This window comes from Legionella clemsonensis (genome assembly GCF_002240035.1).
In the GTDB taxonomy this organism is placed as follows: Bacteria; Pseudomonadota; Gammaproteobacteria; order Legionellales; family Legionellaceae; genus Tatlockia; species Tatlockia clemsonensis.
Genome location: NZ_CP016397.1, coordinates 2,144,557 through 2,202,227 on the forward strand (window position 1 = coordinate 2,144,557; position 57,671 = coordinate 2,202,227).

The following is a 57,671-nucleotide window of genomic DNA, read 5'->3' on the forward strand; positions in this document are numbered from 1 at the left end:
GTGATTGGACATTACTATAAGACGTTAATAAAAAACACCACAGTCGTGTCTGGTCTTGATGAACTTATGCATATTTTTACCCAGCATCAATTTAAAATGGTGCGCCACGAGCGATTATATATACCCATTATGTTGGATAATATTGAAGAATTAATAAAATTTGGTATCGAAGGAACATGGTTTTTAAATAACCTTGCTATCAGAATGCTGCCTAAAAATTTTTTACTAAAGCGCTTGAAGCGTCTTTTCGGTCAGATGTTTACCTTTCCATATCACGATACTCACATAATCGATATAATTTTAGCTAAAAAATAAAAGACCGTTCGCTCATTTAAAAGAATTAAACGTCTGAAGCACTCATACTCTGACAGTTAGTTCATTTTCTTCAAGATAAGCGCTACGATTTTTTGATTCTAATGCAATCTCTTTTCAAGTAGCGTAGTCTTCATTGCTGCCTATATGTAAAAATCTATTTTGCCATGTAATTGCATACGCTTACAGGGTTTAAATATATAGTTTGAATTAAATAAAGCACTAAGAATAACGGAAAGGAGGGTACCCATGAGTTATAAAATTCAACAAAGAGCCCGGAAAATAATTTTCTTTTTTCTTCTCACTTTTGGATATCTTCCATTAGCCACTGCACAAACTGATTGTACTCCTATATTGCAACTGCCAACCGCTATCAATAAGCCGGAAAATTATACTGCTTAATGAACAATCATTAATTCAGCTAGTAATCATGCAATAACAATTACCACGTCAGGGGTCACGTTAGATTTACACAAATTTACTATTAGCTCCAGTTCACCAGACAATAATATTGATTTTGGTATTTATGCTTTAAATCAGAGACATTACTATTAAAAATGGAAATATCCGCGGATTTTTGTATGGTATCTACCTTACCGACTCTAAAGACTCATCCGCAGATTCTAATACGGTTTCAGGTGGACATCTGATTGAAAAAATGACTATTAGAAACTGTCTTTTCCGTGGAATTAGAATCGAGGGAGCTCATAATATTGTCAAAAATTGCTTTATAAATAACACGGGAGGAACACAATTATTTGCAAATTCTTTTGCTATAGGAATTGAAGCGATTGGTCCTGGTGTTATCATTGAAAATAATACAGTTACAGAAACCTATGCTTGTGGTAAAGGAGAAAGTGTTGGTATTTCTTTAGTAATAATTGCAGTGTGCAGAAGCAAGCTTTAATAGCATTTATAATACAAAAAAATTCTCCACTCGCTGCACTTTTCAAGGACGTAGTTTTGGCATTTGGATTGGCGGCAATCCTAATTTAAGAACAAATGCTTATATTCGTAATAACAGTATTAAAGGTATGAATTACGGGTTTACATTTTCAACTCCAACTACAGGGTGGTATGGTAATAATTAAATAATGCATACATCTTGCAAATATGCTGTTAATAGTCCTACTGTTTCTACCTTTAACAAAAAAGGCAAAGTAGCTTGTCAGACAGCTTTAACTTCTGAGGAATTCGATATGGTAAACGACAGGATAATTGCACAGGAGACTATCGACTGGTAATCGTGAGGTCATTGTCAGTAGAATAATTCGTTTGAATATTAAAAGAAAAAATTTTTCATTTTCAATAATGAAATTTGTCCCGAGCGACCAACTCCTTTTGTACTCGGGACTGGAGGACTGCAATGAAATCCGGATTTATACAGCCTCTTCGCTATCAGTTGCTTCTTTTTCTTGTTGTATACGTAAATAGATTTCTTCACGGTGCACAGAAACATCTTTTGGTGCATTAATACCTAATCGCACCTGATTTCCTTTTACACCCAATACGGTAATGTTTACATCATCACCGATGATTAAGGTTTCACCAATACGCCGAGTCAAAATTAGCATGACTAAATTCTCCCTTAGATGGCAGCCACCACCTATTCCATGAACTTCCATGGTGATCTCGGTGACTACAACTTGATTTAATTATGAACAATTTTAGGCTGTTCGATCGTAAGTTTACACAATGATTCTTAACAAAATCTTAAGAAAGTCCGCTTTTAAATCTTAAAAAGAAATAAAATTAATTTTTTTGCATTTCTCAGTGTTCTTCAGAGGATAATAAATTATATATTTTGATAAAAAATGACTTACCATATTGATTAACTTATAATCCTTTAAGAACATTTATATAAGTCTGAAAAAACAGCCGAGCATTATACTAAAAAAACAAGAAAAATGAGATTATTTTTTAAATTTTTTCCTTTAGATAATGAACAAGAGGAAAATGGTCAATTTTTAATCCATCCCTATATCTAAATATCAATTGCATCATCTTCCTATTTATTTGCAACGCCATTAGTGGTATTTTTATGAGAAAAACTTAAATAATCTCGCATGAAGCAACTAACAGAACTCAATTCGTGGGTTGACTTAGAAAATCACCTTCAGTCTTTACGCTTGAAAACTATTGGCGATTTAAAACAATCCGCAGCAAGGAGTAATGCTCTTTTAGCATCAACATCTCATATTCAGCTTGATTTTAGTAATCAACGCTTAAACTCCACCACATTTGAGTTATTGATTCAGTTGGCTGAAGAATGCGATTTAAAAAATAAAATTGCAGCACTAATGCAAGGAGAGTTGGTCAATAATAGCGAGAAAAGACCAGCACTCCATACCGCCTTGCGGATCTTAGATAGTACCCCTATTTATGTCAATAATCAGAATATAATTCCTGATATTTTTGCAACACGTGAAAAAATTAAAATCATTTCAGATGCTTTGAGAAATGGAGAATGGGTTGGTTTTTCAGGAAAACCAATCACTGATATCGTAAACATTGGCATGGGAGGTTCGGATTTAGGTCCTCGTTTTACCATTCGTGCCTTAGCTAATCTTACTAACAAGCGCTTACGCTATCACTTTGTATCAGATGTTGACCCTCATGCTTTAGATAATGTCGTTCAACACCTAAAACCAGAAACCACCTTATTTATTGTCTCATCCAAATCATTTACTACTAAAGAAACATTGCATAATGCTAAAAAAGCATTGGCTTGGCTCAATAATCCAACTCAAGTTGATAAGCATTTTATTGCAATTACTGCTAATGTAGCAAAGGCAAAAAACAGTGGATTTAATAATGTATTACCAATATGGGAATGGGTGGGTGGCCGCTACTCGCTTTGCTCAGCAATCAGTTTAATTACTGCTATTGCGATTGGTTATGAACAATTTTCACAGATGTTAGCCGGTGCTCACAGCATGGACCAGCATTTTCAAGAGACTGCTTTTTCCAGCAATTTACCGGTTCTTTTAGGATTAACAGGTATTTGGAATAATAATTTTTTGCATATTCATAATTTATTAATCCTTGTGTACACTCAACAGCTTGACTATTTTGTTCCTTATATTCAACAGCTGGATATGGAAAGTAATGGGAAATCTATCGACAAACTTGGACGAGCAGTTAACTATGCAACAGGTCCTATTGTTTGGGGTGGTTTAGGCAATCAGGCACAGCACAGCTATTACCAGTTGCTTTGCCAAGGCACTCATCAAGTTGCCTTAGATTTTATTACTATTAAATCCTTTAATAATGAATTAATTAATGCGATGTCTGAAGCCAAAAGACATATATTAGCGCATGGAGTTCATGAACCTGAAAATCCCAGTGGGTATATTCCTGGCAATAAACCTCTAACTCACATTCAATTAGTCGATTGCTCTCCTTTTACCCTTGGACAACTCGTTGCACTTTATGAGCATAAAATTTACACTCAAAGTGTCATTTGGAACATTAATGCCTTTGACCAGCCTGGTGTTGAAAGTGCAAAAAAACAGGGATTTCCTTCTGTCGTAGTATGATTAATGCCATTCAATATCTTAGAGCCTTGGCAGCCTGGATGGTTGTTTTACATCATTTCGTGCAACTTTATTGTACACCTGAAGTATCAGGCCGAATAGCTTCATTCTTTCTACATTATGGTGCCTACGGAGTAGACCTTTTTTTTATAATTAGCGGCTTTGTTATTTATCATTCTACTTCTGGAAAGACAGTTCATTTTAAACAATTTATGGTGCAACGAATGGCTCGTCTCGCCCCTGCTTACTGGTTCTATACCCTTCTCATTACTGCTCTAGTGGTTAATTATGAGAACTTGATTCCACTAACGGCTTTTGAACCCGTGTTTCTTTTAAAAAGTCTTCTATTTTTACCCGCGAAAAATCCTTCCGGTATAGGATTTTTTCCGTTGCTAACTGTAGGATGGACATTAAATTACGAAATGGTTTTTTATTTAATTTTTGCATTTACCCTATTGTTTCCTTTTAAATTTCGTTTAGTTGCCACAACTGTTGGTCTTTTGTTATTAATCTTTGTGACACACAAAGCGGGTCATGATTTTTTATTTTATTCCAATAAAATTATTCTTGAGTTCTCCCTTGGCATGGAGATTTATTGCTTATGGAAACGAGGTTGGGTACAAAAAATTCATTACTCCATGTCGATCATTTTAATGATATTTGCCACCCTTCTATTTATTATTGAACAACCCATTGGGCATCACTGTCTACGAAGTGGCGTACCTTGTGCGTTTATTTTTATTGCAGTTCTTTCGCTAAATCAGCGACTTAATAGTACATGGATAATAACTATCGGCAATTGGTCTTACTCTACTTATTTATGTCATTTATTGGCATTAGCCCTTTTGCGGCCGATTTCATTGTCTTTACATCTACCTCATTTTTTTACCCTCTGTCTTGGATTTCCTCTTATCTTGGCTGTTTCTTATCTTAGTTATTCTTTTATTGAAAAACCCATGCAAAATTACATTAAAACATTTCAAAAGCAGAAAGAGACAATTTTAAAATCAAAGGGCTTAGCGTCACTCTGAACTGACAAGCTTCACTGGAATTTATCACTTGGAGATCAACTATGTCTAAAAAATATTTTTTTAACAAAGTTGATTTTCTAAAGTCCTCATGAACTTCTTCGCTACTTCAGGATGACTATATTTCTGTAGCCTGAGTACAGTCCTCGCTGGGACAAACCCAAGTTTCACTCAGAATATGCATAGTTCCTCATCTAATTTTCTTGGCGGGTGCCACTGAGGAGCGCATTTTTAGTGTCTTCTTAAAATTGGAAAGTCGTAAGTAATAAAATTTTCTAAAAAGGAAAGCAATAATGTGTTTAGGATAGCCACACCCCCCTTTGATCATAGCCAATGTCGTTACAAGGCAATTAGTATATAGCTCTTTTCGTAACGCTGGATAGGCATCAAAATATTGCGATAAATCATTAAAATAAATATTATACGCCTTCTGTCTTCCTGCTTTGCTTGCCAGATAAGCCCCACCGGTGGGATTGCAACGGTACTTAACTAATATTTCATTGATATAAGCCCCTTTTCCTTTTGGAATCAGAGAGTCCATGGCAAAAAACCACTCCATAAAATCACGTTTTGGATCCATTACTTTGCGTGCGGAACGGCGATAGGCATAAGAACTGTGTACCGCGACTGTACCCCAGAGCGCTAAGTCCTTTACATCAAAATACAAAATATCGGAGTTAGGCACTGGTGCACCGGTTTCCGCTTGGTAGCTCAAATCATCCGAAAAATACAGAGCACGATGAAAAGTTAAATTCACCGATTCGTCTTTAAATAAATCAAATTGTTTCTGTAACTTACCAGCTAACATGATATCGTCACCATCCAGATGAAATACTATATCCCCTGTAGCCCTTTTATGAGATTCTATGTAATTTCTTCCTGCACCAATGTTCTTATCACGTGATAGTGTTGTAATTTTTTCAGGATACAGTGATTGGTAGTGAGCAATAATTTGCTGCGTGCCATCAGTGGAACAATCATCAGAAATTAAAATATTAAAATCAAAATCCGTTTGTTGAGTTAAAACACTTTCCAGTGCTTCGCCAATGTAATTTTTTTGATTGTAACAAGATACAACAACCGTAGCATTTAACATAATCTATACTTCCATTACCCATGTGTCGCGTTTAGTTCTAAAAAAATAATAAAACAGCGTCAATACTATTAGGCAATATATAAAAGCGGTGCCTATATAGGCTAGTATGACGGCAGATAAAGAAACAGAATAATGGAGCTCGATAGAACATAACAGAATAAAAAGTGCTCCCTGTAAAATTTCACCTAGGATATAGAGCTTGGTTGCTGCTTTTGCCACAACCACAAAACCCACCACCCATCCAATTACTCGGAAAAAATCACCCAGCATTTGCAACAAAAATAAATGATTTATTGCTAAAAACTTGTCAGTGTAAACTAATGTAATGATGGTATTTCTGTAGAAGAAAAAGAAAAGCATCATTCCAAGAAATAACCCACCAATAAAAAAAACCATTTTGTTTACTTCATTCATAATGCTTCGATTATCTTGTTTCGGTGAGATAATAGGCACAAAATAAAATGATAAAAAAAGCGAATAAAAACTCAGATAAGCAGCCGACAGTTTGGTAATTGCCTGCCAAAATCCGGCCGCCTCTATACCCATTAGAGCAATAATCTTATTCCTAATAAACATTTCGACAATAGGAAAACAGACCGTGCTAAAGAGTAGCATCAGGCTAAACTTACTAAGTAAAACAGTATCTTGCTTAACGGAATCAAAACGTAAATAGCGCCATAAACGTTTTGACAACGCATAATAAATTGCTGGGAAGAAAGGACAAAGTATAGGGGCAGTCACAGCGATCGTTGCCCCCCAAAAACCATGGTTAGGTATTAAATAACTGGCAAGTGCAGCTGCAAGAAAATTTCCTATAATCACTAAAACAGCATAGGCCGTATTATTGCGAAAACCATTCGCAAGACCATAAGCATAATTATTAAACGCGATGAATATTTGCGCTATCAAGAAAAAATAAATATAAATACGATAATCTTGATTCAGAAAAACATAAGCAGCCAGTTGCTCACTGAACAATAACCCAACCGCCAAGGTAAATAATGCACAGGATCCAGTGTAAAAAAAAGCACTTCCTGCGAAACGAAATTGTCTGTAAAGAGAACCTGTGTATTCGGAAATGTATTTAATAATACCAGCACTAATACCGCCTCCTGCCAGTGTCGCAGCAATCGTTACCAAGGTCATAAAATTACCCAACAAGCCTAATCCCTCAGGCCCCTGAGTTATTGCGATTTGTTTTATGATATATAAACTAACCAAGAGACGACTTAAATGGGAAACAGCGGTGAGCATGGCAACTTTAAACTGCTGCACTATAGTTCCTTAAGACAGGTAATAGCTCGATAGATAACTACCTCAGCATCAGTATGCGATAAGTTATACCAAAGTGGCAAACGCACAAGTTTTTCACTTTCTACAGTTGTGTACTCATCTTTTCCTGAGAATCTACCATATTTTAAGCCTGCCGGACTTGAGTGCAGTGGCACATAATGAAAGGGAGTTTGAATATTGTAAGCTTGCATTTTATTGATAAATGCATCTCTTTTTGCCAGTGTATTTAGCTTCAAGTAATACATATGCGCATTATGTTTACATGCGGAAGGCGCGTGTGGACGACCAATAAGCTCCTCTTCTTTTATTGACGCAAACGCTTCATGATATTGATGCCAGAGTGCCAAGCGCTTTTCATTAATTTGCTCAGCAGCTTCTAACTGCGCCAGCAAGTATGCTGCCTGAAGTTCACTTGGTAAAAAGCTAGAACCAATATCTCTCCATGTATATTTATCTATCTGTCCTTTTAGGAATTGTGAACGGTTCGTTCCTTTTTCGCGGATAACCTCTGCACGCTCAACAAAACGCTCATCATTAATTAATAAGGCACCACCCTCACCACCTGAGGTGTAATTTTTAGTTTCATGGAAGCTGTAACACCCTAAGTGACCTATAGAACCAAGAGGCTTTTCATTATAAGTAGCCATCACTCCTTGAGCAGCATCTTCAATAACATATAAATTATAGCGGTGGGCTAATGCCATGATACTATCCATTTCGCAAGCAATGCCCGCGTAATGCACAGGAACAATCGCTCTTGTTTTCTCAGTAATCGCCGCCTCTATTTTTTGTTCATCAATATTCATCGTGTCTGGTCGAATATCAACAAAGACGATTTTTGCTCCACGTAAAACAAAGGCATTGGCAGTACTAACAAAGGTATAGCTAGGCATAATAACTTCATCACCTGGCTGAATATTAATTAATAAAGCCGCCATTTCCAAAGCAGCCGTACAAGAAGGAGTAAGTAGTACTTTTCTTACAGTGGCAGGTTGTTCTAGCCATGCCTCACAACGCTTGGAATAGCTACCACCACCACATAGTTTCGCGTTGGCATTAATAATTTCAGAAATATAAGTAAGTTCAGTGCCCAGTAGTGGAGGTTTATTAAAGCAAATCATACGCTTATCCTGCAATCAATTCTGATTTATTTTTTGAGCTATATAAAAGAGCATTGACTTGATTTTTTTCCAGTAGAGAGAGCAGGTAATTACCATAATTACTCTTATTTAAAGACATTCCTATCTCATAAATCTGACTATTATTTAACCATCCATTGTTGTAGGCGATTTCTTCTAGACAAGCAATTTTTAATCCTTGTCGATGTTCAATAGTTTGTACAAACATACCAGCCTCTAAAAGACTTTCGTGGTTACCCGTGTCTAACCAGGCAAATCCTCGACCTAATAATTCAACATTTAATTGACCCGCCTCGAGATAAACCTGATTAACACAAGTTATTTCGAGTTCATTTCTATAAGAGGGTTTAATTTGTTTAGCGATATCAATAACCTGATTGTCATAAAAATACAAACCAGTAACTGCAAAATTCGAACGAGGTTTACTAGGTTTTTCTTCAATAGAAATAGCACGCAATTTATCATCAAATTCAACCACACCGAAGCGTTCAGGATCTTTAACTTGATAACCAAATACTGTAGCACCCATTGTTCGGTTTGCTACTTCTTTTAACTTAGGCCTAAATCCCTGCCCATAAAAAATATTATCGCCCAACACTAAACATACAGAATTCTTAGCAATAAAGGATTCACCAATTATAAAGGCCTGCGCTAAACCTTCAGGTTTAGTCTGTACTTCATAACTCAGATTAATTCCAAACTGCTCACCGTCTCCCAGAAGACGCATGAAAGCACTCTTATCTTCAGGTGTAGTGATGATCAAAATGTCACGAATTCCTGATAGCATCAACACAGAAAGTGGGTAGTAAATCATTGGCTTGTCGTATACTGGTAGTAATTGCTTTGAAATACCTTTAGTAATCGGGTATAACCGGCTTCCAGTTCCACCTGCTAAGATAATACCTTTCATATACATAACTCCTTAGAGGTATTAAGATAATTACGGTAAGACTCGTTCTGAAACAGTTGCTTGCTCTTATCAATTTTAAGTGTGACATGAACTGTTTTATTAATGGAATAGACCTTACTCAAGCCAGCAGTGTAATGTAACATAGGAAGCCGCATTATAAAAACCGAGCGATGTGAATACTCTACCTACTGAGTAGTTGGTGCTAAGAGCATTATGTTCAATCCAATCCAACCCTAAAGTTTTACCCCATAACAGACCACCTTTATTTAATAATTTAAAAATCCCTTGATTACGATAAACTTCAGAAACAGCACCAATTCCTCCTTTAGCATATTTTTTACCGTTCTGGTTAATTAATTTGAATGTTAAAAACCCTGCAATATCTTCGCCTGAAGCGATTACAAGAAATTTGTCTGCAAAATCAGGATTATTAAAACTATTGACAACCCAATCCTCATAAATTTCCTCAATTTTTGACTGATCAAGTTGTTTATTATTTGCATAATGACCATAGCCTTTGAAAGAATTTTTTGCCAGTTTTGCTGCCAGCGGCAAATCAGCTTCTACTATTTCACGCATTTCAAGCTTATCAGGAATTTCTACTGAATCAAAAAAAATACGACTTAGGTCAAACCGATAGGTTAATTGAGTATCCTTTAATTGAAAACCCAAACTTTCTAATTCATTTATGAGAGTGACATTTTCTGTCGGTAGTCGGCTTATGACTAATTTTATATTGTCATTACGGAGTTGTTGAATAAGTTTGGCAGGAGAAGTATCCCATTCATTAATTTTTGCAATATTAAAACCAAAACGTTTTTTATCAATTTCACTAAGGAATTTACTCATATCAAAATTACCTGCCACTACAAATTATTTACAATGATTGCTTAAATTAAACTCCCGAGGGAGAGGAAATTATTTACTAATTCTTTCTGCTCGTCTACTACAAATTTCCAGAAAAATGACAGGAGTCACACCTAATTTATCAGCTATAGAAACTATCAAGAATCAGCATAACTCTTTGTGGCCTAACTGGTATCAAGAAGCATTATACCTTTTCATCCAAATATAATCGACCAGCGGATTGCACAATGGAAAACCTGTTGGTAGGATTAAATAAGCATCTCGGCCACAGGATTACAATGTTTTTTAAATATCAACAGGAATTAATAGCCAAGTTAATTTTAGCTGTATTTTTATTATTAACTTGTAACCTATTGTTTGCACTTTCAGCAAATTGTCATTTGCTTAACAATAATACAATCTCTACGCCAGGATGCTATTATTTAGATCGTAATATAAGAGGATTCCTTACCATTAATTCAGATTCTGTTACTCTTGACTTAAATGGAAAAGGATTAAGTGATCCAGAACCAGGCTCTCAAAATATTGGTATAAAATTAGGAAACCACAGTAATATCACTATTAAAAATGGATATTTGAATGGTTTTTGGTTTGCTATATCCGGCTCTGGGGGGAGAAACTTAAACATAATAAATATGAGTTTTACCAATACTAGATATGTTGCAGTTAATCTCTCGGGATCCAATGTAAATGTTAGTGGAAATTTTATTAATAATATGAATTTTTTTCAGCCTAAAGATAAAGTGAATTTTTATTTAGTCGGCATAAATATTCGGGATACTTCAGGATGTAAAATTTTAAACAATGTTATTTTAGCACCTCAATTACCAACAAAAGAACTTGACTATCGCTTAGAATATGTTGGTTTAATTTTATTAAATCCATCGCAGAATTGTTATATCCAAAATAATATTTTCTCCAATTTCCAAACTCCCTTATTTAAATCTATAGCGGTCTGGTTAGCTTCTGAAACAGCCTTTAGCGTTTTAAAAGACAATTTAGTTTTGAATTATCGATATGGGATAACAGGTAGCCTAGAAAGTTATTCTGAAAAAAATAATTTATTAATTAATGTCGAAAAACCAAAGTTAAACAAGGCATGGGAAATTCCTTTAGTTTTAAATAACGAGATGCTTTAGATACGAAGGTAACAGGATAGTAGACAAAACAGCAGTGGTTAGCAGGAAGAGAAAATAAACCTTAACGCCAAACTTGGTAATACCCTGTCTTGATGTATCATTTAGCCTGTTGCTTCGTTTATCATTACTCCTATAGTTTTGCCTCTATGAGATAGTCTTAGATTAACTACGCCCATACTGATCTTCAAAACGAACAATATCATCCTCACCCATGTATTCCCCACTTTGCACCTCAATCATGACAAGTGGAATTACACCGGGGTTTTCCAAACGATGCTTATGACCAGCAGGAATGTAGGTTGACTCATTGGTATTAATATACATTTCCTGATCACCATTAATGACCTTGGCCATACCACTTACCACAATCCAATGTTCACTGCGGTGATAATGCATTTGTAGGCTGAGGCTTGCGTTAGGTCGTACTTCAATGCGTTTAATTTTAAAACGAGACCCTTCTTCCAATACCGTGTAGGACCCCCAGGGACGATGCACTGTGCGATGCACTTTATGAGCTTCATGTCCTTGTGCTTTTAGCTGAGTATAGATAGCTTTTACATCCTGGGCTCGTGTTTTATCAGCCACTAATAATGCATCGGGGGTATCAATGATAAAAAGATTATTAACGCCAATTGCCCCAACCAGTCGCTCTTGGCTTCGTATATAGCAATTAGAAACATCATGTAAAAGAGCTTCTCCTTCAATCCGATTTCCCATTTGATCCGGAGTAGATAAATCACCTAAAGCACTCCAGGAGCCTATGTCGCTCCAGCCTATATTGCAAGGCACAACTGCAATCTTTGCTGATTTCTCAATCACTGCATAGTCCAGTGAAATTTCAGGAACGTGATGAAAGGTTTGCGTTTCGAGCTCGATCTGAGAAAAGCCTTTGCCAGTGGCTATACGTGATAATTCAATGCATGTTTTGGTTGCCAGCAAAACCTCGGAGCAATAGCGTTCCATTTCTTGTAACATTGTGCCGGCCGTAAAACAAAACATGCCTGAGTTCCATAAGAAATTTCCACTTTCCAAATAATGTTTTGCCCTCTCTAAAGACGGCTTTTCAATAAAGCGAACGACTGCGTTGCCCTTGGTTTCAATGTAGCCATAACCCGTTTCAGGTGTTTGTGGTTCAATACCAAAAGTAACTATATTACCTGCCAGAGCCAACTCTTTCGCCTTAGTTACTGCGTCCACAAATGCTTGTTGAGCCGAAATTAGATGATCAGCCGGCAATGCCAACATTAACGCCTCTTCACCATATTGTTCTGCAACACGAAGTGTTGCCGCTGCAACTGCTGCTGCTGTATTACGGCCGAAGGGCTCAAGAATAAAAGATAAATTTATTGTGTCTTTCTGAGTTTCACGAAATTCATCCTCTGTTTTAAAAAAAAGGTCACGGTTGGTAACCGTCAAGACTTCTTGTACATCTGCAAGAGATACTGCGCGCAAAAACGTTTTTTGCAATAAACTTTGGCCATCAGCAAGACGAATAAAGGGTTTGGGATGCAATTCACGAGAGACTGGCCACAAGCGCGACCCGGCCCCACCGCACAGAATGGTCGGTATAAGAGGTACTGACAATTTTTTCCTTCCTGCTTTTGTCGGTTAAGCTCTATTCTCTGATTTAATAGAAGGCCATAGAATAGAAATTAACCATTCTAAAACGGTGATTAAGAGGCAGTCAAGATTATTTGATAATAAGTCAGTAAAAATAAAACAACGATGTCACTCAAGCGCCACAGTCACTTTGGGGGGCACATCGCAAAAGAACTTGCAGGAATAGTTCTTAAGCCACATTCAGGAGATCCCTTGAAGTGACTATGTGACTTTTAGGATAACGTGCTGTAAGTTTTAGAGATTTATCCTTCATTCTGCATCTGAGGGACGACGGGATAATCCCAAATTATCCTGCTTAAAGATGCGATCTGCTCGGTAGCTTGAGCGTACTAAAGGACCTGAAGCCACTTCAAAAAATCCCTTCTGCAAGCCAATTTCCCGAAATTCTAGAAATTTTTCAGGTGTTACATAACGTACAACAGGTAAATGATTTTTTGTGGGTTGCAGGTATTGGCCCAAGGTTAAAATATCTACATTCTGTGCGCGCAATTCATCCATAGTATGGATAATTTCCTCATCCGTCTCACCTAAACCAAGCATTAAACTGGTTTTTGTAAGCACATCAGGGCGATAACGCTTGGCAAAAGCCAACAAATTCAGAGTTTGCCAATAACCTGCACGATTATCACGCACAGGGTGTGTCAACCGTTCCACAGTTTCAACATTCTGAGCGAACACATCCACACCACTGTCTAATAAAGTCATGAGGCTTGCTTCTACACCCTGAAAGTCAGGTGTTAACGCCTCAATTTTGGTCTGTGGGCAACGGGCCTTAATAGCGCGAATGGTATCTGCATAATGTTTAGCGCCACCATCCGGCAAATCATCACGATTAACAGAGGTTAAAACGACATAGTCAAGTTTCATGAGAGCGACCGTATTGGCGGTATTGGCAGGTTCATTGACATCGAGCCATCCATGAGGATTACCAGTGTCTACGGCGCAAAAGCGGCAAGCTCTGGTGCACACTGCCCCCATAAGCATAATAGTCGCTGTACCGTGAGACCAGCACTCTCCAATGTTAGGACATTTTGCTTCCTCACACACTGTAGCCAATTGGTGTTTTACAACTTGCTCTTTAACCTGATGATAAGCTGGGGTAGTATGATTGATAATGCGTAACCATTTTGGTTTAGAGAGCCGCTCAGAGGCAACCTCACTTGATTTGACACCATCCTTGATGGCTATAATCCCTTGCTGGGTGCGGTATTTTTGCCCACTTTCAACCACAATCGGGATGTTTTTTAACTTGCTCATACTAGCACCAACAAATTTGAATGTTCTGATGATCCCAAATCAGAAAGTGCAGATCAAGTGCTTTGTTAAGATTCCAAGGGTGATTATAAAGTTACCACCCGATTTTTACCACGATGTTTGGCTTCATACATTGCCTCATCAGCACGGGTAAATAAGGTTTCGAGGGTATCCCCATGCTGAAAATTAGTTAAACCAAAAGAAACAGTCACATAGACTCGCTTATCGCGATAATAAAACTCATATTCTTCAATCAGATTTCGCAATTCTTCAGCGACCTTGGCTGCATTATTTAAATGAGTACGTTCAAAAATAAAAATAAATTTTTCACCGCCATAACGGGCAATAAAATCAACTGCTCGAATCGATGATTTAAACAGTGCAGCAATTTTCTTTAAGAGTTTGTCTCCTGCCAAATGGCCGTAGGTATCATTAATCTGTTTAAAGTTGTCAATGTCGGCGATGGCAATCGATAAATCACCACATCCTCGCTTCCAGCGCTGGTAAGCATCCATCAGGTGCTCTTCATAAGAGGCTCTGTTAGGTAAGCCAGTCAAACTGTCCTGATTATTCTTTAGTTTTTCGAAGGACAACATATTTTTTATTTCGTTTGCCCCACGCTCTGTTTCCATTAAATTATCCCGTAAAATCAATAACCTATTTTCATAGACTTCCAATCGTTCTTCCTGACATTTTTTAAATGTTTCAATATGAGATCCTATAGCAGTTAAATTTGTTTCAATGCGTTGAGATAACTCCTCAAGTGATTGCGAACTATCAAGATGATTTCTAATGTCTTCGATACTTGATTGTACGCCTGCTTCCAATTGCTCCGTGCTATTTCTAGTTAAAATAGTATCGTCCCTTGATAATTGTAGATACTTACCAAAATCCCGCAAGTGGGTGGCTAATTCATATAAAATTCCCTTGAAGCGATTTTGCTCGAAGTTAAATGATTTCACGACCAAATCCGTTAAATCTTCCATTACCTTAAGCAGCTTTTCTTCCGTCAAGTCTTTATTTAATTCCGTTTTAATTATTTCCTGCTTCTTGAGCAGATCATCGGGAACAGGAAGATGTTCCATAATTTGCAAAAGCTGCGAGTTAATTTGAGTATCCATTACTCCAGTTACTGCAGGATGATGTTGTTCACAAAATTGAATTTGTTGCGCCACAGTATTGACACATTCTTTTAATAATTGATTAAACTGTCCAATTAATTTTCTTTCATCCGTATCAGTTTTCAACAACTGCTCCATACGTTCGAAAGCATGTTTATCCTTTAACTCAATGAGCCTCTGACTGAGAAGATCAGCTCCCTGTTTAATAAAATCAGTAATAATAATTTTATTTTCTTGTCTTTTTTGTTGAAGATTGGACATGACATCAACCAGGGAAGCAACACGATGCTGAATAGACAGAGGATCCTCATTTTCTTTAAGGGCATCTTTTAAATCTAAAACATGCTTGTCTAAATCAATATGAATTCCACTCGGTAAAGTTGTTAACTTATCAATTGCTTTTCTAAGTACATCCACTTCACCCTGAAGCTTGTTACATTGTTCCTCATAATGACTAATCGTATTAACAATTTTTTGCTTTAATTGTTGTTCCATTATTAAATTCCCTTTCGAATCATTATGCTTATCGTTTTAATTTTTCCTTTTTTTAAGAAATTCAAGCATCACTTTAGCGTGTGATCCGTCACACAGCGGTGGATCCTTCGTTTCTTTACAGCCACAAAAATAGACTGTCTCTGTAATTATAGCTTTATATGGCACACATTGTGCGCCACAATCCTTTCGGTCACAGAGTGGCTGGGTTTGACTTTTGCCACAACCGCACCAATAATAAGTTGTTCCCTCCTCTACCTCGTAAGGAATAGGGAAAAAAGGAGGTCTATCATCATCCTTTATCATGCTGCATCCTGGATTAGTCCCTCTATAGTAATGGTAGCGTTTTTTTTCTCAGTAAAATTGCCATGATTACTACAACAGCCACTATTAAAAGAGACAATGCCAACTGCGCAAAGGCTGACGGGTAAATAATAAAAAGGATTGCAATGATTATCAGAAAGAGATGAGCAATTTTTTTGAATATACTCTGGTATTGCGTAAAGCGAGCAGCCTTGCTTAACCAAATTGCTATTAACATTAGCAACAATAAGGGAATGATGTAGATAAATTGATAAACAATCAGGAAAACAATGGTTGTAAACGTAGAATATTGCTGTGTTAGAAGCCATTGTTCAAATACCAGGGCAAAGTTGGGCGTGCAAGTTTGCATATATATCTGAGCACCTAAGGCACTTAAAATTCCCAAGGCGAGAAATAGAGAGGATTTCTTCTCATCTAATCTTTTAAAATACCCCAACGTATAAGCCAACAGCGCTAATCCAATTAATAGCACCGGAATACGAAAAGCAGGGCTCCACTGAAAAAACAGTGCACTGAAAACTTGTTGCAGGTAATGAACAATACCAACGGTAATAATAAATAAAAATCCGACAGCCAATCGTAACTGGCGTGTCTTGGCGAGCCACAGAAATGCCACCAAAGTAAACATTACAAATAATGAACAGGGGTTTAGAGCATCAGAAATGGCCATCATGGGGATTAAAGAAGCGACAGAGGGTTTGGAAATGAGTACATTGCCATACCAGTTGGCATTGGCCCATTGCTGTAACACGGTAGTCGTTTTGCTATTTAATTGTCCTGTTTTAATCACTTGATCATGACAATAAGCTAATCCACGCAATAATTCTCTTCCGCTGGTTTCAGCATCAGCAAAACCTATCCAGTGAGAGTTACAAAAGAAGATAGCAGGTACACTAAAATCGGTTGACTTCTGTTGTTGTAAAAATTGATTAAAGGTCTCAAGCGCCTGTTTATCTTTATTTATCGTATAGCGTTTAACCTTAAGCCAGGGGATAGTTGCTTCAAGGCGCTGAAAAAATTTATCTGCCTTATGGCAATGAGGACAAGTTGAAGATAAAAACAAGCTGACCTGCAGTTTAACTGTCTGATTTTCTTGTATAAACCACTCAGAGGGTTTGGAGCTTGCCCATAGTAGGGAAATACACAAACAACTAACGACAAACCACTTAAACAGCAACTTCATTTTAATGTCCTTGTAATAGCAAAACTACTCACAGTTTACTATACAGTGCTTTTCTGCCATTTGTATATTAGAGCAAGATCATACGTAGAAGTTCGATGCTTTAGTAAGTATGAATATAATTTTCTAGCTGCTCAATGACCCGGGTTTTATCTTCAAGTAAATGGAATAATAAGTCTCCAATCGATAAAATAGCAACCAGCTCACCCTGTTCCCTGATGAGCAGATGACGTCGTTTAGTTTGTGTTATTACTTCCATTGCTTTCTCAACAGGATCAAATAAATCCAAAATACTTACATTCAAATAAGCAACTTGTTTAGCGGTTGTCGTGTGTGGATTCAAATCACGATTTAGACAAGAGCGAATAATATCCCGCTCACTCACTATTCCTACAATATCTAAGTCATCTTTTACAACTAACGCCCCGATATCTTTATCGGTCATAATTCTAACGCATTCATCAACAGTAATATCAGGCTTTATATAAATAATGGGACGTCTTGGTTGGGGTAAAGCAGAAAAAATTGGGTGCGCCATGTCTCACTCCCTCGAAATTCTGGACTTATAGTCAAGAATAATAATTCTATATTGATCAAATATAGCACAACAACTCCATTTTCCAGCGCAACCGAATAAACTGTTTTTTTATAATCACCATTTACAGGCTTTATAAATATTTTTCTTGCTTTTAGAAAAGATTTATTTAGGATAAATTACCAAAACAATTTACACTAGGAAAAACAGGATGTTTAAACCCTATTTATTCTCAGGATTGTTACTCATAGCGAACACAAGTTACAGCGGCACCATGGGCTGTCAAACCGAGGGAGTAACTGTGCCTTGTGAAAATCGTGCATGGGATATCGGTATCGGCGCTTTATACCTGAAGCCTACTTCCCCCTTGCTAAATCCTTATTTACGCAGTGGAATTTTAATAAATGACTTGCATTATCATAGCGTAAAATCTCCCTGGGATTGGGGATTTATGGCAGAAGGAAGTTATCATTTCAATACGGGTAATGATGTCAATGTCAATTGGCTGCACTTTAACGACAAGTATAATGACAGTGTGAGTGCTTTTTTTCCTGAAGCATCTATACCTAGAACTCAAACCGCCTATTTAAATTTTAAAACCAGGCTAGATGTGGTGAATGTTGAATTTGCGCAAAACAGTCACTTGGGAAGCAAAACTAATTTGCGCCTCCACGGGGGCTTGCAATACGCAAATGGCAATATTGATAGAGACATCCAGCAATATGAACAAATATTAACCTTTCCAACGTCTTTATTCCACACTGCTTCATTAGAAGCAACATACCGCGGTCTCGGCCCTCGTTTGGGCGGTGATATTTCTCGTCAACTGCCTCATGGTTTTGCCGTATTTGCCAAAAGTGCCATGGCTCTTTTAGTTGGCGAAGCGAAAACTAAGCTATCTGGCAATAACTTAAGTGGTCCAAGAATAACCCCCTTCAGTCGTTACGTGAAGCAAACCAGTTTAGTGCCAGAACTTGAGACGAAGCTTGGGGCAAGTTATGAGTTCAATGCTGGTATGGGACAAGTTACTCTTTTGGCGGGATGGTTGTTTCAACACTACTTTAACCTGTTTTCATTAGCTTCTGGGGAATTCCCACAGCGCTTCAATGAGCCTGTGAGTCATGAGCTTTCCCTAAATGGTCCCTTTATTCAAGGAAAATGGGTTGCAGACGTCTAATGCAAGATAGAGTATGCTGTCACATTTTTTAAGGTTCAAGAACAGTTTTCACTGGCAGGCAAGCATACTTAGTTTACTGTTATTAGCCTCTCTTATTTTTCAAGGAGTTACTGATCTTTCAGTTTTATTTATTAGTTATGGGCTTGTCTTACTCTTAATTTTAATGGCTTATTTACATCTAAAAAGTCAGGCGAGCTTAAAACTTACCCCGTTAAGTTTATTATTGATAGCTTGGCTACTTTGGATTTCTCTGCCTTTTAGTTTCGGATGGGTTTCTAATACTGCTTTATTTGGATTTTTTCAATGCAGTCCATGGGTTATTGTGTTTTTTATTTTCGACCTGAGTAGTTCAACAAAACGTTTATGGTCAGTGCTTTCTCAAGTGTTGTGGCTATTAAGCCTAAGTTGTGCAGTGCTTGCACTTTTTCAATTCTTTATTCTTCATGAAATGCCCTGTGGCTTTTTCGCAAGTAAAAATACTGCCGCTGCTTTTTTAATGGTAACGCTTTTAATTTTAATCGGTGAGTTTCTAAATCCAACACGCAATGAAACTGCAAAATTATTGCATTCATTTTATCTACCATTTTTGCGGCTTAGCATTTTTATCATCGCGTTAGCCATGTTTGCTGCTTTAAGTCGTGGCGTCATAATCAGTTTTGCATGTGGTTTTGCTATAGAATTAATTTTGCTGCGTCACGCTGTATCAAAGAAACACCTTTTTGAGCTCCTGATACTCTTACTCCTTACTTGCACTATATTACTACTCCTGGCACAACCTGCCATTGCACATCGCTTGGCACTACTTCAGCGAGAAAAATCTCGCCTTGTTCTGTGGCAAGGAGCTTGGCATTTATGGCAAAACACCCCTTGGTACGGGCGCGGTATTTTTAACTTTATGCACTATTATCCAGCCTTTAGCTTGCCGGGCGATGGTTCTGTACTCCAATATGCCCACAATGATTTCTTACAATTATTAATCGAAACAGGAATTCCTGGCGGTCTTATTTTGCTTGGGATAACAGGGGTCAGTGGTTTGTCATTTTGGCGATACCTGCAACAACAAAATTTCAATCAGGAACAAATCACCTCAGTCGCCTGTTTTGCAGCAGCAATGAGCATGGCATTCCATAGTGTTGTGGATTTTAACTTTTATGTTTTGATAATGAATTTATTATTAGGCTGTTTTCTTGGTTATGTTCATAATAGGCTAAAGAAAAGAGGCTTCATTCAAGTTTGGACAATAGGATTATCATTCCGACATCAACGTTTTTTAATCTTTCTTGGCTTACTTTTAGGTTTGCTTATCAGTGTTAGTGCCTTGCGATTATTCATGCTCAATTACTATATTACTAAAGCTGATATTGCTGCTAAACAACAATATTTTCAAACGGCCCTTCATTACAGCAGGCAAGCCTTGCACTGGCTAGATCTTGCCGAATTACATAGCCGCAGAGCCGATCTCTATTTGCAATTAGCCAGTAACGCAACAGCAAGGGATGAACAACAGACATTTACCGTGCAAACAAAGCAAGAAATTAATAAAGCGATTGCGGCTAATCCTTATTTCGCGCGTCCCTATTTTCAAATGGCTTTAGTGCAATCGCTTCTGTTAAATCATCAAACACAAGCCAGACATTTCTTCAGCGAGTCACTAGCGAAAGACCCCCATTATAGTTTGGGTCGCCTTACATTTTGCCAATTTTTAATTGAACAACAAGACTTCCTTCAGGCACAACGTATTCTTGAACAAGGTTTGCACTATCCTATTGTACCAGAACAGGCAGAAATTTATTTAAATTATCTGGCAAAGCTTCGCTATAAAAATGGCGACAAAAAAGGTGCTTCGCAAGTTGTTGAGCGACTACAGCACCTTTCTTATTATAATAATGATTACAGTGACTTAGTTTGAAGTCTCATACCTTACAGTTGTAAATGCTAACAATTACCAGATCGACGTGCGCAGATTGTATTAAGCAGTGCAATAAAACGATTGTCTAAGACTGAGCTGCCTTGCAACATATAACGCGTATCAACATAACCATAGGATGTCACCCCAACAACCGCATTGCGTGCAGGATTGAGTCCTCCTGTTTGCCCTCTTGCAGGCATACCAAAATTTTGTACCCATGGTCCACCACTGGAGCCTCCCTGCATATCAGAACCATATTCCACATTATTGGGAACAACTGCACGGTAACTTTCAGCACTCACTTGATGCATTAATTGACAAGAATCCAGATTGCACGGGTAACCCAGTAAATGGACATGATTGGGAATTAATGAATAAGTCTTCCAACCTAATACGCCGGTAACAGACCCAAGACGTCTGGTCGAACTTCCAATTACATTGTCTTTAACTTCAATCACGGCATAATCAGCAGAGTTTGGGACTACTCCTCCCCCTCTTGCCCAAGTCGAAGTGGTTAACACATAATTCCAGGACCAACTTCTAAGAGGAGCCTTTCCACTTCGATAGGCTGGAATGAATAAAAAATTGGTAAAATAACCAGAGCTGGTCCCTGAGTGCACACAATGCCCAGCAGTTAGAATAATTCGCTGCTTAATAACAGCAGCTGAACAAGTAAAATTTCCTTGTCCAGGAACGGTAAAAAATAGTCTTCCCACCGTTCTATAGGGATAAACTAAATCAGCAGTTACAGGTACTAAACGAGAGCTGGAAAAGTTGGCGCCAGAGAGTCCTCGATTAAAGAAAGCTTGAGAATCATCTTCTGGTTTAATATTAAGCATACTTTCAGGAATCAGAGGCATCAAATCAGGCTCTATCTCTTCCTCAGGAGGAGCCCCTTCCTCCTGCTGTGACTCTTCCAGATTCAATGTACCCTTATCCATTTCCTGAACCTGATTTGGAGCAATTCTTGGGTAAGGCATTTCCTTCGCATTCATTAAGCGTTCAGGTGTCCAATATTCGAGGAGTGAATTTTCAGGTTGATTATTTTCTACTCCTTGATCTATTTCATTATCCGCAAACACTTGCGAGGAACATAAAAGTAAAAGAAGGGAACTAATTTTAATAAGTGTTTTCATGATTTAAATTCCTTTTTAAAATCAAAGCTAAATGAGGGTAAGACTATTATGCTTTTCTATAGTTTCATAAGAAATGATTTTCGTCAAATTTGAGAATAAAGCGCAGGAGGTTCTCTAGTTTCGGGGCATAGACAGCAAGTCATTAAGAGACAGTGGAATGTCCGGGAGAGAAGGGAATAAAACCTGTTGCCGCTTAAAGCAACAGGTTACCAGTGACAATTAGTTCGCAACTTTCCAGGAACCATCCGCTTGGCGGCATGCTTTACCATAAATCTGCTGTGATTTACCACCAATCATTGCTCTGGTGATGTACTCACGGCAAGGTTGGCTATTCACATAGTAGGTTCGTGTGGGTTGCACAGTATAGCGGTTACCATTGTCGGGGTTTCTCCAGGCAACAGCACGTCCTGTTGGAGCCGTTTCTAATGCTTTTTGCATTTCCAAACGATCGAGTCGATCCATGGTACGACCAATGTTTCCTCCCAGAAAAGCGCCTAATAAAGCGCCACCCGCAGCTGCAGCCACTTTACCAGAACCACCACCGAACTGGCTGCCTAATAATCCACCCACAACACCACCTGTGACAGTACCTACTCCTTCATTGGTAACTTGCGCACAACTGGCAAGAAAAATTGAAAGGGACAGAGATACTAACGCTATTTTTTTCATGAATTCACCATAAGTATCGTTGTAAAATCGGCTGGTATTCTAGCATCACGGTTAGATATTATCCACAAAATGTGTAATTTTAAATCTTTATTCTTGTCTTACTCGAGGCGAAAATTGACACAGCAACTCATAAGCAATTGTTCCAGCAGACAAAGCAATTGATTCTACAGGAATATGTTGTCCCCATAATTCGACCGGATCGCCTATTTTCACCTCTGAACAATGCGTTAAATCGACAGTTAGCATGTCCATCGAAACCCTTCCAACGATTGGCACCTGCATACCATTAACCCAGACAGGCGTATTTTGCGCAATATGGCGCGGATAACCATCTCCATACCCTACCGCCACCACGCCTATTACAGAAGGACGATTGGTTTGCCATGTTCCGCCATAGCCAATACGAACTTGAGCTGGGTAATGGTGAATAGCACTGATGGCAGAAACAAAGCGCATCACCGGCATTAACCCTAATTCTTGACCTGTCTGATTTGCAAAGGGAGAAACACCGTAAAGCATAATACCTGGACGCACTACATCCGCATGTGTTTCTGGCAAAGCAAGGATTGCTGCTGAGTTGCTAATACTTTTAATTATTTTTCCCGCAGGTAAATCAAGTTCTTTAAAAATTTTTAATTGATGTTGATTACTTGGATTATCGGGTTCATCAGCGCAAGCCAAATGCGTCATTAAACCAATTTCAGGATGCACCCAGGGACAAGCTTTCAATGTACTGATAATTTCGTGGACATTTTGAGGTGCAAAACCCAGTCGATGCATCCCTGTATTTACCTTAACCCACACTTTAATTTTATTAGGTAAAGGCTTGGCCAATAGCCACTGTAACTGATGCGGCTGATGAATCACGCACTGAAATTGCTGTGTGGCTACAACCTGCAACTCTTCAGGATTAAATATTCCCTGAAACAATACACAATCGCTACGAATACCTAAATCACGAATAGCCATTGCTTCTTCCAGACAGGCCACACCGAATGCTCTAACTCGTCCTTCCAGTACGGGCGCCACTGAAGATAACCCGCAGCCGTAAGCATTGGCTTTAACCATAGCAATAATTTCAGAATTCGGAGCGCGACGTTTAATAAAATTTAAATTATGCAAAAGCGCTGTAGCATCAATTTGTACTCGAGTAGGTCTTGCCATACTAGTCAATTCCCTGGTAACCGTTAAATGCTAAATCTTCAAAACGAGTATATTTACCCAAGAAAGCGACTCTAACCTTACCAATAGGGCCATTGCGTTGTTTTGCAATAATTAATTCCGCGACTCCCTTGTCAGGACTGTCTTCATTATAGACTTCATCTCGATAAATAAAGCAGATCAGATCGGCATCCTGTTCAATTGCTCCTGATTCTCGTAAATCAGACATGACCGGTCGTTTATCCTGACGTTGCTCCAGGCTGCGATTTAACTGAGATAAGGCAATCACCGGTACCTCCAGTTCTTTCGCCAATGCCTTTAAGCTACGTGAAATTTCTGAAATCTCTGCCGTGCGATTATCCGCTTTAAATCCTGGCACTTTCATTAATTGAAGGTAATCGACAACAATCAAGCCTAACTGTCCCTGCTCTTTCGCCAGGCGACGAGCACGAGCACGCATTTCTGCTGGCGTTAGAGCCGCAGTATCATCGATAAAAAGAGGGGCTTCAGATAACAAATGTACGGCCGAAGTCACACGAGGCCAATCTTCCTCTTCCAATTTACCTGTACGCAGTCGATGTTGATCAATTCTTCCGAGGGAAGACATCATCCGCATTGCCAATGAATCGGCAGGCATTTCCATGGAAAATACTAATACTGGTTTTTTAGCATGAATCGCTGCATGCTCTGCCATATTCATCACCAAGGTGGTTTTCCCCATGGACGGACGACCCGCTACAATGATTAAATCGGAGGGCTGTAAACCTGAGGTTCTTTCATCAAAATCACTTAACCCTGTAGGTAAGCCGGTTAAGGCGTCACCATTGTTGTACAATGCGTCGATTCTTTCTACTGCCTTCACCAGAATTTTTTTGATGCTCTCAGGCCCTCCATCTCCTCCAGTCTGTTCCGCAATAGCAAACACTTTTGTTTCAGCAAAATCCAGAAGCTCTGTTACCTCTCTCCCCAAAGGATTATAGGCAGAATCGGCAATGTCATTGGCTACGGTAATCAATTGCCGTTGAACTGATTTTTCCCGAACAATATCGGCATAAGCGGAAACATTAGCCACACTGGGAGTATTATTGGCTAATTCAAAGAGATAGGTTTCTCCGCCAGCATCATCCAATTGGTTCGTAGATTTCAAAATATCTAATAAAGTAACTACATCAAAAGGTTGATCTTTTTTGGCAAGCTCACTAATAGCTTGATAAAGGATACGATGCTCAATCCGGTAAAAATCAGTTTCACATAGTTTGGTGTTTATCGTGTCCCAAGCTTGATTATCAAGCATTAACCCCCCAATAATTGCTTGCTCAGCCTCAGCTGAATGGGGTGGCGCTCTGAGAGAATCAACAGCATTTTTTCGGGTTTTTAGTTCTGCAGCCATAATCAGGTAAGAAAGCAAATTGTGTGCTCATTGTAATGCTGAATATAAAAAAAGACACACTTAACGTGTGTCTTTTGGCAATTTTTTATAAAATGCAGCTTAACGAACCCAAACCTGAGTACGACCGAGTGCAGAAACCCCCATATAACCACGTACATAAAGCTTGTTACCCTTTAAAGTCATTTTAGCCCGATAAATTTTACCTGTTTTGGGATCAAGAATTTGACCACCATCCCACTCACCGTTGCCTTTATCTTTTAGACCCCAAACAAACCGCAAGCCTTGAATAGGTTTATCTTTAAAACCACCTGGGCATTTGGAGCAAATACCTGTATCACCAGGTTGTGGATATACCTTTACAATGGTTCCATTGAGAGTGCCACCTGATACTGTCAAACGAACAACCGCTCTTTTTTGACCTGTTTTATCATCAATGGTAGTCCAGGTACCTGCTGGTGACGCAGCTAAAGCGACAGGTAAGAACACTACCATTACTACGAATGCTACAAACGCCTTCCATTGTCTCATGAGATTTCTCCGTGATTTTTCCCATAAAAAGAATAGGCTATGATTTTTTGGTTTGCAATCAAAAGAATAACTTTTTTTGATTAAAGCGCGATGTCGGATCGGTTTAACTGTGCACATTTAAGCTATTCAATATCAAACAGTTCCTATTCCGCAGGCAAAGGCATAAAAAATTGTTCGACATCCTGCTTGGTTAATCCTGTTATTCCTCGAATATTGTCCGATAATATTCCATCAAATAATTGTCTTTTTCTGTCTTGCATCGCCAAAATAGCCTCTTCAACCGTCCCCGATGTAATCAATTTATAGACAAAAACGGGGCTTGTCTGACCTATCCGGTGGCTGCGATCTGTCGCTTGATCCTCGACTGCTGGATTCCACCAGGGATCATAGTGAATTACCGTATCTGCACGGGTTAAATTTAAGCCAGTACCTCCTGCTTTTAAACTAATTAAAAAAATAGGGATCTGACCTTCTTGAAATTGAGAAACCAAAGCTTGTCTATTTTGTGTTTGACCAGTTAGTTTTAAGTAAGGATAATTTCGCTGATTCAATTGGTCTTCTATTAATTGAAGCATCGAGGTGAATTGAGAAAAAATTAGCATCCTTCGTCCCTCGTCAATTAAACTATCCACTAACTCCATTAAGGCATTCAATTTGGCAGAAGTGGCATAAGCCATTTCTGCCTCGGGCATTGAGAGTAATCTGGGATCACAGCACACTTGCCTTAATTTTAATAAAGCATCCAGTAGCACAATATGGCTTTTCCCTATTCCCCGTTTGGCAATCGCATCCCTTACCTTCTTTTCCATACTCATGCGTATTGCCTCATAAAGATCCCGCTGTGTGCCGGTTAGTTCTATCGTTAAAGTCATTTCCGTTTTATCAGGTAATTCCTGCGCCACTTGATTTTTCGTTCGTCGCAATATGAAAGGTTGGACACGCTTTGCCAATAACCTCCTTCTTTCTGTATCCCCTTGCTTTTCAATGGGGTTTTTAAAAAAACGACTAAATTGTTTCGCATCACCTAATAAACCCGGCATTAAGAAATGAAATAAGGACCATAATTCACCCAGATGATTTTCAAGGGGTGTTCCTGATAAGCAAAGACGATGTTTTGCCTGTATCTGCTGAATAATTTGTGTGGTTTTGGTTCGTGCATTTTTTATGGATTGTGACTCATCCAAAATGAGATAATAGAAAGCATAATCCATAAAACGGGATTTATCGCGCTGAATAAGTCCATACGTGGAAACTACAATATCATACTCATCAAAGCTGTCCTGGTGTCGTAATGCCCCATGAAAAACCAATACTTTTAACGCAGGTGTAAATCGTTTCGCTTCTGCAAACCAGTTCCAAACAAGACTAGTTGGTGCAACAATCAGGCTTGCTTTTGTCAAACGTCCTGCTTCTTTTTCAACCTGCAAATGTGCCAATGTTTGTACAGTTTTTCCTAGGCCCATGTCATCTGCCAGCACCCCCCAAACTGACTTAAACGCAAAAATTGTAGCCAGTTAAGGCCCTCCTGCTGATAATCCCGTAGGCTCGTCTCTAAACCTGACGGAACCTCAATATTGGGCAAGCTGGTCAGGGAAGTTAGCTGGTTTAATTGTCGACGTATTGTTTCTGCACCGAGCCAGCGTGCAGAAATAGCAAGCATCGCTTGCTCCGTCTCACGCATTAGAATTAATTGATAGCGACTTATACGCAGACGAGTTTCGTCTTTTAAATGGCGCGTCCCGTACTGCAAGAGAAAGCGTATCAATGGTTTAACGCGTCCTAGCGTTACCTGCAAGGTTTTGCCTTCAGGAAGTGGCATTTTAACCACGGTGTGATCAGGTAAATTATCGATTTTATTTTTATCAAGACGAGCAATTAATTCTGCCACTAAAGGCACAATACTGACTTGCTTTCCATCAATTAAAATTCCTAATTGATAAGAAAAAAAATCATTACCTCGCTCTTCCACCTCGGAAAACCACTCTACCTCATCTGCGTCAATAATTTCTTGATAAACGGGATGAGTAAATTCGACTTTCCAGTCTCTTTTCTCAAATAAAGGAAGAATATTCTTATAGAGTTTGGCTAAATCGTCTTCATTATGAAGATTTGCCAAAACTTTTTCATGACTTATATCATATTCACATTCTATTTTTTCCCCGAGATTAGGACTTCGAAGTGCAAGAACTTGAGTAATTTCAGCATGTATTTTCTTTTCAAGAGGAATATTACGCGGGATTTCTATCAGTTTTTTTCCGGCATCTTTTACTAGCTTTTTGGGGGCATCCTCTATTTTTACTTTTACCCCGTCATAATTAAAAAATATATCCGCTACAAAAAGAAAATGAGGTATTTCTGTCGGCATTAAAAAACGTTTCTTTAATTCAATCGCATCGAAGCGAATGAGTATGGACGGTTCAATATGATAGGTCTCTTTCTTTTCAAAAATCTTAGGAGGTGGCAAATCTGGACACATTACCGTCATCTGCTGAATGATATTAGAAACATTTTCCAATCCGACAGGAGGAGCCTTTAAAACTTTTTTAATAGTCCCTACAGGATAGGGCATAGCTAACAAGCCCAGCGTATTAAGTGCTTCATCAAAATACCAGGGTTTATCTAAAAAAACAGGCAAGATAGCTTCTGCATCATCCTCATTTTCCAAAATTGCTGTTTGATTTCCATTCGGAGTTAAACGCCAGACCAGCTTTGCATTTACAGGTTCTCCTAATTGCAATTTAGATTCAACATGTTGCGATAAATAAGCTCTCCCTGTATTTAAAATTTCTTTCAATAATTCACTGTTACGGAGGGCAAATCTCTCAAACCAGCCTCTGCTATTATTCCTTTCTATTAAAAGAGTCACAATGTGCTCATCTTCATCAGTGAAATACTGCCGGCGAGAATCTGTGACGGTGTTAAAAAAAATTTTTTTACCTAGCCCACCTCGCTTACGTCGTTTTGCGAGGGCAAGTTTTATCAGGACACGGTGTTCATATTCAGTCAATTGCAGTTCAATAAGATACACAAGCTCATGCGTGTTATCTTTTTTAACTTTCTTCTCTTCCTTTTCCCGCAGAGAGGCTAACCAGGTACCTAACGATTCCTCTCTATGGTAATTTTGGGGTGCCGGTATGTCATAATTTTCTCTGACCTGTAAAGAAAATAAACTTGCTGCGGCATGTTCGCAATTGATACGATATTGGCAACTACAGTGAGCCGGTGTAGTTGGCCACGATTTTAGATCAATGTGTACATCATAAATTTGACTGGAGCGACCTTTAACGCGTGCTTTCAGTAAACCATCACTAAGGCGAATCGTTAATACATACCCCTTTTGCTGGTATTCTTGGCCATTCAGCAAGGCAGCAGGAGAAAAAACATCAGCCATTCGTAATAAGGCATCTTTAAGCATACAACCTTGATGGGGATATTAAACAAAAAATTATAACCTAATTTGACTTATTTTTGACATTAAATGTAAACTAGTTAAGGGTATGATTAAAAATTAATCATTTTGTTGAAATCAAGACAACTCCTCATTAAGTATAATTATGTTTAATCAATTTCACGAGTCGTTAAATGATTTTTTAAAAATTCAGGGCGTAAATATCATTGTGCGCGATAAGTTTTTGGGTGCTCCAGACGCAGAAAAAGAAAATATTATACGTCTCATGTTAGACCAGTGTAATTTTGATTTAATTGTTAAATTTGCATGCACTACTCCCGAGTTTCATAAAGTTTGCCTTTCTCCAATTTTTGACCAGGATTGGATCAAATTATGGAGTACTTATGGCATAATTATTTCAAAAGACCCCGCCAAAGCATTCTATGATCAGCGCTGTTCTAATAAGTTTGGTTTATTTCTTGGAGTTTACTTTTACTACAGGGCAGTACGCATTAAAGAACATCTGGCAGAAAGCAACAGCAAATCAGAACAAAACTATCTTCTAAAGGCAATGCATTACGATTCTGTGCATGCTTGCCAACAATTTGCTCATTATTTATTTGAGAAGTGTCAAAATGATACGCCATCCAAGGCTATCGAGGATGCTTTTAAAAAACAGCTCTTTCCCTGTATAAAGAAACTCATTCCTAATTATGGGAGCTACGCTTACCTCATGCTAGCTGAAGCTTATTTACAATATGGGATTATCCTACAGAAGCAGGATCAAAAACTGTTAGCTAACAAAGCCTTTCATGCTGCTCAGGAAGCAGCTATACAAGCTAAAAACAGTTATGTTGAAACTGATACAGCTATTTTTAATGCAAGTTTCGGTCGAGGTATGGCAGCGAGTAACTCGCTGCACCTGGATAATTTTGAAAACATAAGCACCTATATTTCCACCATGAGTCAAACACTCTTTTATCCTGAGAAATGTGACTTCAAGCATTGATTACTAATCACAGTGTTACTTTTACCTCTTCTGCAGAATTTTTTGGCTGTTCAGAAGGTTTCACAGTGTTTAAAATGCCCCCTTTCGTCATAGACTGGACAAGCAACCCCACATTGATCCCAGGCTTTTGGGTGGCCTCCGTTGTGACGACAGTAACTGCACTACTCTCTGGAATTAAAAATAATTCTTCTACTTCTGGCGCACTCTCATCATGGGGCATATCAAAAATGTCCAAGGCAGTCTTCAAGCCATTACTCACTAAAGCATTTTTAACTGGAATTGGCGTGCTTACTGCAAAGTTAGCATCCTCTAAAAGATTCCCTGGAGCCTCTTCCAATGAGAAAAGCTTGGTAAGATATTCCATCTTTTCATTATCGTTGAGTGCCGAAAATTCCTTTTTATTAATTTTATAAGGTAAAATTTTATCTATCATTGCTAAGGAAATCTCTCCTTTCTTGAACAAGTCAACCAATAGTCCATTTTGAAAAAATGATTTTGTTTTTGACGAAAACATCAAACCAAGTAGTAATTCCTTATCAACTGTTCTTTGACTTCCTACCACTTCAGCAAGAATACTACAAGCTTGTAAATTATTTGCCAGCTGGTTTATAGTTTGCTGATTTAGTTCAATACTTGAAGCTATTGTAGTCAGCTTTTTGAATAAATTAAAAGGATCAAGAAAACCTTTTTGCATGAGTAATAAAATAGATTCATTAGTAAAAATTCTTTTAAATTCTGAATTTTTTAAACAAATCTCCAATACTGTCGCGTGAGCAAAAGCCAGCTCAAATATTGGATGGGCTTGTGGACCATATTTATCAGTAAATGGAACTGCCTCCTCTATAGCAAGCGCTTTACAAAGAATTTTATATACAGCGGGATAGCGTTCTTTATAGCAGAGAGCAACAAGCATTTTGTCAGTATAGAGAGCAGGAGTTTGCTCAAGCTCCAATACTGCTAATCCTGCATACTCAGCAGCAAGGTATTTTATCCCTTTGCTTCGGATTTTATTATTTAGCTCAGCTTTGTTGCTCTTAACTGGAAACAAGAATCCAGTCACCTTTTCTTCATAGCCAAAACTGGACAATATAGGGCTCGGCATATGTTTCTCCAAACCCTCTCTGCCTTTAATTCTGTCCACGAAGTTTAAGATAGTGGTCAGACTTTGAGGGTACATCACATACTCAGGTGGCAGATTGTCCCAGGGAAGATTAACAACGTCGACTGTTTTGCGATGTCCTACTTTCTTTTCAAGGAGAGTAAGTAATTTTTCATCCTTCGCCGTTAACAACAAATGCATCAATGTAAAAACCGGACAATGCACACTATCTGTTTGATAATACTCATCACCCGCTACTACGAATTGAATACCCAACTTTTCGGAAATGGTTTGGAATTCCATGTAGTAACCACTAGATAAGCGATAATGATCCGCCACAAACGCTAAAGGAGGCAAACCTGGACGAATAAATAAATCCAATGCGCAATAGTGAATAGTAGCCGGATCTCTTTGCTTCGCTTTACTACGTGCACCTACTTCAATAAAAAATTGATAATGTCCCGCTTTTGTTAAAAACGACGAATCTTCCATGACTCTTTTTTGCAAGTATGAAAAAAACTGATCTTTATGCACGAACTCAATATTTTTGAGTGCTTTTTTATCCTTAAACATCGCTATTAGAAACCGAATAGCCTCCTCACTGGCAATAATATCGGTTTCTAGTTGTGCCAATCCTGCAAGGTCATCAATGATTAATTGCGTTAAGGAACGTCTCATGAATTACACTCTGTTGCTTAGATTAATGGGTATTTTTACCGCATAATGCTTAAGGAAAACTTAAAATATGCACAAATTTCATAAAAAAAATACTTTTTCAGTGAAATATGCCATTACGCGGTAACTTTCGACGGAGTTTGTTATAGAATTAGGAAATATAAAAAAAGTTATAGGATTACATGTCACACGCTCTGCACATTTTATTAGCACAAATTAATCCCACTGTAGGAGCCATTCAGGCAAATACCGAAAAAATTTGTTCTATTGTGAATTCCCATCAATCGCAACAGGATGTCATTCTATTTCCAGAATTAGTGATTACAGGCTATCCCCCTGAGGATTTATTGTTGCGCCCTGATTTTCATCAGCAAGTTGAAAATGCGCTGGAAACAATTAAGCAGAGTAGCAGGGATTGTTATCTTATTGTGGGGCATCCTAGTTTAGAAGGCGAGGATTGTTTTAATTCGGCCAGTATCTTTCACAATGGAGAGCGGATTGCCCTTTACCATAAACACCATTTACCCAATTATGGCGTGTTTGATGAGGCTCGTTATTTTGTTTCAGGGGAGGAAAAATCCTGCATTCTTTCAATTAAAGGCTATCGCTTAGGCGTTTGTATTTGTGAAGATCTATGGTTTGAAGGTCCTGTTGAACAGCTTTTACAAGCAAACGTTGATGGGATTTTTTGTTTGAACGCCTCCCCATTTGATTATCAGAAACAAGCTCTGCGCGAAGAACTGCTTCGCAATTATGCCTTACACGGCACGGCCATGATTTATGTTAATCAGGTTGGTGGACAAGATGAACTGGTTTTTGATGGTCAATCAATGGCATTTGACGCAAAGGGAATTCTTCGTGCGCGAGCAAGCGCGTTTGAGGAAGTATTACTGCCTTTAACCTTAAATCATAAAAAAATTACAGGAGAAGTTACGCCTTTACTAGACAGAGAAGCGTTGCTTTATAAGGCACTTGTTTGTGGAACGCGCGATTACGTGGAAAAAAATGGTTTCCCCGGGGTGCTCTTAGGTTTATCAGGCGGCATTGATTCGGCATTAACGTTAGCCATTGCAGTGGATGCATTAGGTTCCTCTCGCGTTCAGGCAGTGATGATGCCTTCTCGTTACACAGCTGATATTAGTCTTATTGATGCCAGACAGCAACTGGAGTATTTAAACGTGTCCAGTACCACCCTTTCTATCGAACCGGTATTTAACAGTTTTCTTGAAACGCTTGCGCCCGCTTTTGCAGATTTTAAACCTGATACGACAGAAGAGAATATTCAGGCAAGAATCCGTGGTGTTCTCTTAATGGCTCTTTCCAACAAGACTGGCAAAATGGTGCTGACAACCAGTAATAAAAGTGAAACTGCTGTTGGATATGCCACCTTATATGGTGACATGGCAGGCGGCTTTGCTGTGTTAAAAGATGTGTTAAAAACACAAGTCTATGCGTTGGCGCGTTACCGCAACCAGATATCACCGGTTATTCCTGAGCGAGTGCTGACAAGGGCCCCTTCTGCTGAGTTGGCAGAAAATCAGACAGACCAAGACTCTTTACCCGATTATGAAACCCTGGATGCGATTATTCATGCTTATATGGAAAATAATGTTGCTGCTGAAGACATTATTAAAACAGGTTATTCCGCGAAAGATGTACAACGTGTGATTTGTCTACTTAAACGTAATGAATATAAGCGCCGTCAGGCAGCCCCTGGTATTAAAGTTTCACCGCGCGCTTTTGGACGAGATTGGCGCTTTCCCATTACGTCAGGATTTACCTTCTAATCAAAGAAGGAAAGCAAATGCTGGTGATAAAAATAAGAAAAACATACCGCGGACAATGCTGCCGCGGCAGGAGATTCTCGTTTAAGAACGGATTGTTACAGTGAGTTGACTTTCTTGTTCAGCAGCGGATTGTTTAGGAGTTAATTGAGAAGCCTTATGAGCAAAAAGCCTGTTAATTGCTGCGTAGTCACTTAAGTCTAGCTTGCCTACAGAAGCGTTTTGAGAAGCTTCCTCAATCACTGTTGATTCTTTGATAGCTTTGCGAAGCTGTTCTCTGTCTGCTACGCTCAAGTTGGCTGCAGAGAGTCCCTTATTTTTTTCCAAAATTCTTTCAAAATCAGCAATGGCATTGGCATTTACCCATGTGCTAATGTCAATTTTGGCATTAACTCCACCTCTTTGTCTTTGGTATAAAACCCAATCCCCTGTTTTCGCATCAGGTTCACGAGTCAAAATATAGGTCTCTTTAATCAATTTATAAGGTGGTATTTTTGTCCAATCATCCGTGGTAATCAGTGCAACACCATGTTCTGCTCTTAGAAAATTTTGCACATCATGATGCCTCTTCCTATCAATGCTATACCGAATATTAACATTTCTTAAATACACTTTAAGTCGAAAAATCTCATTCTCTGCCAATTTAGTTTTAGGGTCTATCCAGGCAAAAAAATCGGAATAATCCTCAAGTTTTAGTAAATTTTTATGCCCCAGGCTGTCATACCAATAAAGTTTGGTAACGCTACTGTTTTTAGTGGGACTTTCTTCTTTCGCAATCACATAAGTGGAAACCAAATTATTGAGTGCTTTCTCTTCGGGACAAAATAAAACTTGCGTTTTATTTAATAGCTCATCAAGAATTTTTTTGGCTTCTGCTCTAAGCTCCCGCGTAAAACCTGATTTTTGTAAGAATTCGCCAAGTAATTTCTCTTCCTCAGCCTGATTGTTTTCAGAACATTTCTTAGTAATCAATACCTTTTTCAGATCTACCTCCATGTTTTTAATCACTTTTGCAAGACCTTCACTAATGGAAAGTACCGTTGCTTTAGAATTAAAATCGTGCCAGGTCAATTGCCACGTCACGTCAGCAGCAGTTATATTGGTTGCCGTCAAACTAAAGACTAAGAGATCTTTATTTTTAATTGCGATAAACCTCGCTTCCTCGACATTATTGGATAGATGAATGGTTTCAGCTTCTTTATTTTTAGTGTCGCGCACAAGTTGCAGTTCTTTCTCTCGTTCTGCAGCCTGTCGTTCACTGACTTCATATTGCTGTAAAAGCAGTTTTATTTTGCCTAAAAGAATTCTTTTTAGCGGGAAAATAATTTGTGAATAAAGGTGGTCATCTGTCTCTGGTTCATAACCTGGTACTGCTTTGATCAAGAGCAGGAATAAATCGGTATTGGCTGAGGTTGTTTTCCATTCCCCTGCTTTTAAAAACTTTTGAAACTCTTGCAGCCGAATGGTGGGTTTAGGGAAAATTTTTAACGTTTCAATGGTTTGGCTAAAATCATTCCCACGTTTACGACTAAAGCTAAAAATCCAGGACCAAAAAGGAGAATCTTCATTAGTATATACTTTTTTTGCTTGCTCAAAAATTTCAACCAGCCTTGTTTGTCCCTCTTCAGTCTCATCAGAAATAGCAGTGAGTAATTTATCGGCAAACGTTTTTAGATCATCTTCAATTTTTTCAGGCATCTTCCTTTGCTCCTTGTTCCTGATCAGGTTATTGCAAACCTGATTATTATCTTAACCAACTACTAGCTTAATACAACTACATTATGTAAAACTACTATTTTTTTTGATTATTCTTCGCTTAAGATGCTTCGTCCGTGTTCACCTATGCTTTTTGAAAATAGAGCTGCCTGCAGAATTTAAAAGAGCGCCCAGAACCATTGCCTTAGGTAAGAGTCTTTATAAAAATCCATGCCTAGCATGGAAGGTAAACAGGTTGTTGCATTTCTTGCTATTAGATGCACTTACTCTGTAAAAATGCCCTTGCAAAATAAAGTCAAATCGCTAACATTGGATGCTGTAAAATAATAATAAAAAGGGATCTCATGAGAATTGCATTTTTATCTGCAGCGATGCTTGCTTCCAGCATGGCATCAGCCGCCGTGCCTATTGATGGCTGGTATGCCAGCGTCTTTGGGGGTTATACCTACATACCCGACAATCTAACGAATACTACTAACTATAGTTACTACTCTTTTCCTTTTTTACGTGCCCATCCCTCCTATAACGGTGGTTGGAATGGTGGTGGACGCATTGGCTATCAGAGTATGCCCCTGCGTTATGAAGCAGAAGTGACTTATGTCTATGCCAACCTTAGTGGCTTTAAAATTAATAACATTAACCAGAGGGGAGTTGAAGGTGAAACGACAGGTACCTTTGCCATGGCAAATGTGTATTATGATTTCCCGGAAACGGTTCCCTGTATTGCGCCATTCCTTGGAGTAGGGCTTGGCTATGGCTATGTAACAGCTCGACTTAATAGCAGTGGCCCACTAATCTTAGGCGGCCCTGCCGTAGCAACACGTTTCAAAGTGGATGACGGCGTTTTTGCTTATCAAGCCACCGGTGGTTTTACTTATAATTTCGCTGAAAACTATGCGGTTAATCTTGCCTATCGTTACATTGGCACCGAGCGTGCGGATGGGTTTGGTAAAGTTTTTCAGGCGCATTTAGCAAGCGTTGGTGCAATTTATCGCTTTGATGGCGCCAGTTATAAGTAAGGATGTGCTATGAAAAATAGATTTAAGTGTGGACTGGTAGGTTTAGTCATTGCCAGTCACTGTGCTTTTTCTGCCACACCCGCAGAGGGATGGTATGCCGGGTTAATGGGAACATTAAGTTATACCCCCAGTTTGGATTTCACGCTCTCTACGACAAGCTTTAACGCCCTGAACACTGGGTTACTCTTCTTAGGATACCCACCCCTGTTAAGTCCTGCAGGCGAGATTGATTATTCAGTCGGTGGCGGCGGTGGTGGTCAGATAGGCTATCGCTACTGTGGTTTTCGATTTGAAGGCCAGTTACTGTTTAATTACAGTCCTTACGATAAGTTAAAAATCGGTGGCATCACTATTGGCAAAAATCAAAACACCTCATTGCCCTTTCCCTTTTCAAGACTCAGCATGAGCGGAAATACCTCTCTTGGGGCGGCTCTTTTTAATGTCTATTATGATTTTTACAGCGATGATTGGGATGACATCAGCTGGGTACCCTATGTAGGCTTGGGGATTGGTTATGGCTATATTCAAAATAAGCTAGAACTTGATTTCAACACCAGTGCCCCTGGAGTTGCTAACCCCGTTATTGTGAAAGTTGATTTCAAAGAAAATACGTCTACACCCGTTGGTCAGGCTATTTTAGGGATCAGCTATCTATTCAATGACAACTTTTCCATGGGGCTGGATTATCGGTATGTCACTACAAAAGAAATTACCGGCTTTAATGAGCGCTATAGCCTCCATACCCTGAATTTAAATTTTAATTACTGGTTCGGTGAAAATTAATTTTGCTGGCTATAACAGCCAGTCTTATGGATAAAAGTACCCGGTTTAAATAAGGACTAAGAATGAAGCGTTTTTTTAAACTTACCTTGGCAGGATTCCTCACTGCGACAACGACCACATCCTTTGCCTATTACCCTGCGGATGGGAAATATTTCGGGTTATTTTTGGTTGGGAGTTATGTGCCGACGCAGAATTTTACTCTTTCAGCAAATCGACTTGCTGTACTTCAAGCGAATATTATTAACTACAATTTGAATAATGGTACTTTGCCTGATGTGCCTGTACCTCTATTCGGTAATGGCGAAATTAAATATCAATTTGGTGGTGGTTTAGGCGGACAATTCGGCTATCGTTGGTGTGGTTTCCGTTTTGAAGGTGAGGTGCTCTTTAATTACAACACCTATAAAAGCATCACGATTGATGGCATAAGATTTGGTAAAAATCAGCAAACAATCACTACTACCTCATCCAGTGGGACGACAGCAACAACCGTTACCGTCGTAACAAATCCCTACAGCATGAGTGGGCATTCTCAGCTCTTTGGCGGGCTTTTTAATGTAATTTATCAATTCTATAACCATGAAGGCCGGGATGTTAGCTGGATACCTTATGTAGGTGCGGGTATTGGTTATGCCAATATTCAAAACAAATGGGTTATTAACATTAATCAAGTTAATCCCAATACAGGAACTTACGGTTATACTTCTGTATTGAATATTAGTGATAGTGAAACCACACCAATCGCCCAGGCAATTGTGGGTGTTGATTACCAAATGGATGATTATTTTTCAGTGGGGGTAGATTACCGCTATCTAGCTTCAAAACAGCTTAGTAACTCCAGTGATAGGCTTACTTTCCACACGCTCAATTTTAACTTTAACTACTGGATGGATGCATAACAGGCTACACTGAAAAATTAAGCCAAGTGATTTATTTAATGTCATCCTCGCGCAGGCGGGGATCCCCTTCTGATGGGCTTGGACGTATAATGAAGTGGCTTCCCGCCTACGCGGGAATGACAAAAAAGGCACTACCCCTGCGCGGGGAGATGATAAGCAAAATGGACTCTACTTTGTAGAAAGAACAACTTTTAATCCATAGCGAGTAGAGCAGGAAGTAGGCCTCATGCTTCTTGGAAAATTTAAATTAACTACCTAAAAAGGTCAAAGAATGACGTACCTGATAGCGCCTTCTATACTTTCAGCCGATATGACGCGGCTGGGCGAAGAGGTCAGCACGGTGATGCAAGCCGGTGCTGATCTGATTCATTTTGATGTCATGGATAATCACTATGTACCCAATCTGACCTTTGGCCCCCCGATTTGCAAAGCATTACGCGATCGTTTTCCAAAGGTTCCCCTTGATGTTCATTTGATGACTCAACCAGTCGATGATCTCATTCTTAATTTTGCCAAAGCAGGTGCTAATCGTTTGAGTATTCATCCTGACGCCACGATTCATTTGGACAGAAGTCTTGCGCTCATCCGGCAGCAAGGCTGTGAAGCAGGGTTGGTTTTAAATCCGTCGACCCCGCCTGAGTGTTTACAGTGGTGTATCCATCGCTTGGATTTTGTATTGATCATGACGGTTAATCCGGGTTTTGGTGGGCAAACGCTTATTTTAGAGGCGGTGGAAAAAATAAGCTGGATTAAAAATAAATACCCACAACTGCCTATTTGTGTCGACGGTGGGGTCACTATTAAAAATATTGCGGGTTTGGCCAAGGCAGGCGCTACCCAATTTGTAGCAGGTTCTGCTATATTTTCAACTAATGACTATGCAGAAACGATTACTGCAATGCGTAAGCAATTGGATATTCTAACCCACTAAGACTCTATGAAAAAAATATTACTTGCAGGTTGTCTGGTTACAAGCCTGGCGTTTGCTGCGCATGCATTCTCCGGTGAAGATTACATGAATCGCTTCGCGGCCTACACCGAGTGGAGTCAAAATCTACCTGAAAATCCGGGTCCGGATTTTTTTGCCTTTATTGATAGCGATACCCCACTTGCGCAAAAGCTGCGGGCAAAATGGCTCTATCGCCTTGCCCAGAATAAAGATTGGGCCAACTACACAAAACACTATAAACCCTCAGAGGACATCAGTTTACAATGCTATGCTTTAATTGCCGATTACCAACAAGGAAAGCAAAGCGAAGCGCTGAATGCCGCCAAACCATTATGGCTTACAGGCCACTCCCAACCTCCTGCCTGCAATGCCCTGTTTAATTTGTTATTGAAGGATCCAGGGTTTGATGAACACCTGCTTACAAAGCGCATCTATTTAGCCCTCGATGAACGCAATGTTGGGCTTGCGCGGTATTTATTAAAACAATACAAGCCACCTCGCCTGAAAGAGGCACAGTTACTGACCGACATCTATCAAAATCCTGCCCGTATCAGTCAACTCGAACCTGGCGACTTACAGGATGCGCTTTACTTATTCGGTTTAAAGCGCATGGTATCTACCAATATCAAGGAAGCCATCAAGCTGTCACAAACCGAAAAAACAAAAAAAATGTTAAGCGTGCCACAACAACAAAATTTTCTGGTTCATCTTGTTATATATAAAGCCATGCGCAATCATGAAGATACTCCTTACTGGTTTTCTAAAATTAAACCCGCTTATTACAATGAGGTCTTACTTGACTGGCAAATTCGTTTCGCCCTAAAACAACATCGATGGGCTGAAGTTGAAAAACTCATTCATTACTCCAAAGAAAAAGAGGATCCCTGTTGGCAATATTGGCTCGCCCGCGCATTAGAAGCCCAAGGGCAAAAAACCAAAGCCCATGAAATTTATCAATCACTGGCCAAAACCCGCAATTACTACGGCTTTCTGGCAAGTTTACGTTTAAATAAGGCGCCTAGTTTTGAAAACGAATCACCGGTGTCTGATTTATCCATTTTAAAACCTTATCAGCCGTTTACCACGACCATTAAATCACTTTATCAGACCAGACAATCCCTGCAGGCCTCCCGTCTTTTGAATGATTTTGTGAGCGAACTGCCCAAAGAAGATAAAAGCGCTTTGGCCTATTGGATTGCAACCGATTTGCAATGGCATGGAAAATCCGTTTATTTAAGTAATACAGAGGATTTAAATAATCAATTAACATTGCGTTTCCCCCTTGCTTATCGCACCACGGTCAGTGAGTATGCAAAAAACTACAGCATCCCTCAAGAATTTATCTATGCCATTATTCGTCAGGAAAGCGCTTTTCGCGATGATGTGGTTTCCCCTGCTGGGGCCCGGGGGTTAATGCAATTGATGCCAGCTACCGCAAGTGCCGTGGCAAAGCGTGAAAAAATCCCTTATGTCGATAAGGAACAACTTTTTTCTTCACAAAAAAATATTAATATTGGTGTCGCTTACCTCAAACAATTAGCAGCCCGTTACAACCATCCTGTTTTAATGGCTGCCGCATATAATGCCGGGCCACGTCAAGTGAATTACTGGTTAAAAAATCATCCACCTAAACAAATAGATATCTGGATAGAAACGCTCCCCTGGCGCGAAACACGTAATTATTTAAAAAATGTCATTGCTTTCTATGCAGTTTATCAATATCGCATGCAAGCCAAATCCGATCTAGGAAAATTCTTGAAACCATTATGGCAATAAGCGTGCAAAATAAGTTCTTTAGGGCAACGCGACGAATTTCTTGCTTTCTTCTTTTTCTACCAAATTTCTTCTAATGGCCTTATTTTTTGATATTCTTCAAGACGTCGTTGTGTTGCTGGTGAAATTTTTGAGGGGAGCTCATTTAAATTAAACCAGGCTTTATCCAAAATTTCAACGGAGTTCACCTTTTGCTGGATAAAATTTTCCACAATGTAAAACACTATGTAATCCTCTCTTTTTTCTTTTAGGTTATAATAGATATTAAACAGTCGCGGCTTATCCAGACATTTTATCCCCACTTCTTCGAAAAGCTCTCGTTGAATCGCTTGTAAAGGAGTTTCACCTTGTTTAACACCACCCCCAATAGTGTACCAACCATTAATATAGCTATGCTTTACAAGGAGTACTTTTTTATCGTTGATAACCAGTGCACGCACACCTAATGTTTTTATGGGGAGCATTGATAAAATTTTATTCTTTATTTTCCATAAGAAGTGCCGCATTCTGGCTCCTTTTATTGTTAAATTTTAATGCTAATTATTGCTAGCCCTTGATTAGCTTATGTTTATCTATTTAATTTTCTATTACAGCAGGTAAGCGCCTCTAATTTTAAGTATAAAATCTCTCCTTGCCTACTACTGTGCGTATAAGGGCGAATGTAGGCATTTACTTAATTTGCGCTATTAGATGCGTTTATTCCTGTCTATTAGGGGAGTTGTATTATAGCTGCGTATAAAGTGGAATGCTTTTTTGATATCCGGTGTTAATGGACGATCTTTCTTTAAAAAGGGCACCACTTTACGAAAGTTGAAATATAAATCCATTGTTTGCTTACCGAAGGGTAAGCTAGGTGTTTTTAATTTTTTAAGATCAATAGCCTGACTGGCATGCATTAACTCAAACCCCATAATTTGATAAAGATCACCAGTAATTTTATTAAGATGTTGCACCACCAAGAGGGAATTGGTCGCTGTATCTTCAATTTCTCCAGCCACAGGATAGGAAATTGTTGATACAGGGATACTTTGCTGTTGTATTTCTGTATTTAGGTACATCACAGGTTTCTGAATGGCTGCAAATGCAATAGTTGCCTGATCGGGCGAAAGAAAGCGTGAGATTTGATTGATACAGACTGTGCCTAATTTTACAATGCGTTGTGTACTACTTGCCGACATATGACCTAAAGCAATATTGAGTTTTTCAATATCCAAAACCCACGAAACCGGTTCAAAATTAGCGGTAGGAATAACCGCACCCGATAAATTAGCGTTACTGACATAATACGCTTTTTCCTGAAGAGAGGCCTCTTTATCAGGCATAATATCAACCACAACTGCAGGATTATCATCTGATGAATTTAACTGAATAGTAAGATCACTTTTTAAATCATTTAATGCATCCCGTGTTGCCCCGCTAACCTGACTCGCTGTGCGAAAACTGAGAGGATCTTGCAGTGCTCTTTTGGGCGAAATTTCTAAAAGATAGCTGCCTTGCAAAGCATGAATAACATGACGAGCAGCAACGCCTTGACCTTGATAAGGACGAATTGCATGTACCCGCTCAAGAAATGGAGCTACATTTCCATTGATGCCTTCCAGACTCAATGCAGTGAGTAACTCGTATTTATTAATTAGCTTCTCTACATTATAGGTTGCCAGAGCCGCCATGCCTGCCGTATAGGCATTAGAACTAAAAATAGAAAGAGCATCTTTAGCATAAAGATGTAACGGTTGAAGGCCTGCCATTTTTAAAGCCTTGCTTGCTGGCATTTGTTTTCCCTTATATAAAACATCACCCTTACCGGCCATGGCAAGTCCAATATGTGCAAGTAGGGTAATATCCGCTTCTCCAATGGAGCCACCAGACGGAAAGACCGGAGTAATATCGTTGTTTAGCAACGCGACAAACATTTCCACCACAGCAGGTTGAACACCAGCATTTCCGAGCAACAGTGTATTAAGCCTTGCCACCATCGCGGCCCGAACTACCTCACGAGGTGCGTTAGATCCCACCGCGGCACTCGTTGCATAAATATCATTCATATTAAATCGTTCTGACTCCTTGCGAGCCTGAGGCGTTAAAACATTCCCTTTAAAAATTGTTTTATCTTTATTTAGGCCTACGCCTCGATTTAAACCGTATACTGGCATATTTCTTTCTGCAGCCAGCAGTAACAGTTGATGTGAGCGCTTAACCTTTTCTAATGCTTGGTGATCAATTTTTACTAAAATACCTGATCGGGCAATTTTAACCACTTCTTCAATTGTTAAATGATGTCCATCAAGACTAATTGCATGAATTTGTCTGATATTGTTAGCCCAGACAAGAGAGGTTATAGTTAAGGTAAGAAGAATTAAAACCATTTTTTTCAAATTAAACAATTTAAATTTCATTTTTATAAAAAAATCCTGTTTGCTTATATCACTGTTATGAAACAATAAACCCAATTAACCAAATATTGGCCATAATGACAATATTAAGATCATTTGTCAATTTGCGATCTTTCTTACTGTTAAGGGCAGCAAGAACTTACCTGGATTAGCTGTATTAAGAGAAGTCCGTTATGTTGAATTTAGCGTTGATATTGATCTTTTTTTGAACTATATTTGGATTATGGATAGTATTTGTGGCACAGCTAACAGTGAATTTGTAAGGAATCCTGATTTGTAGATATGGTGTGCAAACTAAGCCTAAAATGTCTCGAGAGGTTTCCACTTTTTAAGTAAACAACTGGATGGCACAAATACTATCTATCATTTACTTCTACCCAGAATGTAAATTTCCCTTTGCCTCTAACTGTTCTTCTGAAAAAATATCCTGCTCAAAAGGACTCAGTTTTTGAATGAAAAAACCAATAATGTACTTGCCCAGCCAATTTTCCTTACCATCAAAACGCTTCACCGTAGTAGGTTGTTGCGAGGTGCCAATTAATATTTTATTCACATAACTCAGGCAATCATTTTCGCCAGGTTTCATTTTTAAAAGGATATAATCAACGGTACAAGCATGAGTAACTTGCAGTTGTTCATGAAGAGCAAGCATTTCAACAATTTTTTCCCCGGAAACAATCCGACGCTCGCATTGTGTCACTGGGCGTAATAAATCAGATGGTGCAGTTGCAAATTCTATCGTGCGTGGCGGACTCTGATCATTTATGTTAATTTTTATAAAAGCGTGTTGTCCTAAATAGCCCTCCAAACTTGGGCTAATGAATCGTGCGCGTAACGTATTAATCTCATAAGACACATTTGGATTCTGCAAGAAATTGTTTAATGCAACCTTCTCATTCTTAAAATGATCATTCAGCAGCCTCTGCTTAACCTTTTCCTTATAACTGGTAAAAGATAGTAGTTTATTTTGCTGCGCTTCTTTTACACATTCATGAATTCCGTCTAAACAAAATTTTAGTTGCCTGAATAATACATCTTTAAACAATTTTTTAGGTATTCTAAAGCCAAAAGTGGCTCCCAAGAGCATGCCTGTCACCAAGCCTATGGCAAAAGAGGAAAAGGGGTTGTGAAAATGCCACATTCCTCGAGCGAAACCTGCAATCCCACCCATTAACCCACCGACCACTCCCAATAGTAAAGCCAAAATACTTGCACCTAGATGAAGTAAACCGCGAATGAGTCTGGCATTGAAGGTCTCTATTTTTGCGAGAACGATTAATTGCTGATAATGACTGAGAACTTTTTCAAAAGCTTTCTGTAACTCTGGGGTTGCTGAAAATTCCATCGAAATTAAGCAATTAAAACTTTCAATGAATACTTCGACTTCTTTTAAAAATGTTGCCGTAAATGCGGTAGGTGTATTTTGAAGAACATTGATAAGTAATAGTAAATGGTATTTAATTTCACCAGGAGGAAGACGAGAAATTTTTTGAGAACAAACAAGAATAGTATTGGCATATTCTGTACTGTTCATAGTCTACTCTGACAGGCATTTTTAATATCATAGCCAAACTATATTCGCACGAAAAGAGTTTTATGGTATACGAAACCAAATAATTGCAAAATAATATTCCATAGTGACCTCTAATTATATAAAATGGTGATTTTATTCAGAGATAAGTTATGCACAAAGAACAGTTTAATTCTTCTTTTGATTTCATTACTGCACAGTGGAATCTACAAGTTCTGCCCGTATTTGAAATGTTTATACACAATATAATACATTTTTATGATCCTGATAATTTGCAGGATGCTAATTCCATTAAAATGGAATGGGAGCATTTTAAAAGCGTAGTGGAGTTATTACTTACATGGATTAATGATTTAATCCCTGATGAACAACTGGACGCAACACAAAAACAATATAAAACAAGCTATAGGCAACGAATTTATGACACCTATCAAGAGGCCCTGAAACGCGGTGAACATGCTTTACTCGCGAAAAGAACACTTATCTATCAATGGCGGATAGCACAATTGTATGCTTCACAACAAACTCCATCCTCTAATCCTACTCCCATGATGCCTGCAGTAACCACCTTACCTTTATCTCAAAAGCAAGAAAGTCCCGCTGTGTTACAACCTCAGGTGACTTACTCTGACATCGCGATGAAACCTAATATAATTTTTCTCTCTCCTCCACCATCTACAACTGTGACGCAGCAGGAGATTGCTTCCTCTGAGCCTAAGTCAAAACCACTATCCCAGGCCTCTAAAAACAACAGCTCTTTAGTTTCCCCCTTTTGGTAAAAAGAGTTAAATCAGACACCTATAGAGTCTCAGAGCCCTTCAAACCCTAAAAATAACGCGTTGAATTCTCAGACTTCTTTATTAGAGTTGTTACTAAACGATTCTTATGTATTACCAACGCCTGAGGAATTAGACAGCTGGGACTTTCTTGCACAACCCTGATAATTGATCTCCTCTTCTTGAGCAATAATTCCTCTGTCCAACAAACAAGCAGTTATTGAACAGAGGAATGCCAGGAAGTAAAGCCTTGCAAGTTGTAATTGTTGTTCTCTTTGATCATCTACCTGACCCAAAGCAGCTATTCCTTTGAGCTCCTATCAACTTTCACTACAGACTTTCCAAATGGGAAAACTAAACTATAAAGTAGAATAAAAATGAATAAAAAAATAACTAGGGCATAAACCATGGCATCAATACTGCGAGCAAAAAAAGCATTAATGGCATAAAAAACCATTAGCAGACTGGAGCTAAAAGCATTTCTAAACATATAGAATCCAGCAATTTTATTATGATCCAGGGAGTTCTGGCTAATAATTTGAGAAATACCATAAGACCACGCCGAAGTAATACCGCCTAAAAGCGCTAAAATTATGGATAGAGAAATAGAGCTTGCATACAGTACAAAAAGCATCATACTGAGTAATGTAAGGCTAAAGCAAATTGATAAGCTTTTACGATTCGCCTTGTTTTGAAACATCCATCCTACCGATATTCCTCCAAGTAAAGCGCCTATACCACTTAAAGATAAAACCATCCCCACAAACCATTGGGGATGAGTAAATTTTAAAATAGGAATAATTAAAAAACTAATAAAATTAGTCCATACTGTTGTTAGTGAAAAAGTCAGCAATAACAGCATGGCCAGAGGATGAATTTTAAATTCTTTCAGGCGAAAGACAGCATTGGCCAAATTAATTTCGGCACGAATATATTTCTTATTTAAGCGCATTAATGGCACCAGGTAGAGCAAGATTAGCAGTATTGCAGAAACAATAATCCACTCACTGGCAATCACTTTAAATAATAAACTGGCAATCAGAGGAGACACAATATAGCCTAAGGCCGTAGTCGCTAATCCAAGACTAACACCCGTTCCTCTTTTTGTTTCAGGCAGTAATAAAACAATAGATTTATCAAACAGACTGACTTCAGTCGAACTCATGATAAATAAAACCGTAATGCTAAGAATAATTCCTATTAAATTGGCGTGGTAACCATTGATTAATGCTGCAAGAATAGCAAGAGTAAGTACTTGAATTAAAAGAACAGTAACAAGAAGCGATTTTATTTCTTGCCTATCCATAAGACGAGTGATAAAGAAAGCTGAAAACACCATCGGTAAATTAATTAAAATTCCCAAAATTGATAATTCAGCAATCGCAAAATTGTGCTCAAAAAATAGAAATAAGACAGTAAACAAAACAGTTTTTATGCTTAACACATAAAAAGTTCGGATACCCCAAATGATATAAAAAAGAGTTTCATTCAAGCTCTAGACCCTCATTATTCACTCTACAGAAGTGTTAGTGCAGAGAAAAATTTAGTTAAAGCCTGCAAATATTTAAATTTTAGCTAAGATAATAGGTAAAAAAGTCTGCATTGCGTAGTTCAATCTCTGCCCGTAATAACTTTTTAGAGGCTATTTCAACATCGTTAATTCTTTTTCAGTAATGATGCATTCAATATAATCAATTGCTTCTTGAATTAGTGATAATTGAGTAAAAACTAACGTAGGATGTCGTAAACATTTCCTCAGACAGAAACACAACCAGAAATACCATTTTAGGAGCACCAAATAAACATTTAATCCCAGTTCCTCACGCCTTAGAGGATAAGCTTCCTGGAAAGCACAGGCTTTCTCAGGATTTAATGTTAAATGATTGTTTGAATATTCTACTGACCAGGCTATTAAGGTATCCAGATAATCAATTCTATAATCAAATTCTGAAGCAGTTTCCCAATCAAGAATCCAGAAATGGTTATTTTCTTTTGTCCATAAAACATTTTTTGGTTTTAAGTCATTGTGGCATAGTGCATTTAAGGAGGCTTCTTGCAGAGCCTGAAGAAATAAAATTTGATGACTGACTAAAAAAATTGATATGTCTTTTAATCGAGGAAATAAATGAGTAATTTGAGAAACTTTATGGAATAGAGTCCATATTTTATTATTTATTAATTGCTCCGCAATCATATAGTAACGCTCTCCCTTACGTTGAGCGAGCACTTTGTCATAGTTTTTTTGTATACGATGTATGTCACCTAATTTGGCAGCAATAAGTGAAATCATTCCTGCTTTAATTTCATTATTGGATAGAGCCTGACCGTTTTTATAAGGGTACAAAAGATAAATATTGTCTTTATTTTCCAGGAAAAATCCTTTTTTTCCCTCTACAGCACAAACTACATTTCCATTTTGAATTTTTGCAACATTTTCCACAAAATTGATTGATTGGAATAACTCTTCTCTACTAGTCTGATAATCTCTGATATATTGCAAAATATTAATATTTTTAATAACACATTTTCCTATCGAGGTATCTGCAAAGTAGCTTTTATTTGTGTCACCACCAGTAAGACTTCTTAAATTGTCTTGGTTGAGTTGAAGATCCCAAAATTCTTCTATTTTGTGAATTATATTTGTCGCCAGCATAAATTTCCTCATAGACAATTACTTACTAATATCACAAAGATATTAACTTCAGTCTCAAGTAATCATTCAATTGTCTTGTTTCTATACAGCACTGTTCAGTATAGTACACATTAATATTTTTTGAGCAATTGTTGAACAATGTTGAGCACAGTTCAGATGGTAGATATCCTTATCCTATGAGTATTTTCTGCTACATAAAGCACTGCGATTTTCAGAAATCGTTGACGGCTGTATTACGATTAAATCGCATTAATGTGTAGTTAGCACGACTAACAGCATGATCAATTGCTGCCTTAGGCATTAACATACCAGAGAAGATAGCTTCCAATGCCTCATCATTAATGGCTCTTATTAGATTTTGTGGCCCTACATATAATTTGGTGCTGACATGCTGGCGCGCCAATTCGCTGCGTGCAAGATTTACAACAGGATGTTTATTTTCTCTAACAAGTGAATCGTAAATTCCTGTAAGTCCCAGAGGTAAATAACCCGTATGATGATGCCATTGCTGTTGTATCGCAGGTTGTGCGAGGTAAGCGAAAAATTTTGCTATTCCGCGATATGTTGTTGGTGTTTGTCCAGCCACAGCCCACAAAGCAGCCCCACCGGCAATATTATTATGACGGGTAGCGCTTGCTTCTGTATCTAACGGTAGTGCAGCTACCCCTAATTTAAAATTTACTAGGGCCGATAAACTGTTATAACTCCCGGAAGATTGGCTAAATAATGGACAACGCCCACTGGTAAATAGTATTGTGGCATCACTCGCACGCCCTCCATACTCGAAATAACGCTTCATTTGCCAATCTTTTAACCGTGTTAAATGTCTGACAATCGCTTCATTGTTATAAGTTGCCGCAGATAATTTGGAGTTTGTCATTGGCAAACCATGAATTGCTGAGAATGCTTCAATTTGTATCCAGGCAGGGTATGCAGTAGTATACACACAAGTAAACCCTGTTTTTCGCAAATCTGCGGCTAAAATTTCCATTTCCTGCCAGGTACGAGGGAAAGTTTCCTGCGTATAACCAGCCTTGGCTAAAGCATCAGCATTATAGAAAATGACAGGCACCGAGGTATTAAAGGGCATTGCCATTAGTTGATCATGCTCGCTATAAAACGACCGTACGGCAGGAAGAAAACTCTCTTTAGGTAAATTAAGTCCTTGCTCTTTCATAATTTCATCCACAGGCTTAATAACGCCTTTGGGAAAAAGCATGGTCGTCGTACCAACTTCAAAAATTTGCACAATGGCAGGAGATTGTTGGGCCCGAAAAGCCGCAGCAAAACTTGTCATTGCTTCCGTGTACTCACCTTTATAAACGAGCTTTACAAGGTATTCATTTTGGCTTTTATTAAATCCCCCAACCAACTGTCGAACCTCGTTACCTAAATGACCAGCCATGGAATGCCACATAACAATTTCGACAGGTTTAGCCTGAAGATTAATGGCTAGAAAGAAAGAAATAAAAAATAAGAAAAGTTTCATGACAATAGATCAGGGTAATCACTAAAAACGGCATCCACACCCCATTCAAAAAGCTTTTTCGCCTGTCGTCTACGGTTCACCGTATACACGAGTACCAGATAGCCCTGCTCTTTAATTTCTCGCACACGTGCTGCCGTAAGAGCGCGCTTGTTATAGTGAATCGAATAGCACAGCAAATCTTTTGCTTTTTGCAGCCAATTTTTATCCCATTGATCAAGTAATAGACCCAGGGGCATTTCTGGAGCAAGACTTCGACATAGAGTCAATGCCGCCAGATCAAAACTGGATATTAGTGGCAGTGGTTTATTTTGTGGCCAGTAGCGATTAATATAAGACAAGACAGCCACAGTAGTTTGCTCAGTTGTTCCTGGATAGGGTTTAATTTCAATATTGGCTTGCACATCGGAGAAGGTTAACCATTCTAACGCCTCACGAAAATGAGGAATTTTTTCGCCGCGATAGCGACGCGAAAACCAACGACCGGCATCCAATGATTGCAAATACTCAGCAGTCACCAATCCAATTTCACCTTGTCCATTGGTTGTTCGTTTTAGTGTTTCATCATGAAACACAAATGGTTCACCATCAGCACTTACCATGACATCAAATTCAAGATAACGACAGCCGAGAGCCAATGCTTTATCAAAGGCAGCCAAAGTATTTTCTGGCGCATAGGCTGAAGCGCCGCGATGACCGATTATTTTTTCAATTGCTTGAGGCTGTTGCATTGCTACCCTCTTCCCGATTTGAAGCTACTTCAACAATAGCATTCATCGTTAATTCATTACTAACTGTCAAGGCGGGGGCTGGAGCAGCAGCAACCTCAGTGGCTAACATCATTGTATTTTTTGCACGATAAGCTTGTGGTTGTATAGGTGCAGGCTCACCTTCAGTAACTATTAATGTATTTAAACTATAATTTTGAGTGGGATATACCTGGTTTAATCGACCAATTTCATCATTAACAAGTTTATATAACCGCTCCCGCAGTTGTACTTTAACCTGCTGAACCTCCTCCAAGCTCGGCTTGAATTCCACACCATCAATAGTATAGGTTGCCCCTGGTTTACTGACATTTTTCGCATTTTGATAAATATTAGTTAAACTGGCCTGGGGTACTCTGGCTTCAGCAGCCACAAATAACTTTTCTAACCCTGAACTGTCCTGAGAACGATCAAATTGAGTCAAATGCCAATCACCCGGTGCTATCTTTGCGAGAGTAGTCATGATATCAGCACGCGCTTTTACCAGATCAGCATTGGTTAAAGTAGCATTGACATTGACCGTTAGTAAGGCTGTTTGCGTAGTAACCCACTGTCTTGCAGAAATTTGAAATATCACCTTATCCAATATTGGCTTAGGCTCAACGGCAAGTGATAATGAACTACTGAGTCCAAGGAGAAGCAAAGCTGCCAGTTTTTTCATTCAAATACCTCCGATAGCATTTGTAGTCAGTTTACACCATGAGAGGCAGGCTTCCAATTTTTTAACTGATGCAATCAGACAACCTTTAATTCATCCTAAAAATTGATTTAAAAAAATAGTCTTTTTGAAAGCACTTTTTACAAATAATAAACAAAAAGGATATAGACTATAAAGTAAGGGATTACTGCCATTGATTTACTTGTTGAATGGGTCTATAACATGGGCACGAGAAATTCTTGGAGCGTTACCGATGATGTCTGTTGATCTAATAAAAAAAAATGAAACCAGTATTCTAGTTCAAGATGATTTTCTTGATTATGCCCTTTCGCATGGGTTTGGCGATCTGCATTTTAAGGTAGATTGTGAAACTGGAATGAAAGCAATTATTGCTATACACAGTACTAAACTTGGACCAGCTTTAGGTGGATGCAGATTTATTGAATATCCTAATACTGCAAGCGCTATTAATGATGCCATGCGTCTGGCAAGAGGCATGAGCTATAAAGCAGCCTCCGTTAATCTTCCTCTTGGTGGTGGTAAAGCAGTTATTATCAAGCCTAATACACCCTATGATCGCCAAGGATATCTTCATGCGTTTGGCCGCTTTGTGAATGACTTGGGTGGCAGATATATCACGGCACTAGATAGCGGCACCCAACTAAGTGACATGGACATCATCGCCCAGCATACTCCTTATGTGGCCAGTTTGTCTCGGCATAATGGTGATCCTTCTCCTTTTACGGCAAAAGGAGTTTTAAGAGGTATTGAAACAGCAGTCGAATTTAAACTCGGAAAAGAGACATTAAAAGGTCTTCATATTGCTATTCAAGGCTTGGGCCACGTGGGATATTTGCTAGCAACTCATTTACATGAGTTAGGTGCTAAATTAACTGTGGCCGATATTAATCCTCGTGCGGTTCAACGCGCAGTTGAAGAATTTGGGGCTACAGCCGTTTCAACGGATATGATTCATCGGGTGCCCTGTGATGTATTTGCTCCATGTGCCTTGGGTGCTGTGATTAATGATATCAGTATCAATCAACTACAAACCACGATTATTGCAGGTGCTGCCAACAATCAATTGGCTCACACTTATCATGGGCCAATGCTTCATGAAAAAGGCATTCTTTATGCAGCTGATTACATTATTAATGCCGGTGGTTTAATTTTTGCCGCGAGTAAATATTTTAATACACCAGAAGCACAAGTTAACCAGCAAATCGATGGCATTGGTACTTCTCTGTTAGAAATTTTTATTCGTTCCCAAGTAGAAAATCGTCCTGCAAGTGAGATTGCTGATATTCTGGCCCAAGAAAAACTGGCCTAATGATAAATAACCTTAATATAAAAAGGTGGTGATGGAATGAAACAGCATTTAAATATAACGCCAGAACTCTATTCTTATATGCTGGATATTTCTCTACGAGAAGATCCTGTTCTGCAAGCGTTGCGGGAAGAAACTGCCACATTGCCTCTCAGCAACATGCAGGTTGCACCAGAGCAAGCTCAATTTATGCAATTTTTAATTCGTGCAACGGGTGCAAAAAAAGTATTGGAGTTAGGCACATTCACAGGGTATAGTGCCTTGGCTATGGCTCTGGCGCTGCCTGACGATGGACAATTAATTACCTGCGATATCAATACAGAATGGACTTCAAAGGCCCATCCTTTTTGGCGTGAAGCTAAGCAGGAAAAGAAAATTCAGTTACGTTTAGGCCCTGCTTTAACCACCTTACAAGATTTACTTGCGGAAGGTCACATCCATAGTTTTGATTTTATTTTTATTGATGCCGACAAAACAAATTATGTAAATTATTACGAGTTTGCCTTGCAATTGATTACTCCTCGCGGGATCATCGCAATTGATAATATTTTTTGGGATGGCAACGTCATTAATGAACAGGATACGAGCGGACAAACTCGAGAAATAAAACGTTTAAATGAAACGATAAAACAAGATAATCGGGTGGATGTAAGCCTGCTAGCTATCGCCGACGGACTATTTCTTATCAGACCTCGTACTTGATGCCAATAGCTATGCAAACAAGGATTAGCAACAATGACATCATTGAAATCGAGTCATTCTCTTTTGGCAGAATGACAAGAATAGATGTCATTGTCTTGATAGTTAAAAACGATAAGGGAGTGTACACCAATGAACAATCACATTATAAGCCATTCTGATAGTAATCCCTGCGGATTGGATGGTTTTGCCTTTCTGGAATTTTCAGGCCCTGATAAATCTGTTCTGCACCAACAGTTTAAAAACATGGGATTTCAACACGTAGCAACTCATAAAGAGCAAGATATCGTTCTTTATCAACAGGGGGCTATTCAGTTTATTGTGAATGCCGCAAAAGACTGTCAAGCTGAGCAACATGCTGCAGCACATGGTGCAGGTGCCTGTGGCATGGGTTTTCGCGTTAAAAATGCCGAACAAGCTTACAAGCATGCACTTGCTCATGGTGCTGTTGCCTTTCAGGACTGCAAGCATGCTGATCATGGTTTATTCGCTATTCAAGCAATAGGAGGCAGTGTTATTTATTTTGTTGATGAGAATAGTCTTCCTTTTGCTGGTCACTGGGAGCGTCAACCAAATTTAAATGCTACAGATTGCGGCCTAACCTTTATTGATCATCTGACTCACAATGTCTATCGAGGTAACATGGACAAATGGGCCAGATTTTATGAAACTATTTTTAATTTCCATGAAATCAGATTTTTTAATATTAAAGGTCAAATGACAGGATTAATCAGTAGAGCCTTATCAAGCCCGTGCGGGAAAATCAAAATTCCTTTGAATGAATCCAAAGATGATGTCTCACAAATTGAAGAATTTTTGCATGAATATCACGGTGAGGGTATCCAGCATATTGCTCTTAACACAGAAGATATTTATCACACAGTCAATACTTTAAGAAAAAATGGCGTTAAATTTCTTGACGTTCCTGATACTTATTACGAAATGATTGATACTCGTATCCCCTGGCATAAAGAACCTCTGGCAAAATTGCAACAAGAACGTATTTTAATTGATGGAGAACGGGAGCCTAGCGCTGGATTATTACTGCAGATTTTTACAGAAAATATTTTTGGTCCCGTTTTCTTTGAAATTATTCAGCGCAAAGGGAATCAAGGTTTCGGCGAAGGAAACTTCCAGGCTTTATTTGAAGCCATTGAACGGGATCAGATTAAGCGGGGAACGCTGCAGGAAACTCATTAATCAATCTATTAAAGGAATAGCAATGAAACTTGCGACTATGAAATCCCCTAATTGTCGAGATGGTGAGCTTTGTGTAGTCAATCAACAATTGACTAGAGCAGTTAAAGTGCCACAAATTGCTAAAACATTACAAAATGCCCTCGATCATTGGCAAGATGTTCAAGATAAATTAAAAGCGGTTTACTTGGCTCTTAATGAGGAACAGATAAAAGCGAGTTTTCCCTTCGAAGTCGCTCAATTTACTTCTCCTCTCCCAAGAGCTTATCAGTGGGCTGATGGGAGCGCCTATGTCAATCATGTGGAGTTGGTTCGCAAGGCTCGTGGTGCTGAAATGCCAGCTGATTTTTGGACTGATCCCTTAATGTATCAAGGCGGTTCTGACAGTTTTTTAGGACCAAGAGAACCCATTTTAGTTGCTGACGAAGCCTATGGTGTTGACTTTGAAGCTGAAGTAGCCGTTATTACTGACGATGTGCCCATGGCCATTAGCAGTCAACAGGCGATGAGGCATATTAAACTAATTTTATTGGTTAATGATGTGTCTTTTCGTAATTTAATCCCTGCAGAGCTCGCCAAGGGGTTTGGTTTCTTTCAATCTAAACCAGCAAGCAGTTTTTCACCGGTTGCAGTCACACCCGATGAATTGGCCTCATCCTGGGACGGACAACGTGTGCATTTACCCTTACTAAGCCATCTAAATGGTCAACTGTTTGGCCAACCTAATGCGGGTGTAGACATGACATTCTCTTTTCCTGAATTAATTGCTCATGCTGCAAAGACAAGATTTTTGGCAGCAGGAACAATTATAGGGTCAGGCACCGTTTCAAACCTTGATCGAAGTAAAGGATCTTCTTGTATTGCAGAAAAACGCATGTTGGAAATTCTTGCCGATGGCAAACCTAAAACCCCCTACATGAGTTATGGAGATACCATTCACATAGAGATGCTTTCCCCTCAAGGACAGTCTATATTCGGTGCTATTGAACAGACCGTTACTCCCTATGAGGTGTAACATGAAACTTTATGACTATTATCGTTCCACTGCCTGCTACCGCGTGCGTCTAGCGCTTAATATTAAAGGCATCAGTTATGAAAAAATTCCTGTGCATCTTGTTGGCCATGATGGAGAGCAGCATGGCGCTACCTATCTAGCAATTAATCCACAAGGATTAGTCCCTACCCTCGATGAAAATGACCATATTCTTTCTCAATCTTTAGCGATTATTGAATATTTGGATGAAATTAATCCTGCCCCTCCTCTATTACCCCCCACTCCCTTAGGTCGTGCTCAGGTTAGAAGTATGGCTTTAACCATTGCCTGTGACATGCACCCCTTAAATAATTTAAGGGTTCTAACGCGTCTGAGAGATCAATTTCAAGCGAGCGAAGAACAAGTAATGGATTGGTATTACCATTGGTTAAGGTTGGGATTTGATACACTGGAAAAAACACTCCAATCCCTACCCCATAAGTACTTATATTGTTATGGAAATAAACTTACCTTGGCAGATATTTGTCTTATTCCCCAAGTATATAATGCCCATCGTTTTGGTTTTTCGATGGAGGCATATCCTCTGATTAATGAAATTAATGCTCATTGCCTTACATTAGCTCCCTTTAAAGAGGCTGCGCCGTAAGCATTTTAATTACATAAAACACTCCATGACATGGATGCGTCATGGAGATTACGTCATGAAATTTTTAAACTCCTGGAATGTCAAAACTTGAAAGTTCTGGATAAAAACGGTAAAAACCTTTTGATATCAGTATAATCCCCAGAATTGCTAAAATGGCTACGACAATATAATACCCTACACCCAGGTACACTCGCTTTGAATAGGCAGCCATTGTATCGGGAATAGAAAGCCACAAAATCGATTTTATTAAAATTAACCAGCCAATAATGGTAACAATTAACACATGTGGCTCAAGAATCCAAAAATTATGAGTTACAACGATGAGCAAACCAATTACCAGTCCAAAGGATGCTGAAACGAGTACTGTTCCATAATCAGCGGTTATTGATGCAAAAAATCGTCTATAAAAATTAACTCGCGCCAAAAGAATTATCGCCATGATAAGAAAATAAAATCCCAAGATTTGGGCGAACAAATAAGAATGAAAATATGCTGAAAACATGTTTGCTCCTTAAAACTTGTCTTCATATTAATAGTATAGTACTACTATCCCTAATACGATATTTAAAACCAGGCCCTGGCAACCAATACAGTTGAAATTCCCTTAGGCGTACGTTGCAGGATACTCCACGCCGTTTTACAACGTTGGAGATGACCTAACAAGACAGTATCACTGTCACATTGATAATGTATAGGTAAATTGTCATAAATACCACCCCCATCAACAGCCTGACATTTTTCTCCTGTTATTAATTCAATGCCCCAAGGATAAGTCTCTGCCATATCCAATGGCGTATGTTGACTGTTATCAACAGCAGAAGACAAATTTATTTTGACACTCCTGCCCTCCCATGGAGACGGGGGACAAACTGCCTCAGTATGAGAGCCATAGGGCTTAATAAAACAGGGATCATAGACTTTACCTGCAGCAATACAACGCCACGCATCTTCTCGTTTGATGCGTTGAGATTGTTGAAAACATTGACCAGTCACTTCTTCTTTAATAACAACAGGTGCCTGTTGAACTACTTCACCAAAAGGACGATAAAGTTTAAGTTCTGTATCCTGAGCAAATGCAAGACACGGTGCCACCCATACACCCAATAGTGCAATTATAATTCGCATTAACTCTCCTATGCTAATCCAGATTGCTATTAAATATATTGTTCATCTAATACTGTAGCAGGTTTCCTTACTTTAAAAGACCTTATAAAAGATTTGCAGGCATCAATCATCAAAATTATGGAGAAATAAGTTTCTCATCCCAAACATCGTTATTTTTCGTAAACCTTATAACTTCAGAAAAAGTAGTTGAGCCTACCGTATAAAAAAGAAAGCTTTCAGGAGTAAAGCGAAATCCACAATAATCATCACTCATGGGTATAGGTTTATTCGCAAAACACAACGCAAGTTCCCTTTTCCTTTCATCCAATACCTTTAGACTCATTATAGGCTGCCCAGAGGTTGGCGCATAAGCGGAAAAACGCAGTTGTCTTTCTCTTGGCAACTTATTCCAATATTGCTCATTCTCTTCGTGTGTAAGCAATTCTACAGCACCCTCCAAAACAATTTGTCGCTGCTGCATCACCAAAAAAAAATTCATGGACGCAGCGGGATTACTAAGCAAATCAGCA

Annotated in this window: 52 protein-coding genes and 1 pseudogene (2 of these 53 only partly in view); 21 read left to right on the forward strand and 32 right to left on the reverse strand. The window is 38.8% G+C overall.

All coding sequences use genetic code 11. From position 1 onward, the window contains the following. The 3 genes from clem_RS09320 to clem_RS09325 form a co-directional block, all read left to right on the forward strand. Positions 1 to 315: the 3' portion of a class I SAM-dependent methyltransferase gene (locus tag clem_RS09320; protein WP_094091303.1), read on the forward strand. 504 nt of this gene lie to the left of the window's left edge; 315 of the gene's 819 nt are visible here — the last part of the coding sequence; the start codon falls outside the window, past its left edge; the stop codon is at positions 313 to 315. Positions 316 to 561: 246 nt separating this feature from the next. Further along, positions 562 to 714, forward strand: coding sequence for a hypothetical protein (locus clem_RS14850; protein ID WP_157698221.1), 153 nt, complete (start codon positions 562 to 564; stop codon positions 712 to 714). A gap of 175 nt (positions 715 to 889) precedes the next feature. After that, on the forward strand, positions 890 to 1,219 hold the full coding sequence (locus tag clem_RS09325; RefSeq protein ID WP_094091304.1) for a right-handed parallel beta-helix repeat-containing protein: 330 nt from the start codon (positions 890 to 892) through the stop codon (positions 1,217 to 1,219). A gap of 472 nt (positions 1,220 to 1,691) precedes the next feature. Here the strand turns inward: clem_RS09325 and csrA are convergent, their stop codons facing one another. Next, the gene (gene csrA, locus clem_RS09335) at positions 1,692 to 1,886 is read right to left on the reverse strand and encodes a carbon storage regulator CsrA (protein WP_058449027.1); all 195 of its coding nucleotides are present in this window, start codon (positions 1,884 to 1,886) and stop codon (positions 1,692 to 1,694) included. 492 nt (positions 1,887 to 2,378) lie between these two features. Here csrA and pgi point away from each other — a divergent pair, with 492 nt between their 5' ends. Both pgi and clem_RS09345 read left to right on the forward strand, forming a co-directional pair. Then, complete coding sequence (gene pgi, locus clem_RS09340; RefSeq protein WP_094091306.1) at positions 2,379 to 3,851, forward strand: glucose-6-phosphate isomerase; 1,473 nt, start codon at positions 2,379 to 2,381, stop codon at positions 3,849 to 3,851. After that, positions 3,848 to 4,879 (forward strand): acyltransferase family protein, encoded by a 1,032-nt coding sequence (locus clem_RS09345; RefSeq protein ID WP_094091307.1) that lies wholly within the window; start codon positions 3,848 to 3,850, stop codon positions 4,877 to 4,879. The genes pgi and clem_RS09345 overlap by 4 nt, the downstream gene beginning before the upstream one ends. 187 nt (positions 4,880 to 5,066) lie before the next feature. Here clem_RS09345 and clem_RS09350 read toward each other — a convergent pair whose 3' ends face one another. From clem_RS09350 to clem_RS09370, 5 genes are all read right to left on the reverse strand, one after another. Continuing rightward, the gene (locus tag clem_RS09350; RefSeq protein WP_094091308.1) at positions 5,067 to 5,972 is read right to left on the reverse strand and encodes a glycosyltransferase; all 906 of its coding nucleotides are present in this window, start codon (positions 5,970 to 5,972) and stop codon (positions 5,067 to 5,069) included. Positions 5,973 to 5,975: 3 nt separating this feature from the next. Then, positions 5,976 to 7,247: an O-antigen translocase gene (locus clem_RS09355; RefSeq protein WP_094091309.1), complete on the reverse strand. Its 1,272-nt coding sequence runs from the start codon at positions 7,245 to 7,247 to the stop codon at positions 5,976 to 5,978. Beyond that, complete coding sequence (gene rffA, locus clem_RS09360) at positions 7,247 to 8,386, reverse strand: dTDP-4-amino-4,6-dideoxygalactose transaminase (RefSeq protein ID WP_094091310.1); 1,140 nt, start codon at positions 8,384 to 8,386, stop codon at positions 7,247 to 7,249. The genes clem_RS09355 and rffA overlap by 1 nt, the downstream gene beginning before the upstream one ends. Before the next feature lie 4 nt (positions 8,387 to 8,390). Continuing rightward, positions 8,391 to 9,314 carry a glucose-1-phosphate thymidylyltransferase RfbA gene (rfbA, locus tag clem_RS09365; protein ID WP_198333106.1) on the reverse strand — a complete coding sequence of 308 codons (924 nt, stop codon included), beginning with the start codon at positions 9,312 to 9,314 and terminating at the stop codon, positions 8,391 to 8,393. 114 nt (positions 9,315 to 9,428) lie between these two features. Then, positions 9,429 to 10,181, reverse strand: a complete 753-nt coding sequence (locus clem_RS09370; RefSeq protein ID WP_094091312.1) for a GNAT family protein — start codon at positions 10,179 to 10,181, stop codon at positions 9,429 to 9,431. A gap of 278 nt (positions 10,182 to 10,459) precedes the next feature. Between clem_RS09370 and clem_RS09375 the strand changes: the two genes are divergently transcribed. Continuing rightward, positions 10,460 to 11,320, forward strand: a complete 861-nt coding sequence (locus clem_RS09375; protein WP_094091313.1) for a hypothetical protein — start codon at positions 10,460 to 10,462, stop codon at positions 11,318 to 11,320. 162 nt (positions 11,321 to 11,482) lie between these two features. On the opposite strand, the gene clem_RS09380 is transcribed toward clem_RS09375, so the two are convergent. The 6 genes from clem_RS09380 to clem_RS09405 all read right to left on the reverse strand — a co-directional run bounded on the left by clem_RS09380 (position 11,483) and on the right by clem_RS09405 (position 17,849). After that, entirely contained in the window at positions 11,483 to 12,904 is a 1,422-nt protein-coding gene (locus clem_RS09380; protein WP_094091314.1) for a mannose-1-phosphate guanylyltransferase/mannose-6-phosphate isomerase, read from the reverse strand. 285 nt (positions 12,905 to 13,189) lie between these two features. Continuing rightward, positions 13,190 to 14,197 (reverse strand): lipoyl synthase, encoded by a 1,008-nt coding sequence (gene lipA, locus clem_RS09385; protein WP_094091315.1) that lies wholly within the window; start codon positions 14,195 to 14,197, stop codon positions 13,190 to 13,192. Positions 14,198 to 14,280: 83 nt separating this feature from the next. After that, positions 14,281 to 15,810, reverse strand: a complete 1,530-nt coding sequence (locus clem_RS09390) for a GGDEF domain-containing protein (protein ID WP_094091316.1) — start codon at positions 15,808 to 15,810, stop codon at positions 14,281 to 14,283. A gap of 36 nt (positions 15,811 to 15,846) precedes the next feature. After that, positions 15,847 to 16,113: a CDGSH iron-sulfur domain-containing protein gene (locus tag clem_RS09395; protein WP_094091317.1), complete on the reverse strand. Its 267-nt coding sequence runs from the start codon at positions 16,111 to 16,113 to the stop codon at positions 15,847 to 15,849. Between the two features lie 22 nt (positions 16,114 to 16,135). Next, positions 16,136 to 17,314 (reverse strand): glutaredoxin family protein, encoded by a 1,179-nt coding sequence (locus clem_RS09400; protein WP_094091318.1) that lies wholly within the window; start codon positions 17,312 to 17,314, stop codon positions 16,136 to 16,138. Positions 17,315 to 17,414: 100 nt separating this feature from the next. Then, positions 17,415 to 17,849, reverse strand: coding sequence for a CBS domain-containing protein (locus clem_RS09405; RefSeq protein ID WP_094091319.1), 435 nt, complete (start codon positions 17,847 to 17,849; stop codon positions 17,415 to 17,417). Between the two features lie 208 nt (positions 17,850 to 18,057). Between clem_RS09405 and clem_RS09410 the strand changes: the two genes are divergently transcribed. Further along, on the forward strand, positions 18,058 to 19,023 hold the full coding sequence (locus clem_RS09410; RefSeq protein ID WP_094091320.1) for an Lpg1974 family pore-forming outer membrane protein: 966 nt from the start codon (positions 18,058 to 18,060) through the stop codon (positions 19,021 to 19,023). A 13-nt stretch (positions 19,024 to 19,036) separates the two neighbouring features. Beyond that, positions 19,037 to 20,932: an O-antigen ligase family protein gene (locus clem_RS09415; protein ID WP_094091321.1), complete on the forward strand. Its 1,896-nt coding sequence runs from the start codon at positions 19,037 to 19,039 to the stop codon at positions 20,930 to 20,932. A gap of 26 nt (positions 20,933 to 20,958) precedes the next feature. Here clem_RS09415 and clem_RS09420 read toward each other — a convergent pair whose 3' ends face one another. The 6 genes and pseudogenes from clem_RS09420 to clem_RS15460 form a co-directional block, all read right to left on the reverse strand. Next, positions 20,959 to 22,068: a trypsin-like serine peptidase gene (locus tag clem_RS09420; protein ID WP_094091322.1), complete on the reverse strand. Its 1,110-nt coding sequence runs from the start codon at positions 22,066 to 22,068 to the stop codon at positions 20,959 to 20,961. 219 nt (positions 22,069 to 22,287) lie between these two features. Next, a complete protein-coding gene (locus tag clem_RS09425) occupies positions 22,288 to 22,737 on the reverse strand; it encodes an RT0821/Lpp0805 family surface protein (RefSeq protein ID WP_094091323.1) in 450 nt (149 codons plus the stop codon). 87 nt (positions 22,738 to 22,824) lie between these two features. After that, complete coding sequence (gene alr, locus clem_RS09430; RefSeq protein WP_094091324.1) at positions 22,825 to 23,901, reverse strand: alanine racemase; 1,077 nt, start codon at positions 23,899 to 23,901, stop codon at positions 22,825 to 22,827. Between the two features lies 1 nt (position 23,902). Next, positions 23,903 to 25,288 carry a replicative DNA helicase gene (gene dnaB / locus clem_RS09435; protein ID WP_094091325.1) on the reverse strand — a complete coding sequence of 462 codons (1,386 nt, stop codon included), beginning with the start codon at positions 25,286 to 25,288 and terminating at the stop codon, positions 23,903 to 23,905. Between the two features lie 99 nt (positions 25,289 to 25,387). Continuing rightward, positions 25,388 to 25,816, reverse strand: a complete 429-nt coding sequence (locus clem_RS09440) for a DUF2147 domain-containing protein (RefSeq protein ID WP_094091326.1) — start codon at positions 25,814 to 25,816, stop codon at positions 25,388 to 25,390. Between the two features lie 143 nt (positions 25,817 to 25,959). Then, positions 25,960 to 29,231 (reverse strand): annotated as a pseudogene (locus clem_RS15460) (DEAD/DEAH box helicase). A 139-nt stretch (positions 29,232 to 29,370) separates the two neighbouring features. Between clem_RS15460 and clem_RS09450 the strand changes: the two are divergent. Further along, positions 29,371 to 30,213 (forward strand): DUF5630 domain-containing protein, encoded by an 843-nt coding sequence (locus tag clem_RS09450; protein WP_094091327.1) that lies wholly within the window; start codon positions 29,371 to 29,373, stop codon positions 30,211 to 30,213. 7 nt (positions 30,214 to 30,220) lie between these two features. On the opposite strand, the gene clem_RS09455 is transcribed toward clem_RS09450, so the two are convergent. Further along, positions 30,221 to 31,990: a hypothetical protein gene (locus clem_RS09455; protein WP_094091328.1), complete on the reverse strand. Its 1,770-nt coding sequence runs from the start codon at positions 31,988 to 31,990 to the stop codon at positions 30,221 to 30,223. Positions 31,991 to 32,169: 179 nt separating this feature from the next. Here clem_RS09455 and clem_RS09460 point away from each other — a divergent pair, with 179 nt between their 5' ends. Further along, a complete protein-coding gene (locus clem_RS09460) occupies positions 32,170 to 33,774 on the forward strand; it encodes an NAD+ synthase (protein WP_094091329.1) in 1,605 nt (534 codons plus the stop codon). A gap of 81 nt (positions 33,775 to 33,855) precedes the next feature. Here clem_RS09460 and clem_RS09465 read toward each other — a convergent pair whose 3' ends face one another. Next, complete coding sequence (locus clem_RS09465) at positions 33,856 to 35,469, reverse strand: hypothetical protein (protein ID WP_094091330.1); 1,614 nt, start codon at positions 35,467 to 35,469, stop codon at positions 33,856 to 33,858. Between the two features lie 362 nt (positions 35,470 to 35,831). Between clem_RS09465 and clem_RS09470 the strand changes: the two genes are divergently transcribed. The 5 genes from clem_RS09470 (at position 35,832) to clem_RS09490 (ending at position 40,913) form a co-directional block, all read left to right on the forward strand. Continuing rightward, on the forward strand, positions 35,832 to 36,506 hold the full coding sequence (locus clem_RS09470; RefSeq protein ID WP_094091331.1) for an outer membrane protein: 675 nt from the start codon (positions 35,832 to 35,834) through the stop codon (positions 36,504 to 36,506). Positions 36,507 to 36,515: 9 nt separating this feature from the next. Next, positions 36,516 to 37,289, forward strand: coding sequence for an outer membrane protein (locus clem_RS09475; protein ID WP_094091332.1), 774 nt, complete (start codon positions 36,516 to 36,518; stop codon positions 37,287 to 37,289). 62 nt (positions 37,290 to 37,351) lie between these two features. After that, a complete protein-coding gene (locus tag clem_RS09480) occupies positions 37,352 to 38,188 on the forward strand; it encodes an outer membrane beta-barrel protein (RefSeq protein ID WP_094091333.1) in 837 nt (278 codons plus the stop codon). 271 nt (positions 38,189 to 38,459) lie between these two features. Then, on the forward strand, positions 38,460 to 39,119 hold the full coding sequence (gene rpe / locus clem_RS09485; RefSeq protein ID WP_094091334.1) for a ribulose-phosphate 3-epimerase: 660 nt from the start codon (positions 38,460 to 38,462) through the stop codon (positions 39,117 to 39,119). Positions 39,120 to 39,125: 6 nt separating this feature from the next. Next, positions 39,126 to 40,913 (forward strand): transglycosylase SLT domain-containing protein, encoded by a 1,788-nt coding sequence (locus clem_RS09490; RefSeq protein ID WP_094091335.1) that lies wholly within the window; start codon positions 39,126 to 39,128, stop codon positions 40,911 to 40,913. A 56-nt stretch (positions 40,914 to 40,969) separates the two neighbouring features. Here the strand turns inward: clem_RS09490 and clem_RS09495 are convergent, their stop codons facing one another. From clem_RS09495 to clem_RS09505, 3 genes are all read right to left on the reverse strand, one after another. After that, positions 40,970 to 41,416, reverse strand: a complete 447-nt coding sequence (locus clem_RS09495; RefSeq protein ID WP_094091336.1) for an NUDIX domain-containing protein — start codon at positions 41,414 to 41,416, stop codon at positions 40,970 to 40,972. Between the two features lie 180 nt (positions 41,417 to 41,596). Beyond that, positions 41,597 to 43,306, reverse strand: coding sequence for an HAL/PAL/TAL family ammonia-lyase (locus tag clem_RS09500; RefSeq protein ID WP_094091337.1), 1,710 nt, complete (start codon positions 43,304 to 43,306; stop codon positions 41,597 to 41,599). A gap of 370 nt (positions 43,307 to 43,676) precedes the next feature. Next, positions 43,677 to 44,837 (reverse strand): hypothetical protein, encoded by a 1,161-nt coding sequence (locus tag clem_RS09505; RefSeq protein WP_094091338.1) that lies wholly within the window; start codon positions 44,835 to 44,837, stop codon positions 43,677 to 43,679. Positions 44,838 to 44,986: 149 nt separating this feature from the next. Between clem_RS09505 and clem_RS09510 the strand changes: the two genes are divergently transcribed. Next, positions 44,987 to 45,613 carry a hypothetical protein gene (locus clem_RS09510; protein ID WP_094091339.1) on the forward strand — a complete coding sequence of 209 codons (627 nt, stop codon included), beginning with the start codon at positions 44,987 to 44,989 and terminating at the stop codon, positions 45,611 to 45,613. Positions 45,614 to 45,717: 104 nt separating this feature from the next. On the opposite strand, the gene clem_RS09515 is transcribed toward clem_RS09510, so the two are convergent. The 6 genes from clem_RS09515 to clem_RS09540 form a co-directional block, all read right to left on the reverse strand. Further along, on the reverse strand, positions 45,718 to 45,906 hold the full coding sequence (locus clem_RS09515; protein WP_094091340.1) for a hypothetical protein: 189 nt from the start codon (positions 45,904 to 45,906) through the stop codon (positions 45,718 to 45,720). Between the two features lie 5 nt (positions 45,907 to 45,911). Beyond that, positions 45,912 to 47,102, reverse strand: a complete 1,191-nt coding sequence (locus clem_RS09520) for an MFS transporter (protein ID WP_094091341.1) — start codon at positions 47,100 to 47,102, stop codon at positions 45,912 to 45,914. A gap of 150 nt (positions 47,103 to 47,252) precedes the next feature. Next, a complete protein-coding gene (locus tag clem_RS09525) occupies positions 47,253 to 48,263 on the reverse strand; it encodes a phosphotransferase (protein ID WP_232505448.1) in 1,011 nt (336 codons plus the stop codon). 211 nt (positions 48,264 to 48,474) lie between these two features. After that, positions 48,475 to 49,752, reverse strand: a complete 1,278-nt coding sequence (locus clem_RS09530) for an extracellular solute-binding protein (protein WP_094091343.1) — start codon at positions 49,750 to 49,752, stop codon at positions 48,475 to 48,477. Next, positions 49,749 to 50,480, reverse strand: a complete 732-nt coding sequence (ugpQ, locus tag clem_RS09535; protein WP_094091344.1) for a glycerophosphodiester phosphodiesterase — start codon at positions 50,478 to 50,480, stop codon at positions 49,749 to 49,751. Before ugpQ ends, clem_RS09530 begins: the two co-directional genes overlap by 4 nt. Beyond that, positions 50,458 to 51,177 carry a hypothetical protein gene (locus clem_RS09540; RefSeq protein ID WP_094091345.1) on the reverse strand — a complete coding sequence of 240 codons (720 nt, stop codon included), beginning with the start codon at positions 51,175 to 51,177 and terminating at the stop codon, positions 50,458 to 50,460. Before clem_RS09540 ends, ugpQ begins: the two co-directional genes overlap by 23 nt. Before the next feature lie 250 nt (positions 51,178 to 51,427). On the opposite strand from clem_RS09540, the gene clem_RS09545 reads away from it, so the two are divergent. The 5 genes from clem_RS09545 to maiA all read left to right on the forward strand — a co-directional run bounded on the left by clem_RS09545 (position 51,428) and on the right by maiA (position 56,037). Beyond that, on the forward strand, positions 51,428 to 52,504 hold the full coding sequence (locus clem_RS09545; protein WP_094091346.1) for a Leu/Phe/Val dehydrogenase: 1,077 nt from the start codon (positions 51,428 to 51,430) through the stop codon (positions 52,502 to 52,504). Positions 52,505 to 52,540: 36 nt separating this feature from the next. Then, positions 52,541 to 53,203 carry a class I SAM-dependent methyltransferase gene (locus tag clem_RS09550; protein WP_094091347.1) on the forward strand — a complete coding sequence of 221 codons (663 nt, stop codon included), beginning with the start codon at positions 52,541 to 52,543 and terminating at the stop codon, positions 53,201 to 53,203. Between the two features lie 129 nt (positions 53,204 to 53,332). Further along, entirely contained in the window at positions 53,333 to 54,400 is a 1,068-nt protein-coding gene (gene hppD / locus clem_RS09555) for a 4-hydroxyphenylpyruvate dioxygenase (protein WP_094091348.1), read from the forward strand. Between the two features lie 22 nt (positions 54,401 to 54,422). Then, positions 54,423 to 55,412 carry a fumarylacetoacetate hydrolase family protein gene (locus clem_RS09560; protein WP_094091349.1) on the forward strand — a complete coding sequence of 330 codons (990 nt, stop codon included), beginning with the start codon at positions 54,423 to 54,425 and terminating at the stop codon, positions 55,410 to 55,412. 1 nt (position 55,413) lies between these two features. Beyond that, positions 55,414 to 56,037: a maleylacetoacetate isomerase gene (gene maiA / locus clem_RS09565; RefSeq protein WP_094091350.1), complete on the forward strand. Its 624-nt coding sequence runs from the start codon at positions 55,414 to 55,416 to the stop codon at positions 56,035 to 56,037. A 64-nt stretch (positions 56,038 to 56,101) separates the two neighbouring features. On the opposite strand, the gene clem_RS09570 is transcribed toward maiA, so the two are convergent. The 3 genes from clem_RS09570 to clem_RS09580 all read right to left on the reverse strand — a co-directional run. Beyond that, complete coding sequence (locus clem_RS09570) at positions 56,102 to 56,539, reverse strand: hypothetical protein (protein ID WP_094091351.1); 438 nt, start codon at positions 56,537 to 56,539, stop codon at positions 56,102 to 56,104. Positions 56,540 to 56,601: 62 nt separating this feature from the next. Beyond that, positions 56,602 to 57,162: a hypothetical protein gene (locus clem_RS09575; protein WP_094091352.1), complete on the reverse strand. Its 561-nt coding sequence runs from the start codon at positions 57,160 to 57,162 to the stop codon at positions 56,602 to 56,604. 115 nt (positions 57,163 to 57,277) lie between these two features. Then, positions 57,278 to 57,671: the 3' portion of a pyridoxine/pyridoxamine 5'-phosphate oxidase gene (locus tag clem_RS09580; protein WP_094091353.1), read on the reverse strand. The gene runs 176 nt beyond the window's last position; the window shows 394 of its 570 coding nt (coding positions 177-570); its start codon lies beyond the right edge, outside the window; the stop codon is at positions 57,278 to 57,280.

Excerpts from the sequence above, each read along its gene's own strand:
- clem_RS14850 (WP_157698221.1), top strand. The coding sequence starts at position 562 with ATGAGTTATAAAATTCAACAAAGAGCCCGGAAAATAATTTTCTTTTTT.
- csrA (WP_058449027.1), bottom strand. The coding sequence starts at position 1,886 with ATGCTAATTTTGACTCGGCGTATTGGTGAAACCTTAATCATCGGTGAT.
- pgi (WP_094091306.1), top strand. The coding sequence starts at position 2,379 with ATGAAGCAACTAACAGAACTCAATTCGTGGGTTGACTTAGAAAATCAC.
- clem_RS09345 (WP_094091307.1), top strand. The coding sequence starts at position 3,848 with ATGATTAATGCCATTCAATATCTTAGAGCCTTGGCAGCCTGGATGGTT.
- clem_RS09350 (WP_094091308.1), bottom strand. The coding sequence starts at position 5,972 with ATGTTAAATGCTACGGTTGTTGTATCTTGTTACAATCAAAAAAATTAC.
- rffA (WP_094091310.1), bottom strand. The coding sequence starts at position 8,386 with ATGATTTGCTTTAATAAACCTCCACTACTGGGCACTGAACTTACTTAT.
- rfbA (WP_198333106.1), bottom strand. The coding sequence starts at position 9,314 with ATGAAAGGTATTATCTTAGCAGGTGGAACTGGAAGCCGGTTATACCCG.
- clem_RS09375 (WP_094091313.1), top strand. The coding sequence starts at position 10,460 with ATGTTTTTTAAATATCAACAGGAATTAATAGCCAAGTTAATTTTAGCT.
- lipA (WP_094091315.1), bottom strand. The coding sequence starts at position 14,197 with ATGAGCAAGTTAAAAAACATCCCGATTGTGGTTGAAAGTGGGCAAAAA.
- clem_RS09390 (WP_094091316.1), bottom strand. The coding sequence starts at position 15,810 with ATGGAACAACAATTAAAGCAAAAAATTGTTAATACGATTAGTCATTAT.
- clem_RS09395 (WP_094091317.1), bottom strand. The coding sequence starts at position 16,113 with ATGATAAAGGATGATGATAGACCTCCTTTTTTCCCTATTCCTTACGAG.
- clem_RS09400 (WP_094091318.1), bottom strand. The coding sequence starts at position 17,314 with ATGAAGTTGCTGTTTAAGTGGTTTGTCGTTAGTTGTTTGTGTATTTCC.
- clem_RS09405 (WP_094091319.1), bottom strand. The coding sequence starts at position 17,849 with ATGGCGCACCCAATTTTTTCTGCTTTACCCCAACCAAGACGTCCCATT.
- clem_RS09410 (WP_094091320.1), top strand. The coding sequence starts at position 18,058 with ATGTTTAAACCCTATTTATTCTCAGGATTGTTACTCATAGCGAACACA.
- clem_RS09415 (WP_094091321.1), top strand. The coding sequence starts at position 19,037 with ATGCTGTCACATTTTTTAAGGTTCAAGAACAGTTTTCACTGGCAGGCA.
- clem_RS09420 (WP_094091322.1), bottom strand. The coding sequence starts at position 22,068 with ATGAAAACACTTATTAAAATTAGTTCCCTTCTTTTACTTTTATGTTCC.
- clem_RS09425 (WP_094091323.1), bottom strand. The coding sequence starts at position 22,737 with ATGAAAAAAATAGCGTTAGTATCTCTGTCCCTTTCAATTTTTCTTGCC.
- alr (WP_094091324.1), bottom strand. The coding sequence starts at position 23,901 with ATGGCAAGACCTACTCGAGTACAAATTGATGCTACAGCGCTTTTGCAT.
- dnaB (WP_094091325.1), bottom strand. The coding sequence starts at position 25,288 with ATGGCTGCAGAACTAAAAACCCGAAAAAATGCTGTTGATTCTCTCAGA.
- clem_RS09440 (WP_094091326.1), bottom strand. The coding sequence starts at position 25,816 with ATGAGACAATGGAAGGCGTTTGTAGCATTCGTAGTAATGGTAGTGTTC.
- clem_RS09450 (WP_094091327.1), top strand. The coding sequence starts at position 29,371 with ATGTTTAATCAATTTCACGAGTCGTTAAATGATTTTTTAAAAATTCAG.
- clem_RS09455 (WP_094091328.1), bottom strand. The coding sequence starts at position 31,990 with ATGAGACGTTCCTTAACGCAATTAATCATTGATGACCTTGCAGGATTG.
- clem_RS09460 (WP_094091329.1), top strand. The coding sequence starts at position 32,170 with ATGTCACACGCTCTGCACATTTTATTAGCACAAATTAATCCCACTGTA.
- clem_RS09465 (WP_094091330.1), bottom strand. The coding sequence starts at position 35,469 with ATGCCTGAAAAAATTGAAGATGATCTAAAAACGTTTGCCGATAAATTA.
- clem_RS09470 (WP_094091331.1), top strand. The coding sequence starts at position 35,832 with ATGAGAATTGCATTTTTATCTGCAGCGATGCTTGCTTCCAGCATGGCA.
- clem_RS09475 (WP_094091332.1), top strand. The coding sequence starts at position 36,516 with ATGAAAAATAGATTTAAGTGTGGACTGGTAGGTTTAGTCATTGCCAGT.
- clem_RS09480 (WP_094091333.1), top strand. The coding sequence starts at position 37,352 with ATGAAGCGTTTTTTTAAACTTACCTTGGCAGGATTCCTCACTGCGACA.
- rpe (WP_094091334.1), top strand. The coding sequence starts at position 38,460 with ATGACGTACCTGATAGCGCCTTCTATACTTTCAGCCGATATGACGCGG.
- clem_RS09490 (WP_094091335.1), top strand. The coding sequence starts at position 39,126 with ATGAAAAAAATATTACTTGCAGGTTGTCTGGTTACAAGCCTGGCGTTT.
- clem_RS09495 (WP_094091336.1), bottom strand. The coding sequence starts at position 41,416 with ATGCGGCACTTCTTATGGAAAATAAAGAATAAAATTTTATCAATGCTC.
- clem_RS09500 (WP_094091337.1), bottom strand. The coding sequence starts at position 43,306 with ATGAAATTTAAATTGTTTAATTTGAAAAAAATGGTTTTAATTCTTCTT.
- clem_RS09505 (WP_094091338.1), bottom strand. The coding sequence starts at position 44,837 with ATGAACAGTACAGAATATGCCAATACTATTCTTGTTTGTTCTCAAAAA.
- clem_RS09510 (WP_094091339.1), top strand. The coding sequence starts at position 44,987 with ATGCACAAAGAACAGTTTAATTCTTCTTTTGATTTCATTACTGCACAG.
- clem_RS09525 (WP_232505448.1), bottom strand. The coding sequence starts at position 48,263 with ATGCTGGCGACAAATATAATTCACAAAATAGAAGAATTTTGGGATCTT.
- clem_RS09530 (WP_094091343.1), bottom strand. The coding sequence starts at position 49,752 with ATGAAACTTTTCTTATTTTTTATTTCTTTCTTTCTAGCCATTAATCTT.
- ugpQ (WP_094091344.1), bottom strand. The coding sequence starts at position 50,480 with ATGCAACAGCCTCAAGCAATTGAAAAAATAATCGGTCATCGCGGCGCT.
- clem_RS09540 (WP_094091345.1), bottom strand. The coding sequence starts at position 51,177 with ATGAAAAAACTGGCAGCTTTGCTTCTCCTTGGACTCAGTAGTTCATTA.
- clem_RS09545 (WP_094091346.1), top strand. The coding sequence starts at position 51,428 with ATGATGTCTGTTGATCTAATAAAAAAAAATGAAACCAGTATTCTAGTT.
- clem_RS09550 (WP_094091347.1), top strand. The coding sequence starts at position 52,541 with ATGAAACAGCATTTAAATATAACGCCAGAACTCTATTCTTATATGCTG.
- hppD (WP_094091348.1), top strand. The coding sequence starts at position 53,333 with ATGAACAATCACATTATAAGCCATTCTGATAGTAATCCCTGCGGATTG.
- clem_RS09560 (WP_094091349.1), top strand. The coding sequence starts at position 54,423 with ATGAAACTTGCGACTATGAAATCCCCTAATTGTCGAGATGGTGAGCTT.
- maiA (WP_094091350.1), top strand. The coding sequence starts at position 55,414 with ATGAAACTTTATGACTATTATCGTTCCACTGCCTGCTACCGCGTGCGT.
- clem_RS09570 (WP_094091351.1), bottom strand. The coding sequence starts at position 56,539 with ATGTTTTCAGCATATTTTCATTCTTATTTGTTCGCCCAAATCTTGGGA.
- clem_RS09575 (WP_094091352.1), bottom strand. The coding sequence starts at position 57,162 with ATGCGAATTATAATTGCACTATTGGGTGTATGGGTGGCACCGTGTCTT.